This window comes from Streptomyces sp. NPDC014894, from assembly GCF_043080985.1.
In the GTDB taxonomy this organism is placed as follows: Bacteria; Actinomycetota; Actinomycetes; order Streptomycetales; family Streptomycetaceae; genus Streptomyces.
Genome location: NZ_JBIBWD010000009.1, coordinates 171,622 through 229,137, shown reverse-complemented (window position 1 = coordinate 229,137; position 57,516 = coordinate 171,622). Strand labels below are relative to the sequence as shown.

At 72.7% G+C, this 57,516-nt stretch carries 50 protein-coding genes, 1 pseudogene and 3 riboswitches (2 of these 54 cut by a window edge); of the genes and pseudogenes, 28 read left to right on the top strand and 23 right to left on the bottom strand.

Annotation, left to right across the window (positions count from 1 at the left end; translation table 11 throughout):
* On the bottom strand, window positions 1–992 hold the 5' portion of the coding sequence (locus tag ACF089_RS22675) for a MerR family transcriptional regulator (protein WP_392029291.1). Its footprint begins 13 nt before the window's first position; the window shows 992 of its 1,005 coding nt (coding positions 1–992); it begins with the start codon at window positions 990–992; its stop codon lies beyond the left edge, outside the window.
* Window positions 993–1,458: 466 nt separating this feature from the next.
* Here ACF089_RS22675 and ACF089_RS22670 point away from each other — a divergent pair, with 466 nt between their 5' ends.
* The 11 genes from ACF089_RS22670 to ACF089_RS22620 all read left to right on the top strand — a co-directional run bounded on the left by ACF089_RS22670 (window position 1,459) and on the right by ACF089_RS22620 (window position 7,814).
* On the top strand, window positions 1,459–2,298 hold the full coding sequence (locus ACF089_RS22670) for an alpha/beta fold hydrolase (protein WP_392029289.1): 840 nt from the start codon (window positions 1,459–1,461) through the stop codon (window positions 2,296–2,298).
* Between the two features lie 243 nt (window positions 2,299–2,541).
* On the top strand, window positions 2,542–3,147 hold the full coding sequence (locus ACF089_RS22665; RefSeq protein WP_392029287.1) for a hypothetical protein: 606 nt from the start codon (window positions 2,542–2,544) through the stop codon (window positions 3,145–3,147).
* Between the two features lie 107 nt (window positions 3,148–3,254).
* The gene (locus ACF089_RS22660; RefSeq protein ID WP_392029285.1) at window positions 3,255–3,404 is read left to right on the top strand and encodes a hypothetical protein; all 150 of its coding nucleotides are present in this window, start codon (window positions 3,255–3,257) and stop codon (window positions 3,402–3,404) included.
* A gap of 586 nt (window positions 3,405–3,990) precedes the next feature.
* On the top strand, window positions 3,991–4,197 hold the full coding sequence (locus ACF089_RS22655) for a hypothetical protein (RefSeq protein ID WP_392029283.1): 207 nt from the start codon (window positions 3,991–3,993) through the stop codon (window positions 4,195–4,197).
* 183 nt (window positions 4,198–4,380) lie between these two features.
* Window positions 4,381–5,340 (top strand): hypothetical protein, encoded by a 960-nt coding sequence (locus tag ACF089_RS22650; protein WP_392029281.1) that lies wholly within the window; start codon window positions 4,381–4,383, stop codon window positions 5,338–5,340.
* Window positions 5,341–5,419: 79 nt separating this feature from the next.
* Complete coding sequence (locus tag ACF089_RS22645; protein WP_392029279.1) at window positions 5,420–5,551, top strand: hypothetical protein; 132 nt, start codon at window positions 5,420–5,422, stop codon at window positions 5,549–5,551.
* Window positions 5,552–5,557: 6 nt separating this feature from the next.
* Entirely contained in the window at window positions 5,558–5,746 is a 189-nt protein-coding gene (locus tag ACF089_RS22640) for a hypothetical protein (RefSeq protein WP_392029277.1), read from the top strand.
* Window positions 5,747–5,810: 64 nt separating this feature from the next.
* Window positions 5,811–6,038 carry a hypothetical protein gene (locus ACF089_RS22635; protein ID WP_392029275.1) on the top strand — a complete coding sequence of 76 codons (228 nt, stop codon included), beginning with the start codon at window positions 5,811–5,813 and terminating at the stop codon, window positions 6,036–6,038.
* A 34-nt stretch (window positions 6,039–6,072) separates the two neighbouring features.
* Window positions 6,073–6,939: a S8 family serine peptidase gene (locus tag ACF089_RS22630; protein WP_392029739.1), complete on the top strand. Its 867-nt coding sequence runs from the start codon at window positions 6,073–6,075 to the stop codon at window positions 6,937–6,939.
* Window positions 6,940–7,347: 408 nt separating this feature from the next.
* Complete coding sequence (locus ACF089_RS22625; RefSeq protein WP_392029273.1) at window positions 7,348–7,611, top strand: hypothetical protein; 264 nt, start codon at window positions 7,348–7,350, stop codon at window positions 7,609–7,611.
* Window positions 7,608–7,814 carry a hypothetical protein gene (locus ACF089_RS22620; RefSeq protein ID WP_392029271.1) on the top strand — a complete coding sequence of 69 codons (207 nt, stop codon included), beginning with the start codon at window positions 7,608–7,610 and terminating at the stop codon, window positions 7,812–7,814. Before ACF089_RS22625 ends, ACF089_RS22620 begins: the two co-directional genes overlap by 4 nt.
* 222 nt (window positions 7,815–8,036) lie before the next feature.
* Here ACF089_RS22620 and ACF089_RS22615 read toward each other — a convergent pair whose 3' ends face one another.
* Entirely contained in the window at window positions 8,037–9,482 is a 1,446-nt protein-coding gene (locus tag ACF089_RS22615; protein ID WP_392029269.1) for a serine hydrolase domain-containing protein, read from the bottom strand.
* A gap of 134 nt (window positions 9,483–9,616) precedes the next feature.
* Here ACF089_RS22615 and ACF089_RS22610 point away from each other — a divergent pair, with 134 nt between their 5' ends.
* The 5 genes from ACF089_RS22610 (at window position 9,617) to ACF089_RS22590 (ending at window position 15,727) form a co-directional block, all read left to right on the top strand.
* A complete protein-coding gene (locus tag ACF089_RS22610) occupies window positions 9,617–10,342 on the top strand; it encodes a TetR/AcrR family transcriptional regulator (protein WP_392029267.1) in 726 nt (241 codons plus the stop codon).
* A gap of 1,304 nt (window positions 10,343–11,646) precedes the next feature.
* Window positions 11,647–11,823: a hypothetical protein gene (locus ACF089_RS22605; RefSeq protein ID WP_392029265.1), complete on the top strand. Its 177-nt coding sequence runs from the start codon at window positions 11,647–11,649 to the stop codon at window positions 11,821–11,823.
* 228 nt (window positions 11,824–12,051) lie between these two features.
* Complete coding sequence (locus ACF089_RS22600; RefSeq protein ID WP_392029263.1) at window positions 12,052–13,260, top strand: hypothetical protein; 1,209 nt, start codon at window positions 12,052–12,054, stop codon at window positions 13,258–13,260.
* Between the two features lie 86 nt (window positions 13,261–13,346).
* Window positions 13,347–13,811 carry a hypothetical protein gene (locus ACF089_RS22595; protein ID WP_392029259.1) on the top strand — a complete coding sequence of 155 codons (465 nt, stop codon included), beginning with the start codon at window positions 13,347–13,349 and terminating at the stop codon, window positions 13,809–13,811.
* 368 nt (window positions 13,812–14,179) lie between these two features.
* Window positions 14,180–15,727 carry an alpha/beta hydrolase gene (locus ACF089_RS22590; RefSeq protein ID WP_392029736.1) on the top strand — a complete coding sequence of 516 codons (1,548 nt, stop codon included), beginning with the start codon at window positions 14,180–14,182 and terminating at the stop codon, window positions 15,725–15,727.
* A gap of 41 nt (window positions 15,728–15,768) precedes the next feature.
* Here the strand turns inward: ACF089_RS22590 and ACF089_RS22585 are convergent, their stop codons facing one another.
* The 7 genes from ACF089_RS22585 to ACF089_RS22555 all read right to left on the bottom strand — a co-directional run bounded on the left by ACF089_RS22585 (window position 15,769) and on the right by ACF089_RS22555 (window position 25,341).
* Window positions 15,769–16,362, bottom strand: a complete 594-nt coding sequence (locus ACF089_RS22585) for an MSMEG_1061 family FMN-dependent PPOX-type flavoprotein (protein WP_392029257.1) — start codon at window positions 16,360–16,362, stop codon at window positions 15,769–15,771.
* Between the two features lie 113 nt (window positions 16,363–16,475).
* Window positions 16,476–17,312, bottom strand: a complete 837-nt coding sequence (locus ACF089_RS22580) for an ABC transporter ATP-binding protein (RefSeq protein WP_392029255.1) — start codon at window positions 17,310–17,312, stop codon at window positions 16,476–16,478.
* Entirely contained in the window at window positions 17,309–18,364 is a 1,056-nt protein-coding gene (locus ACF089_RS22575; RefSeq protein WP_392029253.1) for a FecCD family ABC transporter permease, read from the bottom strand. Before ACF089_RS22575 ends, ACF089_RS22580 begins: the two co-directional genes overlap by 4 nt.
* Window positions 18,361–19,404 carry a FecCD family ABC transporter permease gene (locus ACF089_RS22570; protein WP_392029251.1) on the bottom strand — a complete coding sequence of 348 codons (1,044 nt, stop codon included), beginning with the start codon at window positions 19,402–19,404 and terminating at the stop codon, window positions 18,361–18,363. The genes ACF089_RS22575 and ACF089_RS22570 overlap by 4 nt, the downstream gene beginning before the upstream one ends.
* On the bottom strand, window positions 19,401–20,459 hold the full coding sequence (locus ACF089_RS22565; RefSeq protein ID WP_392029250.1) for an iron-siderophore ABC transporter substrate-binding protein: 1,059 nt from the start codon (window positions 20,457–20,459) through the stop codon (window positions 19,401–19,403). Before ACF089_RS22565 ends, ACF089_RS22570 begins: the two co-directional genes overlap by 4 nt.
* A gap of 373 nt (window positions 20,460–20,832) precedes the next feature.
* The gene (locus tag ACF089_RS22560; RefSeq protein WP_392029734.1) at window positions 20,833–21,555 is read right to left on the bottom strand and encodes an AraC family transcriptional regulator; all 723 of its coding nucleotides are present in this window, start codon (window positions 21,553–21,555) and stop codon (window positions 20,833–20,835) included.
* Between the two features lie 399 nt (window positions 21,556–21,954).
* Window positions 21,955–25,341: a S8 family serine peptidase gene (locus ACF089_RS22555; protein ID WP_392029248.1), complete on the bottom strand. Its 3,387-nt coding sequence runs from the start codon at window positions 25,339–25,341 to the stop codon at window positions 21,955–21,957.
* A 323-nt stretch (window positions 25,342–25,664) separates the two neighbouring features.
* On the opposite strand from ACF089_RS22555, the gene ACF089_RS22550 reads away from it, so the two are divergent.
* Both ACF089_RS22550 and ACF089_RS22545 read left to right on the top strand, forming a co-directional pair.
* Window positions 25,665–25,898, top strand: a complete 234-nt coding sequence (locus ACF089_RS22550; RefSeq protein WP_392029246.1) for a hypothetical protein — start codon at window positions 25,665–25,667, stop codon at window positions 25,896–25,898.
* A gap of 373 nt (window positions 25,899–26,271) precedes the next feature.
* Entirely contained in the window at window positions 26,272–27,144 is an 873-nt protein-coding gene (locus ACF089_RS22545) for an alpha/beta fold hydrolase (protein ID WP_392029244.1), read from the top strand.
* Between the two features lie 35 nt (window positions 27,145–27,179).
* Here ACF089_RS22545 and ACF089_RS22540 read toward each other — a convergent pair whose 3' ends face one another.
* The 10 genes from ACF089_RS22540 to ACF089_RS22495 form a co-directional block, all read right to left on the bottom strand.
* A complete protein-coding gene (locus ACF089_RS22540; protein ID WP_392029242.1) occupies window positions 27,180–27,968 on the bottom strand; it encodes a S1 family peptidase in 789 nt (262 codons plus the stop codon).
* A 246-nt stretch (window positions 27,969–28,214) separates the two neighbouring features.
* The gene (locus tag ACF089_RS22535; protein ID WP_392029240.1) at window positions 28,215–28,973 is read right to left on the bottom strand and encodes an ABC transporter ATP-binding protein; all 759 of its coding nucleotides are present in this window, start codon (window positions 28,971–28,973) and stop codon (window positions 28,215–28,217) included.
* Window positions 28,970–30,025, bottom strand: coding sequence for an iron chelate uptake ABC transporter family permease subunit (locus ACF089_RS22530; protein ID WP_392029238.1), 1,056 nt, complete (start codon window positions 30,023–30,025; stop codon window positions 28,970–28,972). Before ACF089_RS22530 ends, ACF089_RS22535 begins: the two co-directional genes overlap by 4 nt.
* Complete coding sequence (locus tag ACF089_RS22525; protein ID WP_392029236.1) at window positions 30,018–30,980, bottom strand: ABC transporter permease; 963 nt, start codon at window positions 30,978–30,980, stop codon at window positions 30,018–30,020. Before ACF089_RS22525 ends, ACF089_RS22530 begins: the two co-directional genes overlap by 8 nt.
* A 68-nt stretch (window positions 30,981–31,048) precedes the next feature.
* Entirely contained in the window at window positions 31,049–32,035 is a 987-nt protein-coding gene (locus ACF089_RS22520) for a siderophore ABC transporter substrate-binding protein (protein WP_392029234.1), read from the bottom strand.
* A 319-nt stretch (window positions 32,036–32,354) separates the two neighbouring features.
* Window positions 32,355–32,765: a hypothetical protein gene (locus ACF089_RS22515; protein ID WP_392029232.1), complete on the bottom strand. Its 411-nt coding sequence runs from the start codon at window positions 32,763–32,765 to the stop codon at window positions 32,355–32,357.
* A gap of 226 nt (window positions 32,766–32,991) precedes the next feature.
* Window positions 32,992–34,353, bottom strand: a complete 1,362-nt coding sequence (locus ACF089_RS22510; protein ID WP_392029230.1) for a cytochrome P450 — start codon at window positions 34,351–34,353, stop codon at window positions 32,992–32,994.
* Between the two features lie 91 nt (window positions 34,354–34,444).
* Entirely contained in the window at window positions 34,445–36,037 is a 1,593-nt protein-coding gene (locus ACF089_RS22505) for a cytochrome P450 (protein WP_392029228.1), read from the bottom strand.
* Between the two features lie 13 nt (window positions 36,038–36,050).
* Window positions 36,051–36,950 carry a hypothetical protein gene (locus ACF089_RS22500; protein WP_392029226.1) on the bottom strand — a complete coding sequence of 300 codons (900 nt, stop codon included), beginning with the start codon at window positions 36,948–36,950 and terminating at the stop codon, window positions 36,051–36,053.
* Window positions 36,947–38,014 carry a polyprenyl synthetase family protein gene (locus tag ACF089_RS22495; protein WP_392029224.1) on the bottom strand — a complete coding sequence of 356 codons (1,068 nt, stop codon included), beginning with the start codon at window positions 38,012–38,014 and terminating at the stop codon, window positions 36,947–36,949. The genes ACF089_RS22500 and ACF089_RS22495 overlap by 4 nt, the downstream gene beginning before the upstream one ends.
* A gap of 643 nt (window positions 38,015–38,657) precedes the next feature.
* Between ACF089_RS22495 and ACF089_RS22490 the strand changes: the two genes are divergently transcribed.
* The 4 genes and pseudogenes from ACF089_RS22490 to ACF089_RS22475 all read left to right on the top strand — a co-directional run bounded on the left by ACF089_RS22490 (window position 38,658) and on the right by ACF089_RS22475 (window position 41,675).
* Window positions 38,658–39,152 carry an acyl-CoA dehydrogenase family protein gene (locus tag ACF089_RS22490; protein WP_392029222.1) on the top strand — a complete coding sequence of 165 codons (495 nt, stop codon included), beginning with the start codon at window positions 38,658–38,660 and terminating at the stop codon, window positions 39,150–39,152.
* Between the two features lie 971 nt (window positions 39,153–40,123).
* A complete protein-coding gene (locus ACF089_RS22485; RefSeq protein WP_392029220.1) occupies window positions 40,124–40,450 on the top strand; it encodes a hypothetical protein in 327 nt (108 codons plus the stop codon).
* 26 nt (window positions 40,451–40,476) lie between these two features.
* A pseudogene (locus ACF089_RS22480) lies at window positions 40,477–40,611 on the top strand (IS5/IS1182 family transposase); the annotation flags it as partial.
* A 401-nt stretch (window positions 40,612–41,012) separates the two neighbouring features.
* Entirely contained in the window at window positions 41,013–41,675 is a 663-nt protein-coding gene (locus ACF089_RS22475) for a GPP34 family phosphoprotein (RefSeq protein WP_392029218.1), read from the top strand.
* A gap of 144 nt (window positions 41,676–41,819) precedes the next feature.
* Here ACF089_RS22475 and ACF089_RS22470 read toward each other — a convergent pair whose 3' ends face one another.
* Window positions 41,820–42,506 carry a 2-phosphosulfolactate phosphatase gene (locus ACF089_RS22470; protein WP_392029216.1) on the bottom strand — a complete coding sequence of 229 codons (687 nt, stop codon included), beginning with the start codon at window positions 42,504–42,506 and terminating at the stop codon, window positions 41,820–41,822.
* Window positions 42,507–42,980: 474 nt separating this feature from the next.
* Window positions 42,981–43,100, top strand: a riboswitch (cobalamin riboswitch).
* Between the two features lie 145 nt (window positions 43,101–43,245).
* Here ACF089_RS22470 and ACF089_RS22465 point away from each other — a divergent pair.
* Window positions 43,246–43,734, top strand: a complete 489-nt coding sequence (locus tag ACF089_RS22465; RefSeq protein ID WP_392029214.1) for a DUF4430 domain-containing protein — start codon at window positions 43,246–43,248, stop codon at window positions 43,732–43,734.
* Window positions 43,735–43,822: 88 nt separating this feature from the next.
* Here ACF089_RS22465 and ACF089_RS22460 read toward each other — a convergent pair whose 3' ends face one another.
* A complete protein-coding gene (locus tag ACF089_RS22460; RefSeq protein WP_392029212.1) occupies window positions 43,823–45,235 on the bottom strand; it encodes a hypothetical protein in 1,413 nt (470 codons plus the stop codon).
* Between the two features lie 136 nt (window positions 45,236–45,371).
* Window positions 45,372–45,447: riboswitch (cobalamin riboswitch) on the bottom strand.
* Window positions 45,448–45,608: 161 nt separating this feature from the next.
* Window positions 45,609–45,678, top strand: a riboswitch (cobalamin riboswitch).
* A 135-nt stretch (window positions 45,679–45,813) separates the two neighbouring features.
* Between ACF089_RS22460 and ACF089_RS22455 the strand changes: the two genes are divergently transcribed.
* From ACF089_RS22455 to ACF089_RS22435, 5 genes are read left to right on the top strand one after another with little or no spacing between them, the layout of a single operon-like run.
* Window positions 45,814–48,651 carry a prenyltransferase/squalene oxidase repeat-containing protein gene (locus ACF089_RS22455; protein WP_392029210.1) on the top strand — a complete coding sequence of 946 codons (2,838 nt, stop codon included), beginning with the start codon at window positions 45,814–45,816 and terminating at the stop codon, window positions 48,649–48,651.
* A complete protein-coding gene (locus ACF089_RS22450; protein ID WP_392029208.1) occupies window positions 48,648–49,622 on the top strand; it encodes a hypothetical protein in 975 nt (324 codons plus the stop codon). Before ACF089_RS22455 ends, ACF089_RS22450 begins: the two co-directional genes overlap by 4 nt.
* 3 nt (window positions 49,623–49,625) lie before the next feature.
* Window positions 49,626–50,810, top strand: a complete 1,185-nt coding sequence (locus ACF089_RS22445) for an energy-coupling factor transporter transmembrane component T (RefSeq protein WP_392029206.1) — start codon at window positions 49,626–49,628, stop codon at window positions 50,808–50,810.
* The gene (locus ACF089_RS22440) at window positions 50,807–52,462 is read left to right on the top strand and encodes an ABC transporter ATP-binding protein (RefSeq protein ID WP_392029204.1); all 1,656 of its coding nucleotides are present in this window, start codon (window positions 50,807–50,809) and stop codon (window positions 52,460–52,462) included. Before ACF089_RS22445 ends, ACF089_RS22440 begins: the two co-directional genes overlap by 4 nt.
* Window positions 52,459–53,343, top strand: a complete 885-nt coding sequence (locus ACF089_RS22435) for an ECF transporter S component (protein WP_392029202.1) — start codon at window positions 52,459–52,461, stop codon at window positions 53,341–53,343. The genes ACF089_RS22440 and ACF089_RS22435 overlap by 4 nt, the downstream gene beginning before the upstream one ends.
* A gap of 240 nt (window positions 53,344–53,583) precedes the next feature.
* Here the strand turns inward: ACF089_RS22435 and ACF089_RS22430 are convergent, their stop codons facing one another.
* A complete protein-coding gene (locus ACF089_RS22430) occupies window positions 53,584–54,126 on the bottom strand; it encodes a GNAT family N-acetyltransferase (RefSeq protein ID WP_392029200.1) in 543 nt (180 codons plus the stop codon).
* A 486-nt stretch (window positions 54,127–54,612) separates the two neighbouring features.
* Window positions 54,613–57,516: the 3' portion of a GDSL-type esterase/lipase family protein gene (locus ACF089_RS22425; protein WP_392029198.1), read on the bottom strand. It continues 216 nt past the right edge of the window; only the last 2,904 of its 3,120 coding nucleotides appear in the window; its start codon lies off the right edge, out of view; its stop codon occupies window positions 54,613–54,615.

Sequence of the window (57,516 nt, the reverse complement as noted above, 5' to 3'; positions counted from 1 at the left end):
CGGCTCCCTCGTCCTGGGCAGGGCGCTGACCCCGGAGAAACGGCCTGGGCCCCGGGCCTCTCCCGCAGGGCCCGGACGAGCCAGCCGTACGCGGGGACCAGCCCCGGCACCACCTGCCAGCCGTTGACGATCCACACCAGCCGCCAGTAGCGGTCCACCCGGGGATCGTGGGCCGCTTCGAACCGCCGGGCCATCCAGTCGCGGAACTCGGCGTCGGGGGCGCGGGTGAACGCCTGGGCGAATCGGCGGACGAGGTCGTCGACGAGGCGCCCGGCCTCCTCCCCGAGCGGGTCCAGGTCCGATTCCACGGCCCGGGCGAGCTGTCGGCGGGTGAACTCCGTCAGCTCGGGGCCCGCCCCCGTCTCGATGTCGAGCGGCCGCCCGGCGGCCTGGTGGACGGCCGTCCGGCGCAGCCGGGCGCGGAAGTCCTCGTCGCCGATCAGCTCCATCAGCTCCACCCAGGCGGTGACCTGGTCAGGGGAGGGATCGTCGGGCAGGTCGGGGGTGGCGGCGCGCACCATGGCGACCGCCGCCGCCTCGGCTGCGACGGTGGTGGAGGCGCTGAAGGTGTCCGTCACGAACGCGTCGATCAGACGTCGGCGTTCCTCGCCGGACAGCTGTGTGAGTCGGTGCATGAGCCTGGTCTCCTCGGGGCTGGATCCGCGTCCGGCCGCGACTCGCAGAACGCTGCGACGCAGCTGGAGCGTACGGATCTGGACGTCCAGGGCGTCGGCGTGCGCCGCGGCGACTTCCGCCACCGGCAGTTCACGCCCCAGCACCCGTCGCACCGTGGCGAGATCGATGCCCAGCTCACGCAGGGTGCCGACGAGTTCCAGACGCCCCAGCGCGTCGAGGTCGTAGAGCCGGTGACCGGCGGGGCTTCGGCAGGTCGGCGCGACGACGCCCGTATCGGCGTAGAAGCGGATCGTCCGCACGGACAGACCTGTCCGTGCGGAGAGTTCACCGATCGAGTGGAGCGTCGTGCCGTCCATGCCCGTCATCCTGCTGCCTCCACTCGGTGGAGGCGCAAGCCCCGTCGCCGCCGGCGGGCCGCGTCGGTCGAGGACCGCGACGGCCTCGGGCTCCACCGGGCACTCGGGCGCGTCCGGCGCCGCGACGCCCGGGAGCGTGCCCGGGGCGGCCCGGGCGACTCCCCCCGAGGGACGGTGGCGTTGTGCCGGGAGTCCGGTCGACGACGTGGGCGGTCGGCTTCACCACGTCGCCGACGGAGCCGCCGGCCGACTGACCGGTTGACCGGCCGACAGGCCGACAGGCCGACCTGGCTCCGAGGACGCACGCTCCGCTCCCCCGCCGTGATAGCCGTCCGTGCGCGGCGGTCGGGTTACGGTGCCGGGGAACCGGGCCGCGCCCAGCACCCCGGCACCGGGTGTCCGGTACGGCCCGCCCGTTCGTCCGCCCGTCCGTCCGTCCATCGACACGAGCGTGGGAGGGGCACCTATGCCCGAGCTGGAGCTGTCCGCGGGAACGATCGACTACGAGGACACCGGCGGCGACGGCCCGGTGGTGGTCCTTCTGCACGGCGTCGCCATGGACGGCTCGCTCTGGCGGCATGTCGTCCCCGGGCTTCGGGACGCGTACCGCTGTGTCGTCCCCACTCTCCCGCTCGGCGGCCACCGGCGGCCGATGCGACCGGACGCCGATCTGTCGATCCTCGGCGTCGCCCGGCTCGTGGCCGAACTCCTCGAACGTCTCGACCTGCGCGATGTGACGCTGGTGCTGAGCGACTGGGGCGGCGCGCAGAGCCTGGTCGCCGACGGCCGGGCGGATCGCGTCGGCCGGCTCGTCCTCACCTCCTGCGAGGCCTTCGACAACTACCCGCCCGGACTGCCCGGTCGCAATCTGGTCGCCTCCGCCCGTCTGCCCGGCGGCCTGGCCCTGGCCTTCGGGCTGCTCCGGCTGAGACCTCTGCGCCGGCTGCCGGTGACCTGGGGCCGGATGACCAAGCGGCCGGTGCCGGCCGAGGTCATGGACGGCTGGTTCCGGCCGCTGAACGGCTCCGCCGCGATCCGCCGCGATCTGCGCGCGTACGTCCTCAGCACCCCGCCGAAGGCGGAACTGCTCGCCTGGTCCGAGGCGCTGCGCGCCTTCGACCGCCCCGCGCTGGTCGTATGGGCGGCCGAGGACCGGGTGATGCCCCCGTCCCACGGCCGCCGTCTGGCCGAGCTGCTGCCCCGGGCCGAGCTGGTCGAGATCGCGGACAGCTACACCCTCATCCCCGAGGACCAGCCCGCCGTCCTCACCGCCCGTCTCCGCGCCTTCCTCGACGCCCGGCCATGAGCGCACGGCGGGCCGACCGCCCGGCCGGCCGACCTGCTTCCCGCCCGGCTGACCGGCTGACCGGCCCGGCTACTCACCCGTAAGTGAGTAGCCGCCCCCAGGCGCCGCACGGCCGCGCCCTTCTACGCTCCTCCCCATGAGTCCCGGTCAGCCCGCCCCGCGCTCCACCCCTTCCACCCCTTCCACCCCGGCGCCGCGCGCCCTCCGACCGTCCGTGACGCCGGCCGCCGGGAGGGCCGCCGCGTGCTGAGGAAGCGTCTCGCCCGTCCGCTGCCGGTGCTGACCGCTGTCGTGGTGCTCGCCATCGCCGTGCTCGTGTTGGGCCAGCGGCTGTGGAACGGGGAGCCGTATCCGGCGGCCGACCCCGACCGCACCGCCGCACGGCTCAAGCAGGAGGCCCAGCGCGCCCACGACGAGATGGCCCTGCCCGCGTCGGCCGAGGCGATCACCAACGGCGTGGAGACGACCGCCTGCTCCTACCGGGGCCTCCGGTCCGTCACGCGCGTCGACGGGAGCCTCGGCGGCGTACGCGGCTTCCGGCTGGCGTGGCGGGTCACGGACGTGCCCCGGGACACCGCCCTCGCCGGCCAGAAGCGCGTGCGGGAACGGCTGGTGCGGGAGGGCTGGCGGCTCCGCGACGAGAACGTCTCCGGCACGGGCTTCCGATTCGAGCGCTCCGCCGCCGGACATCGGATCGACGTGGCCTGGTACGAGCCCACGGGAACGCTCGCCGTGACCGCCCACGCCCCGTGCGGAAAGCTCCCGGACGGCTTTGACGACCACGCGTGGCCGGAGTCCGCGTGGAGCCCCGTGGGAGAGGCCCGCGGCGCCCCTGCTTCGGCATCGTGACGATGAACGCCGGTCGCTCCGTGCCGTCGTAGTACGTCACGGTCCCGCCCCGGCGGACCGCGTCCAGCACGCTGTCGCCCCGCGCGCCCTGTCCCGGGTTGTAGGTCGTGTCCAGATTCAGACCGTCCCCGGTGGTCTCCAGGGTGGTCGCGTCCTGCGCGGCCGTCGTGCTGTCCTGCCGGCGCAGGGCGCCGTACGACGCGAATTCCCCCGGCTCGGCGCCGGCGTTCTTCACCGTCAGCGTCAGCACGGCGTAGACGCCCTTCGGCTCGTTCGTGGTGTCGACGGCCGCGGGCGTCACATACTTCACGCTCTCCAGGGTGACCTTCATGGTCGTGGTGATCGTCTCGTCCGCGCCGTTCACGGCCGTGTACGCGCCGGTCCGGCCGACGGCGAGCACGGGAGCGGCGGCGGCCGGGGGCGAGGGCGAGTGGTCCGGGGCCTTCTCGGACACCGGAGGCGCCGCCGTCTCCGCCGTCGGCCTCGGCGGGGCTTCGCCGGTCCCGCCGAACGAGCAGCCGGCCGTCGCGACGGCGGTCAGTATCAGTGCGGCGGCGGTCCTGGCCGGCCGATGTGCCGACGGCGTCATCGGGAGATCCCCCGAGTCGGCCGGCCCACGGCCGCCTTGGACGGATCAGATGAGGGCGTCCGCGTCCGCGCACGGCCGCGCGGTCCGCCGTGGCCGACGGAATCCCCGCCGGTCCGGCCTCTTTGGGCCGCTGCTCGCCGACCGGGCGGCGGACGGGCGGACGGGCTCGCTCCGGAACATGCGGCGGGGCTCGGTCGGGAGGAGGATGGAAGAGGTGGGGTACACCGGATACGAGAAGGATGGTTGAGGAGTCAATGAGCGAGCGGGGCAGGCGAGATGGCGAGCCCCGGCACCGGGTGGGCCTTCCCGGTTTCGCGCGGAAGGACGCCGGGATCGGACTGGGCGACGCGGTCGCCCGGATGACCACGACGGTGGGCGTCCGCCCCTGCGGCGGCTGCGGCCGCAGGGCCGAGGCGCTCAACCGCTGGCTGGTGATCGGCGGCCGCCGGACCTCCCGCTGAGCCTCCGTAGCCGTACTCCCCGTATCCGGGGGTACGGACGGCCCCCGGGCGTACGTACCTACGTACCAGGTGCGCGGGAGGACGTCGCGCGCTCCGGCGGGGCGGGAAGCACGATCGCGACACGAACCGGGACGGCCGGGGCAGGACCCGATCCGGCGCGAACCCGTGTGCGAGGAGTGACCGATGCAGTCCGAACCGATGGACACCCCGACAGACCTGCCGGCCGACGACGAGGTGCGACCGCCGCCCCCGGAAGCCCTTCCGGACGCGCCGGGTGAACCGTCCCCCGTGACCCAGGCGTGCTGCGGCTGCGGGGCGGACGGCGACCCCGCCCATGCGGGCGGCCAGGACGGACCGGCGGCGCGGAGCGCGGGACCGGGCCATGTCTATGTGCTGGGACGGGTCCGCGCCGTGTTCCCCGACATCTCCGTGCAGCGGGAGTTCAGCCAGGTCGCGGGCGAGGCGAAGCAGCCGGACGCGACCGACGAGGACGCGCTCCACCGGGTGCTGTCCGACCCGGAGAACCGCTACATCGCCCGGCAGATGTGCTACGTCCTCTCCGTCCAGGGCGTCGACGCCTATCTGCTGGAGCCCGCCGACCCGACCGAGCTTCCGGAGCTGCTGGAGGCGCTGCGCCCGGTCGCCGACCGGCGCGGCCTCGCCGTGGTCGTCGGCCGTCTCGGCCCGGTCGCTCCGCCGGACGCGTGCCAGGGGCTCTCCGTCCCCGTGGTGCGGGCGGAGAAGATCTGGGCCTTTGACAGCAAGGAGCTGATCCGGGCGCTCGAACGGCCCGACGGCACCTCGCGCAAGGACTTCGAGAAGGCCGCGACGGCCCTGCTCGACCGCTTGCTCCAGCTCAGCGACAACGCGGGCACCGGCCCGGCCGACCGGGCCCTGAACTACCTCACCGTACGGAACCAGGAGATCTATCAGAAGACCAACGAGGCGTACGCCGACGGCTACACCCTGTCCGCGGTGGAGGCCGTGCCGTCCCGGGTCAGCGGAGCGCGGACGGTCATCACGGTCATCTTCTCCTACACCCACCGCCGTACCAATGTCACGGAGAAATGGTCCGTCCGCGTCGGCGTCGACGGACTCTTCCCCTATCCCGTGACCCCGTTGCAGACGTACTACGACCGGTAAGCCACGAGGGAGGCGAACGGAAATGCGTATCCCCGGATTCGCCGTCGGCCCGACGGCGACTGGAGCGAAGGCGGGTGACTTGCTCCTTCCCCAGCAGTTCACCTGCGAGGAGGAACTCGGCCCGGTCTGCCGCCACCAGTGCAAGGGCGCGTACAACTACCGCACCTGTGTACGGAACTGTCTGCACAGGCTCTGCTCGGAGAAGTGGTGACCCCGGATGACTCTGCCCGGATTCGCCCCCGCGCGGCCGCCGCGCGAATCCGCGGGCGACCTGCTGGTCCCCCAGCTGAAGTCGTTCTGCCAGATGGAGTGCCGGCACATCTGCTGGACCTGCGATCCCTACAACCCCGACGACGAGTGGTGCGGTCCCGGCTGCGAGGACAAGTGCGAGGCGGAGCTGTGCTGACCGCCGGTCCCGGCGAGGGCCCGTTCGACCGACCGGGCCGCCGTCCTCGGGAGAGGACACGACGATGAGTCTGCCCGGATTCGCCAGGAACCCACCGGGACCGCCCGGGCCCCCCGGGCCGCCGCGCACGGCCCGTCCGGCCGGCGACCGGCTCCTGCCCCAGGAGATCACCTGCGAGAGCGTCGAGGGCCCGGACTGCCGGTTCCGCTGCGAGGGTCTGGACGCCTTCGACGAGTGCTACGCGCGCTGCCTGGAGGACAGATGCCGGGACCCGGCCTGGTGGGGCCCGTGACCGCCCCGGCCCGCCCGGCGGAGAGAGGGTGACCATGGAACCGCTGGACCTGGCCGGCCTCACGCCCCTGCGGGCGCGCACGGCCGGCCGGTCCTCGGTCGTCGTGGGACTGATCGACGGCCGCGTCGCCCCGGACCACCCCGCTCTCGCGGGCCGTACGGTACGGGAGTCGCGCCCCGCCGGGACGAAGGCGTGCCGCCGGGACGATGTGTGCTGTGCGCACGGCACCTTCGTCGCGGGGATCCTCGCCGGGGATCCGGGCGTCTGCCCCGGCTGCACCCTGCTGGTCCGGCCGCTCTTCACGGACCGCCCGCCGGACGGCGGGCCCGCGACCTGTCTGACCGGGGTGCGCACCGGGGAACTCGCCGAGGCGATCACCGAGACCGTCGACGCGGGAGCCCGGCTCCTGAATCTCAGCATGGCGCAGCCCGCGCCCTCGGGCGTACGGGACCACGCGCTGGAAACGGCCCTGGACCACGCGGCGAACCGGGGTGTGATCACCGTGGTCGCGGCCGGCAATCAGGGCCGGATGGGCTCCTCGGTGCTCACCGGCCATCCCTGGGTCATCCCGGTGACCGGGTACGACCGTGCCGGGCGGCCGATGCCCCAGTCCAATCTGAGCGCCTCGATCGGACGGAACGGCCTCGGCGCGCCCGGCGACCGGATCACCGGCCCGGGCCTCGACGGATCCCCGCGGACCGTGAGCGGCACCAGCGCGGCCGCGCCCTTCGTCACGGGCGCGGCCGCGCTGCTGTGCTCGCTGTTCCCCGCCGCCTCGCCCGCCGCCGTCCGGTACGCGCTGACGCACGCCCCGGGCCGCCGGGCCTCGGTGGTCCCGCCGCTGCTCGACGCCTGGGCCGCGTACACCGCGCTCCGGGACGGGAGGGTGCTCACCGGATGAGGGCCGCCCGCCCCGGGCGTTCGGCGCCCGTCAGCGCCTTCGCCGTTACGGCCGAGGGGAGCCGGGCAGCACCCGCCGGCAGACCTCGGCGAACGCGGCCGGCGGCAGTCCCGTTCCGGCACACGGCCGGCAGGACGGCCGCCGCCGGGCCGCGGCGACCGGGGCGCGTGCGCTCCGGTGTCACGACCCCGGGCACCGGGGGCAGCAGCGATCCGCGAGCGTGGAAATAGCGCCGAAATACCGGGGGTATCCCCCTTTCGAGCGATGGCCGGTGCGATGACCAGCCGCCATGATGGCAATACGCCACCTGAATTGGGCCGTCTGGCAAGGAAATTGAGACATGTACCGCCCCGGCGGTCCTCTTCATGTTGACGACCTTCACCTTCGGATATTCGAGAGGAAGAAGTCGTGGCATTCAACAATTTTGGTTCCATCACCACTCTGGCCGCCGGAGCCCAGACCACCTGGTGGTTCATCTTCGGCAACGGTGAGGACCGCGGCGCGCAGACGGCCTGGCCGGACGTCAAACCGTCCGGAAACGGCCCGGCGCACATCGCGTTCAACCACAGCAAGCGGAGAACGGGCGCCGGATACACCGAGTACGGCGTGACCATTCGCAATGTGGGCGGAGAAGCGGGTACCCACAATCTCCAGGGCGGTGGCTTCGCATGAAACTCACCGTCATCACCGAGGACGACGGCAAGGTCGTGGCCGTGCAGCAGGGCCACTCCTCCGAGGCCCGGCGGTCCGCCGAATACGCGGTCCTCGCGGCCGGCGAGGGACAGACGCTGCACGAGGTGGACGTCCCCGACGTGACCGAGTCCCTCAGCCCCGAGGAGCTGCTGCGGACCGTGGCCGCCCATCTGGCGGCGTAACCGCCGTGCCCCGGGGGCCGGTCGGCTGAGGACCGGTGGAACGGGGGCCGGCAGCCGGACCCGCGCGCGGCGACCGGCCCGCCGGGCGGGTCGCTCACCGGGCCCGCCGCCGGAGCCGGCGACCGCTCCCGGCCCCCTTCACGGACGGGCCCCCGCCCGGACTCCCCTCCGGGCGGGGGCCGTCGGCGCGCCCGGGACGCCCGCCGCAGCCGGCCGGGCCCGCTACGCGACCTTGGGGCCGCAGCGCATGCCGATGTACACGCACGCCGTCCCGTCCGCCAGCGTGGAGAACACCACCGGCATGTAGTCCTCGCTGTAGGCCGCGCCCACCCCCGTACCGGCGAAGACCGTCTCCGTCACCGGCACCAGGCCGATCTCCAGCGGCTCGGAGAAGTCCTTCATGCCGTCGACGAACTCGTACACCGCGTGTCCCGCGCCCTCGCGCTCGGTCACGGTGATCACCACACCCTCGCGGCGGTACGTACCGACGTACGGCGCGAGGTCCACCGCGGGCGGCCGGGCGGGCGGGGCGAAGGGCGCAGGCATCGTCACCCCGGCCAGTTCGGCGAGGAGTTCCCGGTAGAGCGCCGCGTACAGCTCACGCGCGCCGCCGCCGTTGGTGAGCAGCGCGATCGCCACGCCCGCCGAGGGGACCACGCGCAGATAGCCGTACTGCCCGATCGACGCGCCGTCGTGCCCGTACCCCTGGACGCCGCCCCAGTCGTAGAGGGTCCAGCCCAGCCCCCAGCCGTCCGCGCTGACCGTCCACCGGTCCGGGGAGTCGACCACGCGCCGCCGCATCAGCGCCGCGCTCTCCTCGGACAGCACCCGGGTCCCGTCCGGCGCCGCACCGCCGTCGAGATGCGCCCGCGCGAGCCGTACGACGTCTCCGGCCGTCGCGATGACCCGGCCGTACGGGCCCGCCGAGCGCGGCATCAGGTCCCAGCTCGGCGCCGGCTCCGGATCCCGGCCCGCCTCGCCCAGATGCCCCATCGCCGCCCGGAACCGCAGGGCCTCCTCGGGCAGCGTCATCGTGTGCGTGAGCCCGAGCGGGGTGAGCAGCAGATCCCTCAGCGCCTCGTCCCAGACCTTGCCGGTCACCACCTCGACGATCCGCCCGAGGACGTTGTATCCGACGCTGCTGTACGAGAGCGCGGTGCCGGGCGGGCAGTCGAGCGCCACTCCCCGGGCGGCCTCGACATACCGGGCGAGACAGTCGTCGCCGCGTCCGCCGTCATAGGTGAAGTCGCAGGTGAGACCGCTGGTATGGCTGAGCAGCCGGCGTATGGTGATCTCCCTGGTCGCCGCCGGATCGGCGACCGAGAACTCCGGCAGCACATCCGTCACCGGTGCGTCCAGGTCCAGTTCGCCCGATTCGGCGAGCCGCATGATCAGGGTGGCCGTGTAGATCTTCGCGATCGAGCCCAGTTGGAAGACCGAGTCGGTCGTGGCCTCGACGCCGGTCCCCCGGTGCAGTACGCCACTGGCCAGTTCGTGGACGGTCCCGTCGACGAGGATCGCGAGCGACGCGGCCGGTACGCGGTGCTCGGCGCGCAGTTCGTCGAGCCGGGCCTGCCAGCGGGCGAGGTCCGGCGTCCGGTCCGCCGGGGCCTCGGCCCCCCGCCGGCCCCGCTCGTACTGCTCGTCCCGGTTCATGTTCTGCGGCATGTCGACTCCCACCCGATGCGTACGGCGTTCTCTTGATGCGAACACTGTACGCACGAAGGAACGCTGTACGCAATGTGCGTACAGCGTGCGCTACTCTGAGGGGGACAGCGGGACCAGCGGGAGAGAGGGCCTTCATGCCGGCCGAGAAGAAGCCGACCGGATCGGTGTGGACCCGGGAGCGCTCCCGGCAGCGGGAGCAGCTGACCCGGGAGCAGATCGTGGCCGCGGCGATCGAGCTGCTGGACGCGGAGGGCGTCGAGGCGCTGAGCATGCGCAAGCTCGGCTCCCGGCTCAACGCCGCCGCCACCTCGCTCTACCGGCACGTGACCCACAAGGACGAGCTGATCGAGCTGGTCGTGGACGAGGTCTACGGCGAGCTGGACGCACCGGCCGCCGCCGGGCGCGACCAGTGGCGTACGGCCGTCGCCCACACCGCCGCCGAGCTGCGGGCGATGACGCTTCGCCACCCCTGGATCGCCCCCGAGCTGGGACAGACCGGCCTGATCCACATCGGGCCCAACGCGCTGCGGATGTCGTCGGGGCTGCTCGCCCAGTTCGAGGCCGCCGGCTTCCCGGCGGCCGAGAGGGACCGTGCGGTGGGGACGCTCATGGCATACGTCATCGGGATCGCGACCGCCGAGGCCGCGTATCTCTCGCTGATCGCCCGCAGCGGCAAGACCGAGCGGGAGTGGGTGGCGGATCTGCGCCCGGCCCTCGACGACGCCTCGCGCGAGCACCCCCGGCTGCGGGAGGGCAGCTCCGCCCGGCGCGACGCGGACCCGCGTCGGATCCGCGACGAGGACTTCGACTACGGACTCGACCGGGTCCTCGACGGACTGGCGGCCCGGCTGGAGGTCTGACGGGGAGCGCGCGCCTGCCCGGCGGTACGGCCGCCCCGAGGGGCCTCGGGCATCGTTCACCACGGTCCGGCCGACGCGTCCGGCGCGGGCGACCCCGGGCATCGCGCACCGGGCGTGCGCCGGACACGTACCAGCACGAACGACCGCAGGCGGCTCGACCCGCACCTGGCGTCGCGCACCACCGGCGGCACGAACGCCTCGGACCAGCACGACCCGGCGCCGGACGCCCCGTGCCACCGGCCGTACGCCCGGCCCGGGCGACCTCGGGCGTCGCGCGCCCCCGGCGGCGCCTCAGAGCGGCGCGACCGGCACCAGGCGCCGGTCTACCACCGGCCACTCGCACGGCACGCACGGCCCGGGCGACCGCAGGCATCGCGCACCGCCGACCGCCCAGCACGAGCGATCTCGGGCGGCGCGCGCCCGAGGCACTCGGCAGGCACGGCCGGGACCGGGTTCGTCCACCACGGGCGGCGACCGGGGGGACGAACACGGCCCCTGGGCCCGGCGGTTCGGCGCGGGAGCGCTGCGGCACCCGGGCTCGGAGGCGGTGCGGTCAGGGCCAGACCGGACCGGACCGCACCGGACATCACCCGGTGATGCCCGAGCGCCCCCGGAGCCGTCGGCCACGAACCGCGAGCGCGGACAGCGAGCCATGCGGCAGGGACTCCGCCGCCCGCGCCGATCGTGCGCGGTGACGCCCGGGACGCCGACGCCCGGGCGGATCGCCGGGAGACGCCCGGAACGCCGAACGGCCCTCCGTACCGGCTCAGTTTCCGCCTCGTGGCCAGCGCGGCGATGTGCCGCGAACGCTCCCCGCTCGGGAAGCGGGACGGATCGGCAGGACCGATCGGCGGCCGGCGAAGGGGCCGGCTCGCCGCAAGCGGCGGAGGCACGGGCGGCAGAGGCACGGGCGGCGGAGGCACGGGCGGCGGAGGCACGGGCGGCGGAGGCACGGCAGCCGCCCGCGACCGCCGCCCCCTCCCCCAGCCGCCCCCGAAGGGGGCATTCCGTTTCAACGGCCGCCTCCCCTTCCGCCGGATTCGGGAGAGGTCGACCGAATTCCCGAATCCCGGCCACCACGCAATCCCGTTGACGCCGGACGGTATTCGGCGGCTATCGTTCAAGCGTCATCGGGGGATGCGAAATCCAACTGCGCCCCCGGCTGCGACTGTACGGGGGAGAGCACATGGAGAAGCGAAGGCGATCGATCGACCCCGGGTGGGACAACGAGCCCGCCCGGCACAACGCCCACCGGGCGGCGGACAGCCGCCCGGGAGTGGCCAGGATCTGACAGCGCAGAGCCCATGACGGCCCATCATGCCTGGCCGGAGCAGTTTCGGCGGGCACGGGCCGCGCCGCTCGGGCGCGCGTCCCGCGGCGCCGCCCGGGCGGGCGGCGCCGCGCTCGGCGACACGGGCGAATTCGAGGGTCACGTGATATTCCCGATCACCGGCTTCGCCTCCGCCGCGCGCACGGAATAGCGCCGAGCCTTTCCGGTCGACCATAAGAGATCTCCGTACGAGATCGTCGTTCGCCACGGCACGACGACGGCCCGAGCAGCCGCCGTTCCGCCCTTCTCCGTCATTCCGCCGGCAGGAGACCACCGGCGGTTCCGGATCGCCCGCGACCACGCCCGGCGCACGGAACCCGACGGCTCCTGCCGTGAAGACCCGACCCGTCAATCACCACGCGAGGGAGACACCTTTCCCATGGCCATCCAAGCCCGACTCCGCACCGGCGTCGTCGCCGTCACCGGGGCGTCGCTCCTCATGGGCGGCTTCACCAGCGCCGTCGCCGCCCCCGCGCCGCAGGGCGCCGGCACCGCGACGGCCGAGGCCGCCTTCGTCCTCGACGCCGACAGCGGCACTTTCGGCGCCCCGAAGGCGTCCCGGAGCGCGAGCGCCCGCGTCACGACCGTCCGGAGCCATGTCGGAACCGCGACCGACACCCAAGTCCTCGCCGTCGGCGGCCAGAAGGCCGTCGCCGACGTCACCCTCGCCTCCTCGCCGAACAGGGCCGAGCGCGCCGCCTGGGCCGCCTCCTCGAAGTTCGTCGATCTGTCCTGGCCGGACCTCGGCGCGGCCACGTACACGGTGTACCGCGACGGGGTGAAGATCGCCGAGACCGCCGGTCACAGCCTCCGCGACACCGCCGTCGTGCCCGGCGCGGTCGCCGAGTACAAGGTGTTCGGCGAGACCAGGGGCGGCATCGGCCACACCTGGGGGCTGAACGCCACCGTGCCCGCGGCCGACGACGCCGACACGCTGGCCGCCACCGCGCGGCAGATCGAGGCCAAGGCGAAGAAGTACTCCAAGACCACCGTGGTGTGGCGCTCCTTCATCCGCCAGAAGTGGGCCACCGTGCCGAAGAAGCTCGGCTCGTACTCCGGCTGCAAGTACACCACCGGCTACAAGTACGCGGGCGACAACCGCGGCTACTCCAAGAAGATCACCGGGCCCTCGTTCCGGGCCGGGGTCCGGGGCGTCGTGCACTGGACCAAGTCCGAGTACGAGCTGTACCCGGCGACGGGCTGGACCAAGGTCTACAAGAAGAACGGCAAGTACGTCGCCAAGCGCAAGGCCAGCGACAAGAAGATCGACTTCCGTACGATGACGCGGCACAACGGCAAGACCCGTTCGGTGCGCGGCACCCTCGACGCCACCGACCCGTTCTGCCCCAAGTCCGGTGTACGCCGGGCCGGAATCGGAGTCACCTTCGACATGCGTCTGGCCCGTAACGGCGACTTCTACGCCACCGGCAAGTACCGCAAGGCCCCGGACCACGAGCTGTACCTGTACGGCCACTCCGGCCGGAAGCACTCCACCAAGATCGTGCACCAGTCGCGGATGAGCAGCCTGCTCTGCCTGTCCCAGCCGCTGTGCGACCGCGGCACGATCGGGAACAGCGGCGGCTACTGAGCCCCGTACCGGTGGGCGGGAGTCCCGGTGGGAGAATGAGCCGGGGAGCGGGGCGCCGCGGGGCGCCCTGTTCGAAAGGGGTTGGCGTGGCTGTCACATGGCGCGGTGCGTTCTCCTACGCGCTCTTCGTCGGCGTCCTGTCCTGGCTGCTCGGCCTGGGGCTCGAACTCCTGGTGCTGGGCTTCTCCGCCGGTGACGACGACGGGAGCGCCGCCCGGGCGGTGGACCCGTGGGAGCTGGTCTTCCCGGCCGCCGCCCTCGTGTCCCTGACCGTCGCGCGGCGCTTCCTCCAGCCCCTGCCGCGCTGGCGGGTGATCGTGACCGACGGCGCCCTCTACACCGTGGTCCTGCTGGTGTGCGCGGGGCTCACGGCCTGGGCGGCGGGGGACGAGGCGCCCGTCGACAGCGCGTTCGTGACGGGCGTCTTCGCGCTCTTCAGCCTCCAGCTCCCGGCGGCGTGGGGACTCTCGGGCTGGCGCTCGGGAAGGCTGGAGGTCGTCGTCACCTCGACGCTCACGACGACCGAGCGCTCCGGCACGCCGCCCGGCTGACGGCCGACGGCCGCGCCCCTCCCGACGCCGTCGCCGGCCACCTCGACGCCGTCGCCGGCGACCCGGCGGCGGCGTCGAGCCGTTCGCCCGCCGCCGCGCGCAGCAGACCGCCGCGACCGGGGCGCGCCGGCCCGTACGGAGTCCCGTATCGCATGATCACCGGCTCCGGCCGGTTCGCCCCGGCGGCGAACCGGCCGGAGCCTTCGGGTCTGCCCTCCCTTCGGCGTGAACTTCCTGTCGTACCAGTCGAGTTCAAGACATCCCCGTCCGGTGAATGATGTGCGGAACGGCCCGCCACGACCGGGGCCGACCTGTCTGGCAAGCCGTCCGGAAGGACTGATTTCGTGCAGGTAAGACATCTCGCGCCGATGCTGGCGGTGAGCATGATGGCGGCGCTGGCCCCGGCGCTCGCCACCGCCCCGGCCGCCGCGGCGAACACCGGGAGCCCGGCCGCCCCGGCGGTCGCGGGCCCGGCCGGCTCCGCGACCGCCGCGGGCGCGGTCCCCGCCGCCCGCGCGCCGCGCAAGGCCGTCTGGAAGGCGTGCGGCCCCGAGCTGCCCGCCGTACTGGAGTGCGCCACCGTGAAAGTCCCCCTGGACCACCGGCGTCCGGGCGGCGCGCGGCTCGACATCGCGATATCCCGTATCGAGGCGACCGACCCCGCCAAGCGCCGGGGCGCGCTGCTGATCAACCCCGGCGGCCCCGGGGTCTGGGGCCTGGACATGCCCGCCTATCTCCAGGAGGCCTTCCCCGCCTCCGTACGGGAGCGGTACGACCTCATCGGCTTTGACCCCCGGGGCGTCGGCAGCAGCTCCCCGCTCGCCTGCGGGCTCTCCCCCGAGCAGCTGGACGGGGAACGCGCCTACCGGCCGGAGAGCTTCGCCCGGCACACCGCTCTCGTCCGCGATATCGCGGACAAATGCCGTGCCAAGTACGGCGAGGACACGCTGAAGCACTTCACCACGCGCAACACGGCCCGGGACCTGGACGTGATCCGCGCCGCCCTCGGGGAGCGCCGGATCAGCCTCCTCGGATACTCGTACGGCACCTATCTCGGAGCCGTGTACTCCCAGATGTTCCCGCGCCGCGTCGACCGTTTCGTCCTCGACAGCGCGCTGGACCCCGGCGACGTGTGGCAGGACACCTTCCGGTCCTGGGCGCCCGCGGCCGAGTCGGCGTTCGACCGGTGGACGCGATGGACCGCCGCGCGTTCGGCGGCGTACGGACTCGGCGACACCCCGGCCGAGGTCTCCCGCGCCTTCTGGGACATCGTCGCCCAGGCCGACCGGGAGCCCATCCGGGTGGGCGGCGCGCTCCTCGACGGCGCGCGGATCCGGGCCAATATGCGCACCGTGTTCTTCACAGCGCGCGCCGGGGCCGAGGCGGTCGTGAATCTGCGGAGGGCCGCGGCGGGCGAGCCCACCCCGGAGCTGCCGCCCGTGCCGCCCTGGGACGACAACGCCACCTCGATGTTCTGGGCCGTCACCTGCGGCGACGCGAACTGGCCGAGGGACCCCGAGAGTTACCGCCGGGACGCGGTCCGCGACACCGTCCGCTATCCGCTGTACGGGGACTACAACGCGAACATCACGCCGTGCGCGTTCTGGGGGAGGCCCGCCGAGCCGGTCACCGAGGTCGACAACGACGTCCCGGCGCTGGTGCTCCAGAACGAGTGGGACTCCCAGACCCCGCTGGACCGCGCCCAGGGGCTGCGCCGCGCGATGGACGGCTCCCGGATGGTGACCGTCGACGAGGGCGAGGGCCACGGCGTGTACGGGACGGGCGTCAGCTCCTGCGCGGACAAGGTCGCCGATGCCTATCTGACCACCGGCGCGCTCCCGGCGCGGGATGTCGTGTGCCGACCGGATCCGGCCCGGGAGCGCACGGCCGCCAAGGTCCCGCTGCCGTCGCGCTGAACCCGGCCGGGCGGGGGATCCGGCGGGGGCCGTGACGGGCTCTAGCCGCTCTCCTCCCGTGTCGCGGTGGACCAGAGTCCCGAGCGGCGCAGGGACTGGTGGCAGTGCCGGTAGATCTCGTCGATCTCGATCAGGACGGCGAGTTCGGGACGCCGGCCCGCCACCGCCATCGCGTCGAAGAAGGGGGCGTCGGTGAGGATGCGGGCCCTGCCGTTGACCCGGAGGATGTCCCGGCTGCCGGGGACGAGGTAGAGAAGCCCGGCGTGCGGATTGTCGAGGATGTTGTGCAGGCTGTCGCCCCGCCGGTTGCCGGGGCGCTCCGGCAGGGCCAGGCGGCCGGCGTCGACGACATGGGTGAAGCCGGGGGCGTCGCCGCGCGGGGAGACGTCGCACGCGCCGTCGGCGTCGGAGGTGGACAGCAGACAGAAGGGGGACCGGGCCAGCACGGCCCGGTCCTCCTCGTCGAGCAGCGGGTGCACCTTGTCGATGACGACCGGGTGCGGCTCGCCCAGCAGTTCCCTCAGCTCGGCGCGGGAGCGCAGCTCGGTCCAGCCGGGGCGTCCCTCGGCCCCGTGCGCGTCGTCGGCCTTCGCCGCGGTCGGCTCCGCGGCCGTGGTGGCAGTCCTGCTGGGCAAGGCGGGCTCCTGGTGAGTGGGTGGGAACGCTGGTCGGCGGTACGGGGCCCCCGGGCCGGGCACGCGACGGTACGGGCCGTCCGGCCCGGGTACGCGGGTGCGCGGCCGGGTCGTCAGCGCGCGCCGGGCGCGGGCAGCGCGTCCTCGGCCCGCCGGACGCCGTGGCGTCCGATGGGGAGCATCAGGGGGCGTCCGGAGACGGGGTCCTCGATGATGCGGCTGTCGAGGCCGAACACCGCGCGGACGTTCTCCTCCGTCAGCACCTCGTCCGGCGTCCCGGCCGCGTGCGGCCGGCCCCCGGCGAGGGCGACGATGTGATCGGCGTACCGGGCGGCGAGATTGAGATCGTGCAGCACCATGACGACGGTCGTTCCGCGCGCGTGGTTGAGGTCGGTGAGCAGGTCGAGGACCTCGACCTGGTGGCTCGCGTCGAGGAAGGTGGTGGGCTCGTCCAGCATCAGGATGTCGGTCTGCTGGGCGAGGGCCATCGCGATCCAGACCCGCTGGCGCTGGCCGCCGGAGAGTTCGTCCACGCTGCGGTCGGCGAGGGACACGGTGTCCGTCGCCTCCAGGGCCGCGGCCACGGCCGCGTCGTCCTCGGCGTTCCAGCGGGAGAAGACCCGCTGGTGGGGATGGCGGCCGCGGCCGACGAGGTCGGCGACGGTGATCCCCTCGGGGGCCACCGGCGACTGGGGCAGCAGTCCGAGCGTACGGGCGAGCTGCTTGGCGGGCAGGCGGTGGACCTCCTTGCCGTCCAGGACCACCCGGCCCGCGCGGGGCGTCAGCAGCCGGGACATGGAGCGCAGGAGGGTCGACTTCCCGCAGGCGTTCGCGCCGACGATCGCCGTGATCAGGCCCGGCGGCACGGACAGATCGAGGGATTCGACGACGGTGCGGTCGCCGTAGCCGAGGGTGAGCCGTTCGGCCGCCAGTGTGTGGTGCGCGGTCACAGGGAGCCTCCGGCCCGGTTGGTGCGGATGATCAGGTAGACGAGATAGGGCGCGCCGAGCACACCGGTGACGACGCCGACCGGGAAGCGGGTGTCGAAGGCGAACTGTCCGGCGAGGTCGGCGACGAGCACCAGCAGCGCGCCGACCAGTCCGGCGGGCACCAGCAGCGACCCGCCGGGCCCGGTGATCCGGGCCGCGATGGGGCCGGACAGGAAGGCGACGAAGGCGATCGGCCCGGCCGCCGCCGTGGCGAACGCGATCAGGCAGACCGCGGCCACGATCACCGTGACGCGGGTGCGCTCGACGCGGACCCCGAGGGCGGCGGCGGTGTCCTCCCCGAGTTGCAGGGCCGACAGGTTCCGCGCCTGTGAGAGCAGTACGGGGCAGAGCACCGCGAGCGCGGCGGCGGCGGGCAGGGTCTCCTCCCAGGCCGCCCCGTTGAGGCTGCCGGTGAGCCAGCGCATCGCCTCCTGGAGGTCCCACTCCCCCGCCTGGGACAGTACGTGGGCGACGACGCTGTCGAGCATCGCGGCGATGCCGATGCCGATGAGCACGAGCCGGGTGCCGACCACTCCGTCCTTGAACGCCAGGGTGTAGACGAGCAGCGCCACGGCGAGGGCGGCGACGATCGCGACGGCCGACACCTGGGTCTCGCCGAGGGAGAGCGTGACGATCGCGACGGCGGCCGCCGCGCTCGCGCCGGAGCTGATGCCGATGACGTCGGGGCTGGCGAGCGGATTGCGGAGCATGGTCTGGAAGGTGACGCCCGCCAGGCCGAAGCTGAAGCCCGCGACGACGGCCAGCACGGCGCGCGGCAGCCGCAGCCGCCCGACCGTGAACGAGGCCCCGGGCACCTGCTCGCCCATGATCACCCGGATCACCTCGTCGAGCGGGTAGTACGTCCGTCCCGCCATGAGGGACAGGACGAAGACGGCGGCCACCAGGACGGCCAGCAGCGCCGCGACCGCGCGGCGGCGGAGCGCCCGGCGGGCCCGGCCGCGGGCCACGTCGGCGGCGGCGGACGGCCGGGCGGGGAGGACGAGGGCACTCACAGGGCACGCACCTTCTGCCTGCGGACGATCCAGATGAAGAACGGCGCGCCGATCAGCGCCGTCACGATGCCCACATCGATCTCCGCGGGCCTGGCCACGACCCGGCCGACCACGTCGGCCGCGGTGAGCAGCGCCGCGCCCAGCAGCGCGGCGAAGGGCAGCAGCCAGCGGTGGTCCACGCCGGCGAGCAGCCGGCAGGCGTGGGGGACGACGAGGCCGACGAAGGCGATCGGTCCGGCGACCGCGGTGGCGGCGCCGCAGAGCACGACCGCGCCGAGCGCGGCCACGCCCCGGGCGACGGCGACCCGTTCGCCGAGCCCGGCGGCCAGCTCCTCGCCCAGCGCCAGCGAGTTCAGCGCCTTGGCCGACAGCAGACAGATCGCGAACCCCGCCGCGAGGAAGGGCAGCACATGCCCGACGCGTTCGAAGGACGCGCCGCCCACGCCGCCGATCTGCCAGAGCCGGAAGCTTCCGGCGATGTCGTTGCGGGGCAGCATCACGGCGGTGACGAGCGAGGCGAACGCGGCCGAGGTCACCGCGCCGGAGAGGGCGAGCTTCAGGGGGGTGGGGCCGCCGCGGCCGAGCGCGGCGACGCCGTACACGAAGACGGCCGCCAGCCCCGCCCCCGCCATCGCGACCCAGACGTATCCGACCGGGGAGGCGAGTCCGAAGAAGGCGACCGCGGTGACCACGGCGAGCGACGCGCCCATGTTGACCCCGAGGATGCCGGGGTCGGCGAGCGGATTGCGCGTCACTCCCTGCATGACCGCGCCCGCGACGCCCAGCGCCGCGCCGACGAGGACCGCGAGCACGGTCCGGGGGACGCGTTGGGCGGCGGCCGCCTGTTCCAGAGTGGCGTCCGCTCCGCCGAGGGCCGCCCAGACGTCGGACCAGCCGACGGCCCGGGAGCCGAACGCGACGGAGGCCGCCATGAGCGCGGCGGACGCCAGGACCGCCGCGAGGAGCCAGAGCAGCCGCGTCCGCGCCGGACGCCGCGTCTCGGCGGCGTCCGGCGGGCGGCGGTCCGGGACCGTCGTCACTTGACCTTGTCCGCGGCCTTGGCGAGCGCGGCGACGTAGTCCTCCAGCACCCACGAGATCGACAGCGGCGTCGGGTTGGCGGCGGTTCCGAGCGGGGAGCTGCCGGGGAGCAGATACAGGGAGCCGCGGTCGACCGCGGGGACCTTCGACAGCAGCGGGTCCTTGCGGAGCGTGGCGGCCAGCTCGCCCTTCTCGTCGCCGTAGCCGGTGATGATGTCGACGTCGTCGAACAGGTCGGCCTGCTCGGCGCTGCGGGTGAGGGCGAACTTGTCGGTGCCCTTGGACATCCCGGCGATGCTGCCGGGGATCTTCAGACCGAGGTCCTCGAAGAACAGCGTCCGGGTGTCGTGCGCGGTGTAGAAGCCGACCTTGCTGACGTCGCCGGGGTCGACATGGGTCATGAACATCGCGGACTTGCCCTTGAGCTGCGGGTACTTGGCGACGGTCCGGGCGATCTCGCCCTCCAGGTCCTTGATCATCTTCTCGCCCTCGCCGGCCAGGCCGATGGCCGCGCTGTTCGAGCGGACGATCTCCCGCCACGGCGTCGCCCACGGGGCCTCGGGGTACGCCACCACGGGGGCTATTTCGCTGAGGGTGGCGTAGTCCTTCTCGGTCAGGCCGGAGTAGGAGGCGAGGATGACGTCCGGGTCGGTGTCGGCGACGGCCTCGAAGTCGATGCCGTCGTTCTCGTCGAAGAGGACCGGGGTCTTCGCCCCCAGGTCCTTCAGCTTCTCCTCGACCCAGGGCAGCACCCCGTCGCCGTCGTCGTCGCCGAAGTTCGCGGCGGCCATCCCGACGGGGACGACGCCGAGCGCGAGCGGCACCTCGTGGTTGGCCCAGTTCACCGTGGCGACGCGCTTCGGCTTCTCGGAGATGGTCGTCTTGCCGAGGGCGTGCTCGACGGTGAGCGGGAACGTGCCGGAGGAGGAGCCCTTCGCTCCGCCGTCCTTGGCGGCCCCGTCCTCGCCGCCGTCCCCGGAGGAGGAACCGCCGCAGGCCGAGAGGGTCATGAGAGCGGCGGCCGCCGTGAACAGCCTCAGACGATGTGAACGCATGTGATGTCAACCCCACTGGTCCGGATCCAGGTGCCGGTCCTCGCACGCCCGGGACCCGGGATGCCGTCGTGGAGTGTGTGCACCGCGCTGGAAGCAAGCGATTTAGGTAAGGCTTGCCTTGGCACTTTAGGAGAAGCTCCGGCTGTGTCGCAATCGATCTTATGAGACACCTGATGTAGCGATCGGGACGCGGGCCGGTGCGGGCAGGGGGAATCGTCCGTACCGGGCCCGGGGCGGCCACGGGCGGACCGGGCAGGTCAGGCAGGTCAGGCAGGTCAGGCAGGTCAGGCGGGCGGACAGAACCGGTGGACCGGGCGGGCGCGGCGGTCCGACCTGACGGACAGAACCGGCGGGCGGATCCGGAGAAGGGGACTCAGGACACCCGGAACGTGCCCGGGGTCAGCCCGGTCGTCCGCCGGAAGGCCGCGCCGAAGGCGCTCGCCGACCGGTATCCGACCTCCTCGGCCACCGCCTCCACCTCCCAGCCGCGGGTGAGCAGGGCGACGGCGTGCTGGGCCCGGACCGAGGCGATCCAGCGGGCGAAGCTGGTGCCGGTCTCCGCGCTGAACGCGCGGCTGATCGTCCGGGCGCTCACCCCCAGCTCCGCCGCCCACTCCGCGAGGGTGCGCTGATCGCCCGGATCCTCGCGGAGCGCCTCGGCGATCGGGCGCAGCAGGGCGGAGGCGGGAGCCTGGACGAGCAGTTCGCGGGGCGACGGTTCGAGCACGTCGAGCACCATCGCCTCGGTGGTCGCCCGTGAGGAGGGGGAGAGCCGGGATTCGCCGAGCCGTTCCAGCAGCAGCCGCAGCAGCGGGGTGATCTCGACGGCCACCGGGGTGTCGGAGATGGACGGGGTGGTCCGGAAGCCGAAGAAGCTCGCCCGGAACCAGGTCCCGGCGACCGCCGAACCCGAGTGCACGGTGCCCGCGGGCATCCAGAGGCCGAGCGCCGGGGTGATCGTCCAGACCCGTGCCCCGACCACGGCCGTCGACGCGCCGCGCTCGTTCCAGAGCAGTTCGTGGAAGGGGTGGGAGTGCTCGCCCCAGGTGGTGTCGTGGGCGACGACCTCGTCGTACGCCTGGATCGCGAACGGCATCGCCACCGCGCCCGCGGCGACGACCGGCAGCGAACGCGTCTCCCGGGTCGCCCTCGGGGTCGCGTTGGCCGCGCGCGCCGCGGCGGCGGCGCGGGACTCGGCTGCCGTACGGGGCCCGGGGGCCCGCGCGGCCGGCGCGGCCGGCGGGCGGCGGCGGGCCGCGTCGGGCTGGCAGGGGGCGGCCTGGGGACGGGGCGACGGCATGCCCTCACCGTAACCGAGCGTCCGGCACGGCCGGGGCGGACGGTACGGCCAGGACGGACGGGGGCCCTCCGCGCGTACCCGTACCGCATACACGGGACGGCCCGCACCGGCCCTCTCGGGCGCGGCACGGGCCGTCCTGACGACCTGACCACCGGGTCACCGGGTCACCGGGTCACCGGGTCACCGGCGACGGATCTACTTGCCGAAGTAGGCGTCGTACACGGTGATGGCGCTCTTGTTGTTCTTCTTGTCCGTGAGCTGGGCCCTGAGGGAGATCGCCTTGCCCTCGGCCGGGTTCTTGACCGTGATCCTGTTCTTGGCGACGGTGACCTTCTTCCAGGTCTTGCCGCCGTTGTAGGAGACCGAGACCGTCAGGGACTTCAGCCCCTTGCCGGCCGCCGGGCCCTCGACGGTCACCGGGAAGGTGTGCTGCCGGCCCGCCGGAGCGGTGTCGTCCAGCGCCAGCTTCGGGGTGAAGCGGACCGAGGAGACCGGCAGCGCGACAAGCTCGCCCGCGGCCGGCCTCTTGGAGCGGAAGGTCCAGGCGGCGTCGGTACGGGCGGCGGTCGCCGCCACCTTCCTGTCCCGCTTCACCGAGGTCGCGAGCGTGTACTCGGCGTCCCCCGCGCCCACGTCGAAGGGTTCCCGGCCCAGCAGCGGGTCGGCGTTCTCACCGATCTTGGTCTTGCCCCGGTGGAGCGTGGTCCGCGCCGAGGTGTAGTCGGAGGCCCCGTCATGGCCCGCCGCGTCGGCGTGGACATAGGTGGAGGCGATGATCTGGTCGCCGTCCCTGAAGACGCCGTAGTTCTCGGCCACCTTGGGCGAGTGGACGCCGCCGCCGAGCGTCTCGGTGTAGGACTTGCCCGCGGAGTACTTCTTGTCCGCGGTGCCGTACCAGATCTCCTCGGCGTGATGCCCGTCCGGGTCCTTCGGGCCGAACTGCGTGGCCCCCAGCGACACGGTGGCCTTCGGGCTCGCGGCCACGTACTGGGTCCGGGAGCCCGGGAAGGCCATCTCCGGGCCGTTCGTGAAGAACGACGCCGAGCCGAGCAGACTGATCGTGAACAGGCCGCCGCGCTTGTTCTTCGCCGAGGCGGCGGCGTTCGCCTTGACCTTCGCGAAGTCGGCGGCCTTGAACCTCTTGGTGTAGCCGGTGGAGTACTTCTTCGCCGGGCCGCCGACGATGGTGTGGTAATCCCCCGCGGAGCCCGCGTTCCACTGGGTGGCCCACACCTCGGAGAAGGAGCCGTCGGTGACCTCCGGGCCGAGGTGCGCGGTGCGCACACCGGTCAGCGTGGGGTAGTAGTGGCCGCCCTTCGTGCCCAGCTCGGACCTGGACACCCAGTAGGACAGCAGGGCGCCGCCGAGCCTGGCCCTCTTCTCCGGGACCGTGATCGAGACCGGCTCGGCCCTGCGGGCGTCGACCGTCACCGTGGTGTTCTTGTTCACCACCAGCTTCGGCTGGAGCAGATGGTCGAAGCCCTTGGTGCTGTTCGCGGGGTCGACGGCCCCGCCGGCGTCCAGGACGTACGCGCCCTTCGGGACACGGACCTTGGCGGTGCCCGACTCGTTGACGAGGGACTGCCGGCCGAAGTCCGCGTCGTCCGGCGAGCCGAGGTCGGCCGCGAAGCCCGCGTTCGGCCTGCCGTCCCGGCCGAGGAACGTGACGGTGAGGTCGTAGGACTCCGGCTCGCGCTCCACGGCGGCGACGCTGCGCACGCTCTGCGCGCCGTCGCTCGCGACGACCGCGGCCGTGTGGACGCCGTCGCGGTCGCCGACACGGGTGTCCGCGGTGAGATCCACCGAAGCGGCGCCGCCCGCGGGGACGGTCACCTTCCGAGCGCCCAGGGCGAAGAAGCCGGCCGGGGCCGGCTTGCCCTGCGGGTCGAGTCCGGCGACCGTCACATCGAGGGTGACGTCTCGGTCGCCGAGATTGCGGTACGTGACCTTCCGGGTCTCGGGCCTGTCGTCGTGGTGCGGCCACGCCTGCTTCGCGAAGTTCACCGAGCCGGGCTCGGCGACGACGCTCTGCCGGATCGCCCGGTCCAGGGCGAGCCGCCCGGCGCCCTGCTGGAAGGGGGTGTGGCCGCCGTCCTTGGCGGAGGCCGACAGCACGCTCTTGAGCCGGTCGGCCTTCCAGGTCGGGTGCCGCTGCTTCAACAGCGCCGCCGCGCCCGCGACATGGGGAGTGGCCATCGAGGTGCCGGAGAGCGAGGCGTACCCCTCCGGGCTCCCCGGACCGGTGCCGGCCGCCGCCGCGGCGGCGATGTTCACACCGGGGGCGGTGACGTCCGGCTTGACCGTGCCCCCGCCGACCCGCGGGCCCACGCTGGAGAAGCCCGCCATCTCGTCCTTGTCGTCGACCGCGCCGACGGTCAGGGCGGCGTCCGCGCTGCCCGGGGAGCCGATCGAGCCCGCGTCCGGACCCGAGTTGCCCGCCGCGACGGCGAAGAGCACGCCCTTCTCGGCGGTCAGCTTGTTGACATGGGCCTCCATCAGATCGATCTCCGGGCCGTCCGGGCCGCCGAGGCTCATGTTGATCACATCGGCGCCCTGCTCCACCGCCCAGTCCATCCCGGCGAGGATGCCGGAGTCGGAGCCGAAGCCGGAGTCGTCCAGGACCTTGCCGTTGAGGATCTCGGCGCCGGGGGCGACGCCCTTGTGGGTGCCGCCCGACTTCACTCCCGTACCGGCGACGGTCGAGGCGACATGCGTGCCGTGGCCGTCGCGGTCCTTCGCGTCCGTGGACTCGCTGAAGTTCTTCGCCGCGACGACCCGGCCCTTCAGATCCGGGTGGCCGTCGTCCACCCCGGTGTCCAGGACGGCGACCTTGACGCCGGCGCCGTCGTAGCCGGCCTCCCACGCCTGGGGCGCGCCGACCTGGGCGACGCTCCTGTCGAGGCTCGCCCTGCGGACCCCGTCCAGCCAGATGTGCTTGACGCCGGAGACCGCGGCGGTACGCGCGTCCTTGCCGGACGTGGTGCGGGTCAGCGCCTCCCACAGGGCCCCGGCCTCCCGCTCCGAGACGGTCACGGCGTCCGCGTTCAGACTCGGCAGGCTCCGGCCGATCCGTACGTCGCCCGTGGCGCGCAGGCCCTGCCGGGCGGTCGCGGCGGAGGCTCCCTCGTACGCGACGATCACCTTCAGACCCTTGCGGTACGCCTTGCGGCTGTCCGCCCCGCTCAGCGCGGTGATGTTGAACAGCCGCCGGTCGAGCCGTCCTTCGGCGAGCAGCGCCCGGGCGTCGTGGGGCACCGCGTAGACGTCGCCGCGATGGGTGAAGGTCTGGACGGGGACCTGCTCCCGGCCCTCGGCCCGGTCGAGGGCGACGGCCTTGCCCGTGGCGTCCGTCCCGACGCGGTCACCCGTGATCAGGGTCACCCAGCGCAGACCGGCGGCCCTGCCCTCACCGCTCTTCCCGGCCGGCCCGGCGATCTTCGCGGAGGCCGCGGCGGCGGCCGTGTCCCCCCGGAGGGCGGGGGAGGCCGACGACGCCGGGGCGGTCAGTCCGGCGACGAGCGCCGCCGCGACCGCTGTGGTGAGCGTCGCGGCGCCGAGGTTCTGACGTCTCCTGGAATGCATCAATTCCCTTTGCTGGGGCGGGGGCGGTCAGGGGCCCCGGAGTGTCCCCGCGTCCCACTCCTGTCTGGAAACAGGGGAACGGCGGCGCTCTGGTTGTCATCTCATCCGATTGATGGCTGAAATCCGTACACAGGGCCGGAGTTCAACTCTCGGGTGAGCCGTGCGTACGCCCTGGGCGGGAAGTCGGCGGCAGGGCGGGCGACGTCGATTCGGGCCGGAGCACGGCCCGCCCGCGCGGCGGAAGCGGACGGCCCGCGATGCCGGGGCGGCGGACCCCGGAGCTACGATGCGGGGCGACGAACATGAGTACGCGAGTGAGGGGGATGTCCGTGCTTGGTGTGGTCCTGCTGGTGGCCATGGCCGCCGTCGTCGTCGGAGTGGTCTACGTCCTGTCCACCTGGCGCCCCTCCCCCCGCTGGGCCAACCGGCGCGGCCGCAACTGCCCGGGCTGCGGCGGCTTCCGGGCGCGGACGGTGGTCAGTGACGACCGGCTGGACGGAATGCTGGAGTGCCGTGCGTGTCACCGTGTGTGGGAGCCGGCGGACCACAGCTCCTAGCGGCGCTCCCGGTCCTCGGCCGGCGGTCCACGGGCGACCGCGGATGAGATCCGCCGCGGTGGGGGCGGCCGGGCCTTCGCGGCGACCGAGGCCGCCCGGCGCACCGCCGCGCGGCCGACCGCGCCGTGCCGCGCCGTGCCGTGCCGTGCCGTGCCAGGGACGGTCCCGGCGGCGACCGCGCGCTCCCCCACTTGACCACCGACCGCCGCCCGACGGCCGATCGGCGCTCCGGAGCCACCGCCGCCCACAGCGCCTGAGCACCTGAGCAGCCCCGACGCGTACCCCGATCCGCAGGCCCGACCGGGGCTTCCCGCCGGATTCACGCTCCTTGCGATACGATACGTCTCGTCTCTACTGCGACAGGAGGAGCATCATGGAACGCTTCGTCGAGGCCGCGCCCGGTGTACGCCTCTGGGCCGAGGAGCGCGGCGGCGCCGACGCGCCCCCGCTGCTGCTGATCATGGGCGCGCAGGCGTCCGGCCTGGGCTGGCCGGACGAGCTGGTGGACACGCTCGCCGCCCGCCATCGGGTGATCCGCTACGACCACCGCGACACGGGCCGCTCCACCTGGGCCTTCGACGAGCGGCCCTATCCCCTGGCCCGGCTCGCGGACGACGCCCTCGCGGTGCTGGACGGCCACGGCGTCGAGCGCGCCCATGTCGTCGGCATGTCCATGGGCGGCTCGCTCGCACAACTCCTCATCGCCGACCGTCCCGAGCGGCTGCTGAGCGCGACCCTCGTCGGCACGAGCGCGCTCAGCACCGCCCCGTACATCCGTCCGGACGGCACCCGGACCCCGCCCGAGGAGCTGCCCGGCATCGCACCCCGTCTGCTGGAGATGTGGTCGCGGCCCGTGGCCGACCTCGGTCTGGAGGCGGAGCTGGAACGGCGGGTCGAGCACTGGCGGGCGCTGGGCGGCGATCTGCTGCCCTTCGACGCCGACGAGGCCCGCGCCCTGGAGCGGAGGATCGTCGAGCACACCGGGCACCACACCGCGAGCACCGCGCACGCCCGCGCCGACGCCTCCGGCCTGGACCGCACCGAGCGGCTCGCCCGGACCTCGGTGCCGACCCTCGTCGTCTCCGCCCCCGCCGAACCGGTCTTCCCGCCGCCGCACCCCCAGCACATCGCCCAGGCGATCCGGGGCGCGCGCCTCGTCGAGATCCCCGGCATGGGGCACGCGCTGCCGCGCGCGGTGCTCGCCCCGCTGGCCGCCGCGATCCTGGACCACACCCTCGGACACTGACGCGCGGCGGGCGGCCCCGGGCGGACCGGGCGGTGTCAGGAGACGGGCAGCCCGAGGGCCCCGGCGACCGCGCTGGTGCGGGTGAAGACGGAGTCCGGGTGGTCGTTGTCGCAGTACTTGTTCCCGGTGGAGACGATGCCGATCACCTTCCCGCCGGCGACCAGCGGACCGCCGGAGTCGCCGCGGCAGATGCTGTCGTAGGTCCCGGCGGTCGGCGCGCCGCACACCTTCAGCGCCCTGGAGTCGGTCGGTTCGGTGAACGGCTCACAGGTCTTGAGGGGAGCCAGGACGAGCACGGCCGACTTCAGCCGTGTCGCGGGGGTGTCCCTCGCGGTCCTGCCCCAGCCCACGGCCTTCGCCTTCTTCCCGAGGGTGTAGAGGGCCGAGTCCCGGGAGCCCGCGACCGGCAGCGGGGCGTACGGCATCGGCGCGGAGAGTTCGAGCACGGCCGCGTCGTAGGTGAGCCTGGCCTGCTCGAACTTCGGGTGGAGCCTGACCGAGGCGATGCCCCGGACCGTCCCCTCGGTCCCGGCGAGGCTGGTACGGCCGCCGACGACCCTCAGGGCGAGGGCGGCGTCGGCGTCCGCGACGCAGTGCGCGGCGGTGAGGACCTTGGCGGGCGCCACCAGCGTGCCGCCGCACACCTGGCGGCCGTCGGACGTTTCGATGAGCATCGCGTACGGATGGGCCTTCACGGTGGTGTTCCGTCCGCCGTGGACGGCGGCGGCGGGCGTCACGGCGGCCGCGAGCCCCGCCGCGGCCAGAACGCCCGCGGTGAGCACGGCGGTCGCGGCACGCCTGTCGAACCTGTTTCGCATCGGCATATGAGCCCCCTCAGAAGTCGGCACGGGGGCGCGCTGCACCGCGCCTCCCCTGCGACAGGACGGGAAAAACGCCGGATGTGTTCCCTTCGGGCGGTCGTTCGTCCGCGGCCGGACGCTCGGTCGGGCACTCGGGACGGCCACCCGGGCCGGGCGCTCGCCGGGCGCTCGGCCGACGCTCGACGGGGCGTGGGCCCGCGTACCGCTCGGCTCCGGCGCGCCCCGGGACAGGGCGCGCCCGGTCGCGTCTCAGCGGTAGTAGACCGCGGTCCGCTTCCCGTCGACCTCGTGGACCTGGACCGGAGTGTCGAACACCTCGCTGAGCACCTCGGCGCGCATCATCGCGTCGACGGTGTCGGACGCGGCGATACGGCCGTCGCGGAGGGCGATGATCCGGTCGGAGTAGGTGGCGGCGAAGTTGATGTCGTGGACGATCAGGACGACGGTCTTGCCGAGTTCGTCGGCGGCGCGGCGCAGCTGGCTCATCATCCGGACGGAATGCTTCATGTCGAGGTTGTTGAGCGGCTCGTCGAGCAGGACGTACCGGGTGTCCTGGGCGAGCACCATGGCCACGTAGGCGCGCTGCCGCTGGCCGCCGGAGAGCTGGTCGAGATAGCGGTGCTGGAGATCGCCGAGGTGGAGGAATTCGAGCGCGTCGTCGATATGGGCGATGTCCTGCGGGGTCAGCCGGCCCCTGCTGTGCGGGAAGCGCCCGAAGGAGACGAGTTCGCGCACGGTCACCCGGGCGGTGAAGTGGTTCTCCTGGCGGAGGATGGAGAGCGTCCGCGCCACGTCCTGCGACTTGGCCCGGTGCACGTCGAGGCCGTCGACGGTCACGGTGCCCGAGGTCGGCTCGGCGAGCCGGCCGATGATGGTCAGCAGGGTGGACTTGCCGGCGCCGTTGGGGCCGACGAGCGAGGTGACCCCGCCCGCCGGTATCCGCCCGGACACCGGACCGAGCACGACGTCCTCGCCGTACGCCTTGCGGATGTCGGTGAACTCGATCACAGGGTGCCCTTCCGGAGGAGATGGACGAGGAAGATCGCCCCGCCGAGGAACTCGATGACGACGGTGAGCATGCCGGAGGCGTAGAAGACGTGCTCCATGATGAACTGACCGCCCGCCAGGGTGATCAGCCCGATGAGGAACGCCATCGGCAGGACCACGACATGCCGGTGGGTGCCCGACATCTGGTAGGCGAGCATCGCGGTGACGAAGCCGAAGAAGGTCATGGGGCCCGCGAGCGCGGTCGACATCGCGATCAGCAGGGAGATCAGCAGCAGCATGAGCGACAGCTCGCGCTTGTGGGCGATGCCCAGGTTGGTGGCGGCGTCCCGGCCGAGGAGCAGGGTGTCGAGGCGGTAGCGGCGCTGCCAGACGACGATTCCGACGATCAGGCAGACGATGCCCGCGATGGGCAGATACCCCGCCTCGGCGCTGCTGAGCCGTCCGAAGAGCCGGGCCGAGAGCACGTCGTACTCGGCGGGCGAGAGCAGCCGCTGGAGGAAGTCCGACAGGCTGCGGAAGGCCAGTCCGAGCACCACGCCGACCAGCAGCAGCACATGGATGCTGCCCTTGCGCCCGGAGAACAGCCAGCCGAACAGCAGCATCGTGAAGCCGGCCATCAGCAGGGTCTGGGTGACGAGCTTCGGCAGCCCGTCCGTCGCGGCGAGCACGCTGCCGCCGAAGACGGCGACCAGGAGGGTCTGCATCAGGATGTAGACGGAGTCGAACCCCATGATCGACGGGGTGAGGATCCGGTTGTGGGTGATGGTCTGGAACACCACCGTTCCCACGGCCTGGGCGAACGCGACCACCGCCATCGTCCCGAGCATGGTCAGCCGGCGCTCGAAGGCGAACTCGAAGGATCCCTCGATGAAGAGGAAGAGGAAGCAGACCACCGCGACGGCGGCGATCCCGCCCGCCAGGGCGAGCCGTACGGCGGCGGGGATGCCCCGCGAGACGGGCCGGGTGCGGCCGGAAGCGGCGCGGGGGCCGGCCTCGCCGCCGTCCCGGGCGGTGCCGGACGGGGGCGCGGCCGTCGGTCGGCTCTCAGACATGGGCCTTCCCTCGCTGACGCAGGATCATGGCGACGAACACGACCGCTCCGACGGCGCCGAGCACCACCGTCGACGGGATCTCCAGCGGGAAGACGAGCAGCCGGCCGACGAGATCGCAGACGATCATCAGGGCCACGCTGCTGAGCACCACCCAGGGCAGGTTCCGGCGGATGTCGTCGCCGCGTGCCATCGAGACGAGATTCGGCACGATCAGCCCGAGGAAGGGGATGAATCCGACGACGACGGTGGTGACGCCCGTGGCCAGGGCGACCATGACCAGTCCGGTGAACATGATGCGGCGGTACGGGAGTCCCAGGCTGGTGGCGGTGTCGCGGCCGAGCCCGGCGATGGTGAAGCGGTCGGCCGCCAGATACAGACCGACGACGATGACTCCCACCACCCACAGCGGCTCGTAGTTCCCGCGCACCACCGAGCTGAATCCGCCCGAGCGCCAGGTGGCGAGCATCTGGAGCAGATTCGTGGACGAGGCGATGTACAGCGTCACCGCGCTCACCAGGGCGCCCAGCATGATGCCCACGATCGGCACGATGACCTGTGACTTGAGCGCGATCCGCCCGAGGACGACCAGGAAGACGAGCGCGCCGGCGAACGCGAAGGCGCTGGCGGCGCCCATCCGCACCATCGGCGAGGCGGCCGGCACGAGGATGGTGAGGAGCAGCACGCCGAGTGCGGCCCACTCGCTGGTGCCCGTGGTCGTCGGCTCGACGAAACGATTCTGTACGAGCATCTGCATGATCACGCCGGAGACGGCCATGGCGGCCGCGGCGAAGACCAGCGCGAGGGTCCGGGGCACCCGGGAGATGAGGAACATGCGCCGGGCCTCGGGGTCCGTGGCCAGGGCGCGCAGATCGATGTCGTAACCGCCGATGAAGAGCGAGGCGGTGACCAGGGCCAGCACGAAGAGTGCGGCGAGCGTGAGCGGGAGTCGGCGCATGGGGCTTCCGGGGCGGTGGGGTGCGAGCGGCCCCCGGCTGAGCCGGGGGCCGCTCGGACGTGGGTGTGTCAGCCGGCCGCGTTGAACGCGGTCGCCACCGTGTTGAAGGAGTCCGTGTACGCCTGGATGCCCTCGGTCAGGTAGAAGTCGCTGGACAGGTAGATGACCTGGTCCTTGGTGCGGAAGGTGGTCTTGTCCCAGGCCTCCATGCCGTCCACGACCTTCTTCGCGGCGATCGCCTCACCGGACTCGGGGCCCACGGCCGCGTCCCGGTCCAGCATGATCATCCAGTCGGGGTTGAGCTTGGCGATCGTCTCGGGGGCGAGCCCCGAGTTGTCGTGCACGGAGGTGCTCTCCTCGCCCTCGGCCTCGAGCACGTTCTTCAGGTTCAGCGGCTCGGAGAGCCGGCCGATGCGGCTGGCGCCGTTGTCGACCTTTCCGGCGCTGGCGACCGCGAGGAACACGCTCTCGCCCTTGGTGGCGTCGGCGGCCGACTTCTGGGCCTTGTCCAGGGCGGCGACGATCTCCTTGGCCTTGGCCTCCTCGCCGAAGATCTTCCCGAGCTGCTCGGTCTGGGTCTTCAGCGACGCGACGTATCCGTCCTTGGCCTCGTCGGACGGGGCGACGTCGATCGTCTTGCCGATCTTGGACAGCTTGTCGTGGTGGTCGGTGAACCGGTAGCCGCCGATGATCAGGTCGGGCTCGCTGGCGTTGAGCGCCTCGAACTTCGGCTCACGGTGGGTGCCGACGTCCTTGATGGACGCGTCGTTCATCCAGTCCTCGAAGCCCTCCTTCGGGAGGAGCGCCTTGGGCACCGCGACCGGCTTGACGCCGAACGCCTTGAGCGTCGCGAACGACGTGTTGTCGAGCGCGGCGACCTTGGCCGGCTTCAGGGGCACTTCGAGTTCGCCCTTGGCGGTCGTGACGGTGACCTCGCCCTGGCTCTTGTCCGAGTCGGACGCCTTGCCGGACTCCCCGCAGGCGCTCAGCACGATGCCCGCGCACAGGACCGTGCTGGTGACGACGATGGACTTGCGAAAACGGACGGAACGCACGGCGGATGACTCCTAGAAACGACAGGCGCAGCCGACACAGCGGGGCGACGGAACTGCGAAGAACCCAAGATTTAACTTAGCCTAACCTAACCCTGAATCTACCTGTCCGGAGGGTCAGCTTCCGCCTTGTTCCACGGTCCGCGCGGGCTTCGCGCCCGTGTCTTCGCGGGCTTCGCGCCGGTGTCTTCCGGGCGGTGCGCGGCGGCCCGGCGGGACGGGGGGACGGGGGGCACGCCGGCACGGCGGCACGGTTGTCAGAGCGGGACGGCTCACGGCTCACGGCTCACGGCAAGGCTTCGTCGGCGGCCGCAGGCCACGGTCAGCATCTGCGGTGCCACCACTCCAGGTCCGGATCGGCGGCCGGATCGTGATGCGTCCGGCCGAGCAGGACCGCGTCCAGACGCTCGACCCGTACGCGCAGCTCGGCGGCGGCCTTCGGCGGCAGCAGGAACAGCGCCTCCCGCAGCCGGTCCCGGGACCAGCCCTCGCCGCAGCACGGGCAGGCGAACTCCGCCTCCCACGGCCGCCGGCGCCGCCCGGTGCCGTGGACATGCGCGGACCAGACGCTCAGCGCCGCCGACACGACGCCCGGGGACCACCGCTCCCGTTCGAGCAGCCGGACGGCGGCGTTGGCCGATCCCGACAGACCAGGGAGATCGCGATACCGCACCCACGGCCGCCGCCAGGCATGCTCCCTCGGCCGCAGCGAACCCGGCGTTCTACGCGGCACGGCCCCTTCCGGTACAGATCATGAACGCATCCTGGCACAGCCCGGAACCGGCCGGACGGCCCAGGGCGCAGGGCGCAGGGCCCAGCACGGCGTACCCGCTCATCGCGGGCGCTCGCCGCCCGCGCGGCGCGTACCGGAACCGGCGGCGGGCCGTCCGGCGCACATCGCCGCCGGACGGGCGCGGGCCGGGGGCGGATTGCGCGCCGCGGCCCGTGCCCGTCCCCTCTCAGCGCGGTACGGGCACCATCTGCAGCGGCCCCGTGGTCAGGCTCATCTGGGCCCGCGGCCGTACGGTCGTGCCGGGTACGGGCCGCAGCCGCCACCGGGAGGCGATGGCGGCGAGGGCCAGGGTCGCCTCCGTCATCCCGAACACATCACCGATGCATTTGCGGCTCCCCGCGCCGAACGGCAGATAGGCGCCCCGGCTGACGCTCTTCGCCCGCTCCGGCAGCCAGCGGTCCGGGTCGAACGCCTCCGGGTCCGGGAACAGCCCCGGGTCGCGATGGATGACGTACGGGCTGATCAGCACGTCCGTACCGGCGGGCAGCCGGCGTCCGCCCAGTTCGGTGCGCTCGGTCGTCATCCGGGTGAACATCCACGCGGGCGGATACAGCCGCAGCGTCTCCGTGAAGATCCGCTGGGTGTGGGCGAGCCGCGGGATGTCGGCGTAGTCGGGCGTCCGGCCGCCGGCCAGCACCTCGTCGACCTCGGCGTGCAGCCGCCGCTCCGCCTCCGGATTGGCCGCCAGCAGATGCCAGGCCCAGGTCAGAGCGCTGGCCGTGGTCTCGACCCCGGCCAGCAGCAGCGTCATCACCTGGTCGTGGACCTCCCGGTCCGACATCCGCCCGCCGTCCTCCTCGTCGCTCGCCGCGAGCAGCGCCGACAGCAGATCGCCCCGGTCCTCGCCCGCCCGCCGGTAGTCGGCGACGATGGTGTCGATCAGGGTGTGCAGCCGGCCGAGGGCCGCCGTGAACGCTCGGTTCGCGGCGAGCGGCAGCCTGGCCAGCAGTCCGGTGGGGTCCACCGCCCGGCGATAGGCGCCGCTGACCATCAGCGGCAGGCTGCGCTGGATCTCGGCGACCGAGTGCGGAGCCATGTCGGTGGAGAACAGCGCGCGGGCGGTGACCCGGGCGGTGAGGCCCTGCATCGCGTCGGCGATGTCCATGGGCCGCCCCGCCTCCCACAGCGAGACCTGCCGCGCGCACTCGTCCCGCATGACCTGGGCGTAGGTGGCGATGCGCGCGGGGTGGAAGGCGGGCTGCACCATCCTGCGCTGTCTGCGGTGGTCGGCCCAGTCGGAGGTGATCAGCCCATTGCCCAGGATGGGCCGGGCCTTGTCCTTCACCGGCCCCCCGGTGTCGTACACCCGCGCGTTGAGCAGCACCTGCCGCACCAGTTCCGGATGGCAGGGCAGATAGGCGGGGCGGCTCCCCAGCCTGACCTCGACCAGGTCGCCGAGGGAGGCGAGCGAGGTCAGGAACTCCAGCGGCCTGCGGGCCATCGACAGGGCATGGCCGACACCCGGCAGCCGGCCGGGCGCGGCCGCCACCGCCCAGCCGCGCGGCACGGTGTCGGGAGCGCTCTTCATACGTCTGACATCTCCTTCGGTGGGGCGAGAGGGCTGTCGGTCGTGCGCCGGCGGCGTCCGGGCCGCGTAACCGCGCGAGGCCGTCGGCCGCTCAGCGGCGTTCGCAGATCATGGGCAGCGGGCCCGGTTCCAGGGTGGCCCTCGGCTCGGGCCGCAGCCGTGTCCCGGACACGGGGCGCAGCCGCCAGCGGGCCGCGACGGTCGCCACGATGAGCGCCGTCTCGGTCAGGGCCAGGACGTCGCCGATGCACTTGTGGACGCCCGCGCCGAACGGCAGCAGCGCCCCGCGCGGCACCTGGGCGGCGCGCTCCCCCTCCCAGCGGTCGGGGTCGAAGGCGTCGGGATCGGGGAAGATCTCCGGATTGCGGTGGATGGCGTAGGCGCTGTAGAAGATCATCGTGCCGGCGGGGATCGGCCGGCCGCCGAGTTCGGTGTCGCGGGCGGCCACCCGCATCGCCATCCAGGACGGCGGGTAGAGGCGCAGCGCCTCGGTGATGACGTTGCGGGTGTACGGCAGCGTCGGCAGGTCGGCGTGGCGCGGGGGCCTGCCTCCCAGTGACGCGTCGATCTCGGCGTGCACCCGCTTCTCGATCTCCGGGGCGGTGCCCAGCAGATGGAAGACGAAGGCCAGGGTGGCGGCGGTCGTCTCGCTGCCCGCGACGAGGAAGGTGATGACCTGATCCAGGATCTCGCGGTCGCTCAGCCGCGCGCCGGTGTCGGGGTGCCGGGCGCGCAGCAGTACGGACAGCAGGTCGTCGCCCCCGGACTCGTCGCCGTCACCGGCGCCGGGCCCGCCCGCGCGGTGCTCGCGCGCGCTGTTCCCCGCCGCGCCGGTCTCCGCCGCGCCGTGCTCGCACGCTCTGTCCTCCGCCGCGCCGGGCCCGCGCGCGCTGTCCTGCTCCGCGCCGTCCCCGCGCGGACCGTCCCCGTGCGGACACTCCGCGCGCCGGTCCGCCCCGCCCTCGCGCTCCTCGCTCGCGCGCTCCACGCCGCGCTCGCGTTCCTCGCGCCGCTGACGGGCGATCATCTCGGCGACGATCGCCCGCAGCCGGGTGTTGGCGTGGGCGTACTCCCGGTTGCCGGGGGTGGGGAGCCTGTCCACGACGCCCAGGGGCGCGATGGTGCGCCGGTAGAGACCGCGGGAGATGGTCTTCAGACACTGCCGCGCCTCTTCGACGGTGCTCTCGTCGAGCCCGGTGGAGAAGAGGGTGCGCGCGGCGACCCGCATCAGCAGGGCCTGCATGGTGTCCCCGATGTCCCGTACCTCACCGGGCCGCCAGCCGTCGGTCATCGACCGGGTGTCGGCGCCGACGGCGTTGGTGTACTCGGCGATCCGGGGGGTGTGGAACGCGGGCTGGATCATGCGCCGCTGCCGGCGGTGCTCGTCGCCCCGGGAGACCGACAGGCTGTTGCCGAGCAGTTGCCGCGCCTTGTCGAAGATGCCGCCCTTGTCGAAGTCGTTCGGGCTGAGCAGGATGTGCCGGACGAGTTCGGGGTGGGCCGCGAGATAGGCGCGGCCGGGCCCGAGGCGCAGCTCCACGAGATCGCCGTGGGCGGGGAGGGACGCCAGGAACTCCAGGGGGCGGCGCCACAGCTGGATCACATGGCCCAGCAGGGGAAGGCCGCCGGTCGCGGCGCCGGTGCGCCAGGGCCGGTCGGCGGGGCTTTTCCTCGGGGACGGCATCGGAGAGATCCCCCTACTGAATCAGAGCGTTGACGTCGTTCACGGGGCTCTGGTAGCGCCGGTCCTGCGTGGTCCACACGAAATTGCCGTGGAGAAGGTCGAGCAGCACGTCCCGGGTGAGGTCGTCGAATGCCTTGATGCACTCCATGTCCTCGCCCAGATCGTCCAGCCGCTGTGCGAAGAAGCGCCGGAAGTCAGCCTCGTCCGAGACATCGCACAGATGGAAGCAGTTGGTTATCTGACCGAGCGCGTTCTCCCGGTCGTACGAGTAGAAGTCGTTGACGATGGTGAGTCCGCGCGCTGCCATCCGGGCGGCGAGGCCCGACTTGGAGTGTTCGGTCAGCTCGCGGTTGCGGTAGATCGGATAGGACATCTTCATCCAGAAGTCCACCCCGATGTCCGTGACCCGGAAGCGGAAGTACTGCTCGGGGGAGGTCCCGCAGAGCTTCCGCTTGACCGGGGAGTCACGGAACATGTGGTCGCTGGTGATGAAGGCGCGGGCGCCCTCGTACGCGAAGTCCGCGTCCTCCTTGTCGTAGTAGCGGTCGCACACCGCGCGCACCTGGGGCAGGAAGAGGTCGAAGTCGTGCAGCGCGGGGTCCATGTCGTCCCAGACGAAGGTCACGCAGTTGAGCACGCAGACGGCCTTGAAGGCTTCCATGTCCTTGATGTGCCGCGCGCTCTGCGACCAGCGCACGACGTTCATGTACGAGACCCAGCGGCGGTCGGAGACCTCTTTGCCGAGGGGCGCGACGGCGCGGTTGCAGGCGTCGATGACCTCGCGCAGCTCGGCGTCCGTCATCGGGACCTGCTCGGCGTCGTGCACGAGGTGGCGGCCGAAGAGTTCGGCGAAGCGGTCGGTGCACTCCTGCCAGTAGCGTGCCGTTCCGGCCGGGGTGGCGGTGGTGGTCATGTGTTCCTCCTGGTGGCCGTGCGGGCGATGCGGTGCAGTACGGCGGTCGCCTCGGCGGCGAAGGGGGCGGTGTCGAGGACGCGCAGGGCCTCCCGGTAGCGGTCCTCGATCATGCGCTCGACGGCGGAGCGGGCGCCGGTGACCTCGAAGATCGCGCGTACCTCCCCGGCGCCGGCCTCGTCGAGCCGGGGGTCGCCGATCAGCGTGCGCAGCCGGGCCTCCTGTGCGCTGTCGCACCTGCTCAGGGCGAGCGCGACGAGCGTGGTGTTCTTGGCTGCGCGCAGATCGTCCAGACGGGACTTCCCGGTGTCGCGGACGTCTCCGTAGACCCCGAGCATGTCGTCGCGGAGCTGGAACGCCTCGCCGAGGGGGAGGGCGAAGGCGGTGCAGGCGGCCATGGTCTCGGGTCCGGCGCCGGCGAGGGCGGCGCCGATGTGCAGGGGGCGCTCGATGGTGTACTTGGCGGTCTTGTAGCGGCTGACGGTGAGCGTGGCCTCGACGTCGTCGGTCAGCTCTCCGGTGGCCCTCAGGTCCAGGTACTGGCCGAGCATGACCTCGGAGCGCATCTCGGCTATCAGGGGCATCACGGCGGCGTACTGGGCGGAGTCGAGTCCCGCGGTGTGCAGGAGTTCGTCGGACCAGGCGAAGGCGAGGTCGCCGAGGAGCACCGCGGCGCCGGCGCCGAAGCGCTCTCCGCGGCCGTCGCCGCCCTCTCCGGCGAAGGCCCGGTGAATGGTGGGGCGGCCCCGGCGGGTGTCGCTGCCGTCCATGATGTCGTCGTGGATCAGGGCGAACGCGTGGAACATCTCCAGCGACGCGGCGACCCGTACGGCCGAGGCGCCGCCGTGCTCCCCGCCCACCGCCAGCCGGCCGGTCAGCAACAGGACCGGTCTGATGCGTTTGCCGCTCTCCATGAACGCGGCCAGCGCGTCCAGGAGCTGGACCATGGGCACATGGCCGCAGTTTTCCTTCTTCTCCGCGAGGAAATCGGAGATGACCGTGTTGACGTCTTCCGTGGCCGCCGATGTGCAGAATGGTCCGGGGGAAATCATCTGCGTGCTCATACGGCTGGTTCATCCTCCTCGTGTCGTCGCGACCGGGACCGCGACCGCGCCGGGGAAAACCTCGCGGGATCGCCGGGACTTCGCCGCCCCGGGGAGCGGAATGCGTACGGAACCGTGGTGGGCCGGTTGATGTGTCTGCCGTGAGCGGTGGATCGCGTCGCTTCGGTCGTACCGGTCTCGGACGCGCCGATCCCGGTCGTGCCGTTCATGGTCGTGTCGCTCGGGAATGGTGCTGGTGCGGCGGCACTGTGCGACAAGCCGGGAATGCCTCAGGGGGCGGGACGCACCCGCGGTGCGCCGGGGCCGCCGAGTTCGGCCTCGCGACGCCGGACGGGGTCCTGGCGGAAAGGACCCGGTCGATACGGGCCCTCGCGGTCCGGCCCGCCGCCCGTCGCGTCCGGGAAACGGCCCGTGAAGCCGTTGACCGGCGGTGGCGTTCCGTCGACGGCCCCGGTGGCGAGCCGGCCCGGCGGACACGGACGGTCCTGCGGGCGAGGGCCTCGCGCATGGAACAGAATCCCGGATTTCAAGGATTTCGTCACGCTGTCCCCCAGTGAGTGAAATTACTGTCATGAAGGCAATTGAGCCTCCCGATCCGGCATCGGAATACTAGGCACACGACCACCTGCGGAGACAAGGCCACGTGATCTTCGGTAACTTGACCCGGCGTCCGGGGGAAGACCCCGGGACACCCGGTGAGATCCTGTACCGGCCCGGACGGGCCCGTCAACCTCATTCAAGCTACAGCTTCTTGACAGGACGCCGTTCGGTACGGCATGGGACCGGCGTGCGCCGCACTGTTTTCACCGAAGAGCCCACACGGTGTTTCGATCGGAACTGCGGGACTTCATCACCGGGGAAGTCGCGCGCATCCCCAGCGAATGGGCGCGTTCCGCGCGACTTCCGCCGGAAACTGGGCGAACTCGGCATCTTTCGTTTTGGTATCCCCCCGCGATACGGATGCGCGGGCCCGGGGGGTTTCGCCTTCGACGCCGTTATCACCGAGGAGTACGGGGGATCTTCGGCAGGGGAAGCGCCCGCCCGGCGCTTCCGGCCCTCCGGTCGCGTCACGGGTGAGCCGATGACGGTGATCGCGATCACCGGGCCGGCCGCCGGGCCGGAGCGCGGCGGCCGATGACGGTGATCGCGGACGAACCGCCCGGACCGGCGCCCGCTTCCCGCTCGACGGCGGCCGATCGTCACCGGGGCGCCGCGCGAAGCCGACGCCACGGGCATCGACACGTGTCTCCGGCCTCACGGAGGAACGGCCTTGGGCCGGAGCGCCCATACGCCGGGCGAGCGGGCTCGGCCCCGGCGGCACCGGCCCGATCGCGCTGCCCTCCGGGTACGGGACGCTCTGGAGAACGACCGTTCACATCACCACGTGATCGGATCGCTCGCGGCGGACCGTCCCCTCGCGGGGGCGGGGCCCGGAAGCCGGCGGGCCCGCCCGTCCCCGTACCGCCCGCCCGGAAGCCGTTCCGCGAGCCTTCGGCGATCGCACCCCGGCTCTGCGGCGGCGGTCCACGCGCCGGATCCCTTGGTTCTTCTTTCAGGCCGATGAATGACAAGCCCTCGGACGGCCTACAGCCGGACCGCACAGCCGTAAGGCATTCCTAAGGCCCGAAGCGTCTGCGCACCGCCCGCGAGCGCGGGAATACCCGTGCCCGCTCTCAGCAGATCCATCGCCCCCTTTCGAGGCCGTGTCGAGCGGGAGCGAATATCCTCCGCCGGGTTCCGAAGGGTGTGAGGATTCCCTTCTCCCGTCTCACCGCACTCATCGATCCGAATCGGGCGGCGGACCGGTTCCGTGACGTCATGTCCGCGACCGGCCTTCTCGGGCGAATACCGCCGTATCAGCCCTTCTTGGCATTGTCCCGTAAACGCCTCGGCATGGGCGGTCCATAGAAATCCCGGCTCTCTCGATCGACGAGTTGAGATACTCCGGTCATAGGATCTCGGGGAACTCTGGGGCCGGCGCCGCTGTCCCTGGCAGGTGTCGCGCCCGGCGCGGGCGGGTCGCTGTTCGGCCAGTACATGGCGTCGCGGGCGAGCACCCGGCAGCTTGAGACGCAGGAGTCGGCCGCGCACCGTGCGGAGCTGAAGAACGTGATCCTGAAGTTCCTGAGCATCGCGTCGCAGGTGGAGAAGGCCGCGCTCACGCGCCCGGCGGCAAGAGCCGCGGCCGGCCTCGCGCTCGACCGGCTCGTCGACGACCTGTGGCTCGCGCGGGCGGAGATCGACCTGGCGGCCGGGGACGAGCGGCTGCGGGGCGCGGCGTATCGTTTCGCGACCCGCCTCGCCGAGGCGGCACGGGGCGAGATCGCCGATGCGCCGGCACTGCGCGGGCCGCAGGTGCGGTTCATGGATGCCGCCTACGACGACCTGTGGCCCGGCCGGCGACGCGCGGCCGGCGATTCCCTCACGCCTCGGTGAGACGGGACGGGCGGAACGATTCCGTCGTGGTCGGTGCGGCCACGGCGTCGGAACCGTCCTGGACAGCCCCGTTCACCGGGCTGAACCCGCGTGCTCTCGGAGAGCCGGTGGCGGTCCCTCACCACGCGGGCGCGGACGCCGTCCGCACGGGCCGGCCATGGATTCCGGGAGGACGACACCCGCGGGCGGAGCCGGACGACCCCTCCGCGCCGAGATCATCACGCGATCGCGCTGTGATACCCCGGCCCGCTCCGGCGTCCGCGCGGCCGCGGGCTCCCGTACCGTCGTCGCGGCGGTCACCGACGGGCGGCCGTAGCGGCGGTACGCGCGTAAGCAGCGCGGCCCGCGTCCCGGGGACTCCTCCCGCACGGACCGTACGTACGACTCCGCCCCCGGCCGCCGCGCGCAACCGCTCCAACCGCACGCGGCGTCTCAGCGGGTGGGGTGGGAACGAGACGGAAGACATGGCTCCGAAGCAGAGCCCTCCGCGTCCCCCACAGACCTCGACGTCACGTCGTCGCCCCCTGTGAAGTCGTCGCCCCCCTGAAAGAGAGTAGGAACCATGGAAACAACGCTGGGAGAACAGCTCCTGCTCCTGTCGCTGGACGACGAGTCCGGGGCCGGACGGGAGCCGGCGAACGTCGGCTGGGCCATCGCCGGGGCGTCGCTGGTGGAGCTGGCGCTCGCGGGCCGGATCACGGTGGACGGCGACATCGTGTCGGCGATCGACCCCTCCCCCGTGGGCCATTCGTCCCTGGACGCCGCGCTCGCCGCCATAGCCGGCCGCGAGAAGCCCGGCAGGGCCGCCGACTGGATCCAGCACCTGAAGAAGGACGCGGTGGCCGCGGCGAGCGCGGGCCTGGTGGACAAGGGCCTGGTCCGTGAGGAGACCAAGAAGGTCCTGGGGCTCTTTCCGGTACGCCGCTACCCGGAGGCCGACGGCTCGGTCGAGGCGGCCGTGCGCGAGCGGCTCGACGCCGCCGTGCTGCGCGGCGGGAGCCCGGACGAGCGGACGGCGAGCCTGATCGCCCTGCTGCACGGCGGTGGGCTGGCCCGGCTCGCCTTCCCGGCCGCCGACACGTCTCGGGCCGAAGCGGCGATGGAAGCGATCGCACGGGGCCACTGGGCGGCGCCGGCCGTCCACCGGGTCGTCGAGTCCGTGCGGGCGACGCTGACGGTCGTCGTCACCACCACCGTGGTCACCACGGTCATCGCCGGAAACTGACCGCTCCGCCGTCCACGGCCGCCGGGCCGCCGCAGGACACCGGGACCCATCCGCCGCCCGGCCCCCGGCGGCGGGCCGGACGGCCCGACTCGCCGCCGGCGTCCCGGTCCGCCCGACGACTCCGCCCGACTCACGACTCCCGTCTCACCGGGGCGAAGGCATCGCGTGCGGGCGCAGGACCATGAGCGGGCCTTCCGAGGCCGCCACCATGGCGAAGGGGAACCGGTCGACCTCCAGGCAGAGCGCGACGTCGTCGGGATGGGCTCCTCGGCGCACCCCCTGCGTCAGTTCGGCGGCGGCGCGCGACCGGGCGGCGCGGCCGAGGTACTCGGCGGCGTCCGCCCCGGCCCCGGCGGCCCTCCCGGCGATGTACTGGGCACACGCCAGATCCTCCTCGGCCCGCCCGTCCTCGCCGGTGACCACGAACGTGACGCTGTCGCTCCCGCGCGCCCGCAGGAGCCGGGCCGTCGCCTCCGCCACCACGAAGCCGGCGCACAGCACCAGCGCCGCCTCCTTGACCGCGAGGGCGCCGACGGTCCCCGCGGTCGTCTTCTGCACGACGGTGCGCCCGCCGAGGTCGAGGGAGCGCAGCAGACCGGGAGAGTTGACGGCGTCGAAACCGGGCGCGGGCGGACCGTCCTTGATCGCCACCCATTCCGGGTGACGGGCCTTGAGCGCCAGGGCCTCGTCCGGCGACTCGGCCAGGACGATCTTCTCCGCCCCCCGGGCGAAGGCCCAGGCGGCCACGGTGTAGGCACGCATGACGTCGATCACGACCGCCACGGAAGGGGTTTCGTCCAGATCGGCGATGCCGAGGAAACGGGAGTCCATTCGCGCCATGATCGCGCAGGCCCGGCCCGGCGTGCCCGGAGAGTGACGGGCCTCATACCGCCGGCCTCGGGGCCCACCGCCTCCGACAGCCCTGCGGCGCGCAAGCGCCCGCGCCCGGCCCACGAGTCGGCGGCGATTCCGGTCCGCCGCCGCCGTCACCGCCCCGCCACGCCCTGTCGGCCCGGGCGACACCGTGCGCGGCGAGCGGACGCGTACACAACAGACGGGGCGGACCACCCGCACGTGCACGGGCGGGCGGACCGCCCCGTACGCCGCCACGTGGGCCGTGGCGGGGCAGCCGGGGTCGCGCGGCCGCTCACGGACGCGCGCGGGCGGCGGGCCGCGGCACCCCCGCGCTCCGGTGGCGTTCGGCCGGGGCTCTGGCCCGATCCCCCTTGGGAGTTGGCCGGAAATCAGCCCCTGTTCATCACGAAGATACGACCGTACGATTCGTCTGCCCGGCCGGTCCGGGCGGACAACCGAATGGTCGTGTGTCCCGGGGGAAGCCGGTGGGAATCCGGCGCTGACCTGCAACCGTGTGGGGCGTCTCCGCGCCCCGAGTCGGAGAGCCCAGCACGCGGTCGTACCGCTTCCCACTGTCATGGTCTGCAGCGCGAAGCTTTGAGCCGTCTCGGATCGCCGACGAGTCCGTCTCCCCCGCGCTCGGGGCGACACGGCCGCCGAAGGCGCCGTGGGCACAGGGTCGCGCCGCGTACCGGCATCGCTCGAAAGGCAACCCATGCGCCCGCATCCCGTCCGCACCGCACTCGTCGCCGCCGCCGCCCTGGGGCTCGCGCTCACCACGGCCCCCGCCGCCGCCCACGCCGGGCCCACTCCGCACACGAACGCCCCGGTCAAGGTCAGCCTGACGGTGCAGGGACCGAGCGGTCCGCTGTTCCAGGGCAGGATCAAGACCAAGGGCCACGATGTGACCACGGCCACCGGCGGTACGCACAAGTGCGACGGCACCAACGGTTCGGCCCATCCCAGCGCCGTGCCCACCCCGACCGCCGCGCTGGACGACGCCGCGAGAAAGAAGCGCTTCACCTGGGACGGCGCCTGGTACCCCGCGTTCGACGACTTCTCCGTCGACACGATCAAGAACGTCAGCGGCGGCGGCGCGGCCTACTGGAGCATCTCCGTCAACGGCGTCCCGACCCCGGTCGGCGGCTGCCAGTTCAAGCTGAGCGCAGGCGACCAGGTCGCCTTCACCTGGACCGCCTTCTAGCCAACAGCCCGTCTCTCCAAGGCCGTTCACGACGGGGGACGGGGGCCGCGCCGGGTGGAGACCCGGCGCGAGCCCCCGCCCCGGGGACTCAGACGCCCCAGCGCAGCGCGATGGTGTCACCCACGTTGATCGTCTTCTCGCGGAGGGCGCCGGCGAAGGAGGAGCCGTCGACGCTGACCTTCCAGGTGCTGGAACCGCTGTTGGCCTTGCCGTTGACCGAGGTGACGGCCCCCGTGCCGGACGAGGGGGCCACGCTCGTGACGCAGCCGGAGGGTGCGGCGGAGCCCGTCGCGGCGGCGAGGACGTCGCCGAGGGTGGTGGTCGCCCCCGTCGGCGTGAAGGACACCGCGCACACCTTGAGGTTTCCGGCCCCGTCGTCGACGCTCAGCGCGAGCCTGGCGGCGGCGCCCGGGGTGAAGGCGCTCTGGGCGACCCACTGCGGCGCGCCCGGCGTGACCGGCGTGGGCGGGGCCGAGGTGAAGCCGCCTCCGGCGACCGCGCGCAGGGCGTCGATGGAGGCGTAGGCGGAGGCCGACGTATCGGCGGGCTTGTACTTGAAACCGCCCGCCGGGTTGTACTGGTTGGCGATGAGGAAGTCGACCGGCGTCTTGCCGTTGATCGTGGTGAACTCCGCGGACTGCGGGTTGATGCCGCAGGCGTTCAGACCGGCGATCGCCCAGCCGTTGGAGCTGGTGTTGACCCCGTAGAGGGAGTTGAACGCGCCCGAGGCCGCGGCCAGTTTGCCCTTGAGGAAGTTCTTCGCCTGGACGACGTCCGCGTCGGTGCCGGGGACGCCGGAGACGCACAGGGCGGCCATCGCGGCGCCGGTCATGTCCACATCGCCGGCGGAGTTGACGGCGGTGGGATCGCCCTCCACCTTCTGGTAGGTCCAGCCGCCGTCGTTGTGCTGGTTGGCCCGGAGGCGGGCGACCGTCGAAGCGGTGAGGGCCTGCGGCACGCGGGCGGTTCCGGCCTGGGTCTTCGCGCCGCCCAGCGCGAGGGCGGCGAAGACGGTGCCGTTGAAGTTCGCGGACGGGCCGAAGTAGCCCGCCTCGGCCGTCTGCCAGTACGCGTAGATGTCCGCGACGAGATTGCGCGAGGCCGAGACCCGGGCCGGGTCGATGCCCGCGGCGTACGCGTTGAGCGCGCCGCGCTCGTAGTCGGTGACCACCGGGGACGCCGACGGCCAGGCGGCCGTGGACAGCAGATTCCGGTAGACGGTTCTCGCGTTCTTGGTGGTGTCGCCGCCCGGCGCGACGTCCACGACGGCCGTGCCCGCGGCGGCGAAGGCGCTGAACGCCCACTCGTTGGAGAGGCCGGATCCGGCGTACGCACCGTTCGCCGCCTGGAGCGACTTGAGGTAGGCGACACCGTTGGTCTTGGACGTGGCGATCTGCGCGGGGGTCGAGGTCGCGAAGGCGGGCAGCGCGGTGAGGGCGAAGGCGGCGAGCGCCGCGGGCGTCACGAGCGTGAGACGGCGGGACGTGCGGGGACGGGGCATGGTCTGCTCCTGGAATCGGCGGACGCCGGCCGCTCCAGCGTGCCGGGCGGGCCGCGGATCACCGGCACGGCCGGGCACGGCCCGAGGAGCCGCCGTCCGGGTCGCGTGGTACGGCTTCCTGTACTGCGTCGCCTATGGGCATTCGGGCTCGGAGACGGCCCCCGCCGTCCCATACCGCTGCGCGTCAGCTCCGGCCTCGCACCGGATTCCCCCACCTGGCAGCCCAGGACGCTACCCGAGCGATCACAGGCGCGCCAGCCGTGCAACCGAGGCGCGAATGAAGGGCCTTGGGGTCCTTCGCACGGGGCGCACACCACCTTGACGGCCCCGCCGGATCCGTGTTGCACTCCGCCTGATAAGCACTCAGCACCAGGGGAAGCCGGTCGAATTCCGGCGCTGACCCGCAACCGTAGACCTGGTTCGTCCGGGTGAGCCGGAATGCCTGGAGCGGGGATGGAGCACGAGGAGCGCCGTCGCGGACTACGGCGTGGTCGTCGCCGCCTCGTCATGGCGCAACAGCCGTGCGGGGCGGGCGCGTCGCCACGTACGCAGCCGCCCGGCAGAGACGAGGGGCCGCGGTGGGGACCGAACAGCAGGAGAAACGCTGGCCGGGAGCGGGACGGCGGCTGCTGTCCCTCGTGACGGCCTCGGTCCTGACGCTCGGCGCGGGCGTGACATACCTCACGGCCGCCCCGCCCGCGGACGCGGCCCCGATCGAGCGGTGCACGCGCACGTCCGGGGCCATCGTCGCCGTGGACTTCGGTCACTGGGACGGCCCGGTGGTCCGCGGCTGCGACACCACCCCCACGACCGGCTACGAGCTGCTGCACTCCGGCGGTTTCACCACGGTGGGGACGAACCACGACGGTCCCGCGTTCATCTGCCGCATCGGCAACAAGTCCTTCGACTCCGGCGAGAAGTACCCCACTCCGGCCGAGGAGGACTGCGTCCTCACACCGCAGGCCACCGCCTACTGGTCGTACTGGACCGCCTCGCCCGGCCAGCGGAAGTGGACCTACAGCCCGCAGGGAGCCATGTCCCGGACGCTCAAGCCGGGCGATGTCGACGCGTGGGTCTTCGGCGGCACGGACCTCAGCGGCACCAAGGGCAGGCCCGCCTTCACCCCCGACGACGTGCGCGCGGAGGGCGGCGACCCGCCGGCCCCCGGCGACCCGGCCGCGCCGACCGTGCCGCCCGGCACGGTCGACCTGCCGGCCGCGACCCGCTGGCTCACCGAGCGGCTGACGAACGGGCAGCGCGTCGTCGCCGAGGGCGAGACCGCGCCCGACTACCTGGCCACCACCGACGTCGCCTACGCGCTGGCCGCCCCCGACGACGGCACTCCCACGGCCCGGCGGATCGCCGACTTCCTCGGCAGACCCGAGCACACCCGCGCGTACGCCTACCCCGCCGGAAAGGACGAGGCCCCGGACGCCACCGCCGCCGCCCGTCTCGCCCTCGTCGCCGAGGCCACCGGCAAGAACCCCCGGAAGTTCGGCGGCCACGACCTCCTCGGCGACCTCATGGCGAACGTCTGCCTCAGCGGCTCCGACGCGCCGCAGCCCGTCCCCGGCTGCGCGTCCAAGGGCGACTTCCGTACGACCGGAGGGACCCAGGGCCAGGCCATGGCCGTCATCGCCCTGCTGAGCGGCGGGCTGACGCCGCCGGCCGACGCGGTGACCCGGCTGACCCAATTGCAGTGCGACGACGGCGGATTCCCCTCCTCCCTCATCCTGGACGGCGCGGTCTGCGAGAGCGAGGCCGGAATCACCGCTCTCGTCGCCCTCGCCCTCCAGCGGGCCGGCGGCCACACCCCCGTGGTGACCCGGGCCCGCTCCTCGCTCAAGAAGGCACAGCTCCGGACGGGCGCCTGGCCCGCCACGTCGTACAGCGCCCCGGGCAGCGCCTACGCCACCGGCTGGGCGGCCCAGACACTGCGCGCCCTCGGCGACCGGGCCCACGCGAACGCGAGTCTCTCCTGGCTCTCCCGGCAGCAGCTTCCCGGAGGCGGCTTCGCCTTCGACGAGGAGAGCACGAGCCCGCTCCTCTACGCCACCACCGCGGCCGTCATCGCGAGCGCGAAGACCGACTTGGTGTCGCTGACCACCGAGGAGCCCGCCCCGCCGACCACCCCGACCGACCCGCCCACCAAGCCCCCCGCGAAGCCCTCCGGCGACGGCCCCGACCTGAAGAAGGGATCCGCCTACCTCGCCGACCACAAACGGCTGGTCAAGGGCCGCTACTACGAGTCCAGCCCCGGCTTCGCGGAGTACGGCCTGACCATCGACGGGGCCTACGCGCTCGCCGCCACCGGCCACGACAACGCCACCCTGCGCAATATCGTCGACTTCCTCGACAAGGGCGGCGAGGACGGCACGGGCCGCGGCCTCCACGACTGGACCGGGATCGGGACGAAGCACGCGGGCGGAGGCTTCATCGGGAAGGCCGCGGTGCTCGCCGAGTCCGTGGGCCGCGATCCGCGCGACTTCGGCGGGCGCGACCTGATCGCCGCGCTCGCCGGGGGCGTCTGCTCCGCGGCGACCCCGGCCACCCCCCGCAAGTGCGCGGCCAGGGGCAACTACGCGTACGCCACCTCCGTCTTCTCCCAGTCCCTCGGCGTGATCGCCCAGGTCCGGGCGGACGAGACCGCCGCCGCGGCCGAGCCGATCGCCTACCTCAAGAGCCTCCAGAACGCGTCGACGGGGGCCTGGCCCAGCCTCATCGGCGAGAAGAGCGATCCGGAGGTCGACTCCACGGCGATGGCCGCGATGACCCTGGACCTGCTGCCCGACGCCGGTTCGCGGGAGGCCGTCGACAAGGCCCTCGGCTGGCTGGCCGGCCGCCAGCTCTCCGACGGCGGCTTCACGGGGGCCTCCGGCAACTCCGTGAACTCCGCGGCGCTCGCCGTTCAGGGCCTGTCGCTGAACGCCGCGAAGTACGCGGACCAGATCGCCAAGGCCCGGAAGTTCCTCGCCTCCCAGCAGAACAAGGACGGCGGATTCAATGTCGCCAAGGGAGGCCAGCCGGGATCGGACGTCCGCGCCTCGGCCCAGGCCGTCGGCGGAGCCGCCGCCGTCTCCTTCGGAGTGCTGACCCGCGATCTGAGCCGCACCACCCCCGAGCCGGTGCCGAGCACCACCCCGCGGCCCAGCCCCTCCGCACCCGAGATCGTCACCCCCGGGGAGAACACCGGAGGCTCCGGGTCCGCCGGGGGTTCGGGCACTGCCGGAGGCTCCGGCGCCGGAGGCACCGCCGCCGCCGGAGGCTCGGCGGGCGGCACGGACAGCGACGGAAGCCTCGCCTCCACCGGATCCGAGGTCATCGCCCTGGCCGCCGCGGCCGTGCTCCTCGTCCTCGGCGGCTGGGGCGCGACCCGTCTCGCGCGCAGGCGCCGGACCCTGGGCGGCCGCGCGTGAGCGCCCGCCGCGTCCCGCGCGCCCTCGTCCGTACGGCCGCCGCGCTGGGCCTGACGGCGGCGGCCCTCGCCGGCGCCGTCGCCCCGGCCGGGGCCGCCCCGCAGCCGATGGGACAGTGCACGACCTCGTCCGGCGCCGTTCTGGCCGTCGACTTCAGCCACTGGGGAGGGCCCGTCTACCGCTCGTGCGGCACGACGCCCACCACCGGGTACGAACTCCTGAACCAGGGCGGCTGGCGGACCACCGGCACGGGTCACGACGGCCCGGCCTTCATCTGCCGTATCGGCTACAGCGGTCACCAGGGCGGCAAGCAGTACCCGACGCCCCGGCAGGACGACTGCGTCCTGACCCCGCCGGCCTCCGCGTACTGGTCGTACTGGCACGCCGACCCCGGCGAGAACACCTGGGAGTACAGCCGGCTCGGGGCCATGCTGTACAAACCCAAGCCCGGCAGCGTCGATCTGTGGACCTTCGGCGGCACCGACGTCGAGGGCACTCAGGGCCGGCCCACCGTCACCCCCGACCAGCTGCGCGCCAAGAACAGCGAGCCCGTCGGCGGCGGCCGGCCCGCGCCCGAGGACACCCGGACCGCCGCGCCGCCTCCCCCCGGCGCCGACACCGGCCCCGCGCCGGAGAACCCGCCGCCGACCGCCTCGACGCCTCCCCCGACGAGGAAGCCCGCGCCGAGGACGCCCGCCCCCTCGGCGACGAGGAGTCCGGCGGCCCCGAAGAAGCCGGCCGCCCCGAAGAGCCCCTCGCCGAGCCCGTCGGAGAGCGTCTCCCCGACCCCGCAGGCCACGACGAGCGCCCCGGCGGCGGCCGCGCCCGCGCCCGAGGTGGTGGACGCGGTACCGTCCGCCGACGCCGCCCACGACAAGGGCTCCTACCTGCCCGCCGTCGCGACCGGTGCGCTGGTGCTGCTGATCGGCGGCGGCGCCTGGTACGCGGCCAGACGCCGCCGCACGGAGTAGCCCGTGTCCCGCCCCGTCACGACAGCGGCCCGGCCGCCCGCGTCCGGCCTCGCGCCGGACCCGGGCGGCCGCCGTCTGCCCCGCACCCTTCACCCCGTCGCCTGGTGGATCTGGGCCCTGGCCCTCGCCACCGCGGTGAGCCGCACGAACAACCCGCTGCTGCTCTTCCTCGTCCTCGCGGTCCTCGGCTACGTCATCACCATGCGCCGCACCGAGGCCCCCTGGGCGCGCGGCTTCAAGTACTACCTCCTTCTCGCGCTCACCGTCGTCGCGATCCGGGTGGTCTTCCGCGCGGTCTTCGCCACCGGCATCACCCCCCGCGACCACTTCCTCTTCGCCCTGCCGCACATCCCCACCCCCGACTGGTACGCCGGCATCCAGATCGGCGGCCCGGTCTCCCTGGAGGCCCTGCTCTCCGCCGCCACCGACGGCCTCCGGCTGGCCTGCATGCTCTGCTGCATCGGGGCCGCGAACACCCTCGCCAACCCCAAACGGGCGCTGCGGGTGCTCCCGGGCGCGCTGTACGAACTCGGCGTCGCCGTCACCGTATCCATCAGCGTGGCGCCCCAACTCGTGCAGAGCGTCCAGCGCGTACACCGGGCACGGCGGCTGCGCGCCGGGCGCTCCAAAGGTCTGCGCGCCCTGCGCGGCGTCATCGTGCCGGTCCTGGAGGACGCCCTGGAACGCTCCCTGCGGCTCGCCGCGGCCATGGACTCCCGCGGCTACGGCCGGGCCGGGACGGCCACCCGCCGCTCGCGCCGGGCCACCGGGGCCCTCATGCTCCTCGGCATGTGCGGCCTGTGCGCCGGCGCGTACGGGCTGCTCGACGCCACCGCTCCCCCGCTGCTCGGCTTCCCCGCGCTCGCGGCCGGCGCCCTGCTGTGCGTGGGCGGGCTCCGTCTCGGCGGCCGCCGGGTCACCCGCACCACCTACCGGCCCGACCCCTGGCGGGCCGCCGAATGGGCCGTCGCCGGCTGCGGCGTCCTCTCCGCCGTACTCCTCTTCAGCAAGGCGGGCTTCGACGCCGCCGAACTCAACCCGTCCATCCACCCGCTCAGCTGGCCCACCCTGCCGCTGGTGCCGGCCGTCGCGATCCTGCTGGCCGGGGCCGCCGGGTTCCTGGCCCCGCCACCGGGCCGGCCGGTCCGGCCGGCCCTCCCCGCACAGCGCACCGAGGAACTCACGTGATCACCTTCGACCGGGTCACCGTCCAGTACGAGGACATGGCCGAGCCCGTCCTGCGCGATGTGAATCTGACGGTGGAGGAGGGCGAACTGTGCCTCGTCGTCGGTCACACCGGCGTCGGCAAGTCGACCCTGCTCGGCGCCGTCAACGGCCTCGTACCCCACTTCACCGGCGGCACCCTCTACGGACGGGTGACCGTGGACGGCCGGAACACCGCCGACCATCCCCCGCGCGAACTCGCCGACGTCGTGGGCGTCGTCGGCCAGGATCCCCTCGACGGCTTCGTCACCGACACCGTCGAGGAGGAACTCGCCTATGTCATGGAGCAGCTGGCCGTGCCGCCCGCCACCATGCGCAAACGCGTCGAGGAGACCCTCGATCTGCTGAGCCTCGCCGATCTGCGCCACCGGGCCCTCCACGAGCTGTCCGGCGGACAGCAGCAGCGTGTGGCCATCGGCTCCGTCCTCACCGCCCATCCCCGCGTCCTGGTCCTGGACGAGCCCACCTCCGCACTGGACCCGACCGCCGCCGAAGAGGTCCTGGCCGCCGTGACCCGCCTCGTCCACGATCTCGGCGTCACGGTCCTGGTCGCCGAACACCGGCTGGAGCGCGTCGTCCAGTACGCCGACCGCGTGATCCAGCTCCCGGGCGACGGCCGCGTCGTGTCCGGCCCGCCCGCCGAGATCTTCCGTACGTCGTCGATCGCGCCGCCCGTCGTCGAACTGGGCCGCGCCGCCGGCTGGTCACCGCTCCCGCTCTCCATCCGCGACGCCCGCCGGGCCGCGGCCCCGCTGCGCGCCCGGCTGGCCGGGGTCGCTCCCCCGCCCGTGCGGCCCGCTCCCGGCACGGACCGGGCGCGGATCCTCACCGCGCGCGGCATCACCGTCGCGTACCAGGGCGTGCCCGCCGTCCGCGAGGTCGACCTCGATCTGCGCGGCGGGGAGATCACCGCCCTGATGGGCCGCAACGGCTCCGGCAAGTCCTCCCTGCTCTGGGCGCTCCAGGGATCCGGCCCCCGCAGGGCGGGATCCGTCGCCGTCGGGGAGCCCGGCGGCGCCCGGGCTGCCGACCCCGGCAAGGTCCCGGCGGCGCGGGCGCGCCGACTGGTCGGACTGGTGCCGCAGACTCCCACCGACCTGCTCTATCTGGAGAGCGTCAAACAGGAGCTCGACCAGGCCGACGCGGAGTCCGGCGTCGCGGCCGACGGGATCCCGGCCCGCGCCGTTCTCGACCGGCTCGCTCCCGGCATCCCCGACACCGCCCACCCCCGCGATCTGTCCGAGGGCCAGAAGCTCGCCCTGGTCCTGGCGATCCAGCTCGCCGCCGCGCCCCGGGTCGTGCTCCTCGACGAGCCCACGCGCGGTCTCGACTACCGGGCCAAGGGCGAGCTGATCGGCATCGTGGACGGTCTCGCCGCCGAGGGCAGATCCGTCGTCATCTCCACCCACGACGTGGAGTTCGTCGCCCGCGCCGCCGACCGGGTCGTGGTGATGGCCGAGGGGGACGTCGTCGCCGACGGCCCCACCACCGAGATCATCGTCGCCTCCCCCGTCTTCGCCCCGCAGACCGCGAAGATCCTCTCCCCGCTGCCCTTCCTCACAGTGCACCAGCTGGCCGCCGTGCTCGGCGCCGGCGGAACGGAGCCCGGCGAGTGAGCAGACGCACCGCCGCCATTCGCATCCGCGCCCGGGCCGGGATCGTCATCGCCATGGCGGCCTTCCTCGGCGTCGTCGCGTTCTTCTGGCCCTTCCTGGTGGCCCCCGGGAAGTTCGGCTCGAACTACGCCCCGCCGCTGATCTTCGGCGTACTCCTGGTGATCGTGCTGTGCGTGGTGATCTCCGAGATCGCCGAGGGCGGCATCAACTCCAAGGCCCTCGCCATGCTGGGCGTCCTCTCAGCGGTCAACGCCGCGATCCGCCCCCTCGGCGCGGGCACCGCCGGCATCGAGACCGTGTTCTTCATCCTCGTCCTCGCCGGGCGGGTGTACGGCCCCGGCTTCGGCTTCACCCTCGGCTGTACGTCGCTCTTCGCCTCGGCCCTCATCACCGGCGGGGTCGGGCCCTGGATGCCGTACCAGATGTTCGGCTGCGCCTTCGTCGGCATGCTCGCGGGCTTCCTCCCCAAGGCCACCGGCCGCCGCGAGGTCGCCCTGCTCGCGGTGTACGGCTCCCTCTCCGGCTATTTGTTCGGCTTCCTGCTGAACCTCTCCTTCTGGCCCTTCTCACTCGACCCCAACAGCTCCATCGCCTACCTTCCCGGGCTGCCGTTCACCGAGCAGTTCCAGCGCTATCTCGCCTTCGACCTGGCCACCTCACTCGGCTGGGACACCGGCCGCGCCGTCACCAACCTCATCTGCATCACCCTCGCCGGCCCAGCCGTCCTCACCGTCTTCCGCCGCGCCGCCCGCAAAGCCCGCTTCCAGTCCCCCATCCACTTCGCCTCCGCCCCTTCCCCTTCCCCTTCCCCTTCCCCGCGCCACTCGCCCCCACCGGACGGGCGGGGCGCGCCGGACGGGCGGGGCGGGCAGGGCGCCTGAACCACTGTCGCCTGGGTACGGGCCGAGCCGGGCCGAGCTGGTCCGCTCCGGTCCGGCGATGCGATCCGCGCGGCTCTGGCCCGGGGCCGGGGACACGGCCCGAGGCAGGCGCTCGGAGGAGGAACTCACCGGCAACTCGGGGGGGTGCCCTGCCGGCCCTGAAGAACGGCCCGCTCGGCTGCTCGTACGCCCTGGGCGCTGGTCTGATGCCGGCGGACTCCTCGTCCTGAGCGCTGGGAATCAGGGGCGATTCAGCCCCCACGTCTGCAGGGCATAGGGCCGTCCCTTGTCCTCGCCCTTGATCAACGGCACATCGAGCAAGCTGAACCCCGCCTTGGTGGCCACGGCGACACTGGCGGCGTTCTCGGCCTCAAGCTCCAGGATCACCTGGTCCAGGGCCAGTTGCCCGAAGGCGTACTCCGCCATCACCCGCACGGCCCGCCCAGCCACCCCCTGACCGCGGTGCGCCGGGCCGACCGCGTAGCCGAGTTCTGTGCCCTCGGGGGCACGCCGCAGCATCACCTCGCCGAGAGGTGCGCCGCCGTCCACGGTGATGGCGAGGAGGATGGCCGTGCCTTCCGCCCGCAGCCGCCGACTCCGGTCCAGGCGTGCGCGGGCCGCCGCTTCGTCGAAGGGCGAGACGATCGGCGTCCAGTACGCGATGTCGGGATGGTCGAACAACTCCGGCATCGCGGCCAGGTCCCCCTCCGCCCAATCACGCAGGACGAGGCCCTCCCCCTTGAGCTCGATCCGATCGGGAAAGGGCGACGTGGCACTGCTCATGGTGAGGGACCTCCCTGGCTTGTTTCAGAACAATGCAGGATATCCGGCGCCACCCAGGGGATCATCAGATATTTCTCCGGGCTTCCCCGTCCGCCTCAATGAACGGTCTTCCCGCTGTTCAGAGCCGGTCGGCGCAGAGCGATGGATGACCGGGTTCTTCGCAACAGGCTGCGGTCGCGGAGCCGGATCGCGATCCACAACTCGATGTGCCGAGGCCGTCACCGCGGACTGGTGCTCGCCTTCCTGGACGGCGGACTCGGGCCAGGATGCTGCCTGGGCTTGTCAGCAGTGATGACATGCGCGGCGACGCCGAGCGCTCCGTCCGGCCCGAGCGGGACAGGGCGCTGCGAGGGACACGGCGGCGACGCCGGTGATAGCGGCCACCGGCAGAGGGAGGCGGCCAAGACTGTGGGGTCACAGTCCTGGCGGGCTGTGACCCCACGGTGCCGCGGCCTCGCGGCCTTACAGGCTTACGGACTTACCGGCTCATCCGATTCTGACGCGGTGGCCAGGGTTCCCGGTTCCGGACGCGATGACGCCCTGGGCCGCCCAGGTGGTCTTGCCGGCTGCGTTGGTGACGTTGAGGTACCCGGTCAGTCCCCCGTTGTCGGCCAGGACGAGGTAGTCGGCGCGAGCATCTCCGCCGACATCGGCGAAGCGGACCTGGGTCGCGTTCCAGGAAGCGGAGCCGGTGGCGATGGTGCCCGCGTACTGCCAGCCACCACGGCCGTTGCCGCCCTGATTGATGTAGGAGCGGACCGCTCCGTTCTCCTCGACGATCAGGTAGTCGGCGCGCGCGTCACCGCCGACATCGGCGAACCGCACGTCCTCGGCGGTCCACTGAGCGGATCCGGAGGCGATGGTGCCGTAGTCGTCCCACTTGAGCGTGCCGTCGGGCCGGGTGGTGTTGATGAACGCCTGGACGGCTCCGGTGGCGGACAGGATCAGGTAGTCGGCGCGGGCGTCACCGCCGACATCGGCGAAGCGGACCTGCGCACCGGTCCACTGAGCGGATCCGGTGGCGATGGTGCCGGCGTCCAGCCAGCCGCCACGGCCGTTGCCGCCCTGGTTGATGAACGCGCGGACCGCTCCGGTGGCGGACAGGATCAGGTAGTCGGCACGGGCGTCACCGCCGACATCGGCGAACCGCACCTGCGCACCGGTCCACTGAGCGGATCCGGAGGCGATGGTGCCGTAGTCGGACCACTTCACCTGGCCGTCCGCGCCGGTGGAGTTCACCCACGCCTGCACGGCTCCGTTGTCCTGAACGACGAGGTAGTCCGAGCGGCCGTCGCCGTTGACGTCGACGCGGTAGTCACCGGCCGCCTCGCCCTGGCCCGCCTCGGGGGGCGCGGGCTTGACCGTGACCTCCGGGACGATCCAGTTCCTCTGCGAAGCCGTGACGATGCCGCCCTGGAAGGAGCGGGCCATCTTGGCGTAGCCGCTGTTGTTGGGGTGGAGGTTGTCGTTGAGGTCCGTCACCGACAGTTCGCCCATGCTGACCTGGGCGATGCGGTAGCCGCGGGCGGCGCGATCGGCGACGATGCCGGGGATGGCCCGGTTGTAGGCGTTGACGCGGGCCTGCACGACCGGGTCGGCGGCCGGGACCAGCGAGGCCAGCACGACCACGGTGGCCGGGGAGGCGTCGTAGATCTGGTCGACGAGCCGGCCGAGTCGCTGGGGTGCGGTGGCCACCTCGTGGTTGCGGTTCATGTCGTTGGTGCCGATGTGCAGCAGCACCACATTGGGCTTGGCGTCAGCCATCCAGCGGTCGATGTTCGCGCTGATCTGGTCGATGCGCCACCCCGAATGGCCTTCGTGCCGCGTGCCGTCCGCGTCCCGCATCGAACCCACGAACTTCACCGCTGAGGTGTCCTGGGCGAGCATCTGGCTGAGCGCGGGCCGGTAGCCGCTCCGCGTACTGCTGCCCACTCCCAAGGTGATGGAGTCACCCAGCGGCATCACCGCGAGGCTGACGTGCCCGCCCAGCTTTCGACCGGTGATGAAGCTCATGACCCCGACGACGGCCGCGCCCACAGCCATCACGAGTTCCCCGCCGGCGAGGATGACGACGGCTCCCACGGCGATCCCCATGAGATGCCCGTTGACGTACTCCCACGCCTGGTGCCGGTTGCCGGACTGGCAGGGCTCCATCGTGGGTTTCCCCTGGCCCGAAGCCGGGCTTGTGAGGCATTCCTGGGTGGTTACGTTGACCACTTGGCGGCCGCCCGCAACGCCTGACGGCTGGTGATTCCACAACTCGTCGCCGTGGTGCTCATTGTCGCTGTGGTTGGCGTGCCCGCCCGAGACATGGTCGGCGCCTGCCTTCAGCTTCTGATTCGCATTGCCGTCCTTGATGTATACGGGATTGGAATCCTGGTCACCGGCGGGGAAGCCGCCCGTGTTCCAGTGCCGGAGGTCGATGGGCTCCATCGTCCACTGATACTCGTCAGGGATCGTGGATGCGTAGGTGCCGGTGGTGAGACTCTCATTGGCGGGGTCCGTCGACCGGGCGACGAATCCTACGCCCCCGGACGTGTCCATGCTTTGGAGATTTCGGCCCGCCGTGTGGTATTGCCACAGTTGGTTCAGGGAGTCCCTGTCGCGGCAATCGGCCTGACGAACGACGTTGAGCGCCACATCAAGAGTGAGACACTTGTTCGTCTGCGAGTTGATCAGCTTGTGTGCGCTGTTGGACCCGTCGGAGACGAAGTCCTCGGCCCTCCAGACCTGGCTCAGTTCACGCTTCCACCCCTCTCGCGCTGCGGCGGCGCCGTTCGCGGTGGAGCCGTTGGGGATGGAGATGGCCGAGTGCTTGGGCCCGGTGGCATTGGCGAAGCGGTAGGTCCAGCCCTGGTTCGCCCCTTCTGCTCGCATCGGGCTGAACAGGACGGGCTGGTGGTCGCTTCCGCTGTTGCGGATCGAACTCCAGGGAGCCGCGGTCGACGCGTTGAAGAAGTTCGCCGCCATCGACGTCACCATGTAGTCAAGTGTGTTTCCCCCCTGCTGCGAACTCTGAGTGGGGCTGACCACAGTCGCACCCTGCGGCAGGTTGGCATCATTGCGCATCAGCGAAGGGTCGCGGTTGTAGTCTCCCAGAACCGCCCAGTTCCACGGATCTCCCCCCGGAGGCGGGGGATTCGCGGCCCCGTAGGCCGTCGTCGCGTCACGTACCGCGTTGACCAACCCCACCCCGTCGTTGCCGTTCCCGGAGAAGGCATGGATCGAGGCGTACGCCATTTGGATGTCATTGTGCGCGATGAACAGCGCCGGACGAGAGTTCGGAATGGTCTGATGCGCGATCAGTTCTACGTGATCCGCCCGCCGGGTGGTGACGATCCCCAGAGGCTGTGTGGGATTCGTCGCCAGATACATGTACCGAACGTCGTC

Coding starts and splice junctions, on each gene's coding strand:
- ACF089_RS22670 (WP_392029289.1), top strand. CDS start 1,459: ATGCCCGAGCTGGAGCTGTCCGCGGGAACGATCGACTACGAGGACACC.
- ACF089_RS22655 (WP_392029283.1), top strand. CDS start 3,991: ATGAGCGAGCGGGGCAGGCGAGATGGCGAGCCCCGGCACCGGGTGGGC.
- ACF089_RS22650 (WP_392029281.1), top strand. CDS start 4,381: ATGCAGTCCGAACCGATGGACACCCCGACAGACCTGCCGGCCGACGAC.
- ACF089_RS22640 (WP_392029277.1), top strand. CDS start 5,558: ATGACTCTGCCCGGATTCGCCCCCGCGCGGCCGCCGCGCGAATCCGCG.
- ACF089_RS22635 (WP_392029275.1), top strand. CDS start 5,811: ATGAGTCTGCCCGGATTCGCCAGGAACCCACCGGGACCGCCCGGGCCC.
- ACF089_RS22630 (WP_392029739.1), top strand. CDS start 6,073: ATGGAACCGCTGGACCTGGCCGGCCTCACGCCCCTGCGGGCGCGCACG.
- ACF089_RS22620 (WP_392029271.1), top strand. CDS start 7,608: ATGAAACTCACCGTCATCACCGAGGACGACGGCAAGGTCGTGGCCGTG.
- ACF089_RS22615 (WP_392029269.1), bottom strand. CDS start 9,482: ATGCCGCAGAACATGAACCGGGACGAGCAGTACGAGCGGGGCCGGCGG.
- ACF089_RS22610 (WP_392029267.1), top strand. CDS start 9,617: ATGCCGGCCGAGAAGAAGCCGACCGGATCGGTGTGGACCCGGGAGCGC.
- ACF089_RS22605 (WP_392029265.1), top strand. CDS start 11,647: ATGACGGCCCATCATGCCTGGCCGGAGCAGTTTCGGCGGGCACGGGCC.
- ACF089_RS22600 (WP_392029263.1), top strand. CDS start 12,052: ATGGCCATCCAAGCCCGACTCCGCACCGGCGTCGTCGCCGTCACCGGG.
- ACF089_RS22590 (WP_392029736.1), top strand. CDS start 14,180: ATGCTGGCGGTGAGCATGATGGCGGCGCTGGCCCCGGCGCTCGCCACC.
- ACF089_RS22565 (WP_392029250.1), bottom strand. CDS start 20,459: ATGCGTTCACATCGTCTGAGGCTGTTCACGGCGGCCGCCGCTCTCATG.
- ACF089_RS22560 (WP_392029734.1), bottom strand. CDS start 21,555: ATGCCGTTCGCGATCCAGGCGTACGACGAGGTCGTCGCCCACGACACC.
- ACF089_RS22555 (WP_392029248.1), bottom strand. CDS start 25,341: ATGCATTCCAGGAGACGTCAGAACCTCGGCGCCGCGACGCTCACCACA.
- ACF089_RS22550 (WP_392029246.1), top strand. CDS start 25,665: ATGTCCGTGCTTGGTGTGGTCCTGCTGGTGGCCATGGCCGCCGTCGTC.
- ACF089_RS22545 (WP_392029244.1), top strand. CDS start 26,272: ATGGAACGCTTCGTCGAGGCCGCGCCCGGTGTACGCCTCTGGGCCGAG.
- ACF089_RS22540 (WP_392029242.1), bottom strand. CDS start 27,968: ATGCCGATGCGAAACAGGTTCGACAGGCGTGCCGCGACCGCCGTGCTC.
- ACF089_RS22530 (WP_392029238.1), bottom strand. CDS start 30,025: ATGTCTGAGAGCCGACCGACGGCCGCGCCCCCGTCCGGCACCGCCCGG.
- ACF089_RS22525 (WP_392029236.1), bottom strand. CDS start 30,980: ATGCGCCGACTCCCGCTCACGCTCGCCGCACTCTTCGTGCTGGCCCTG.
- ACF089_RS22510 (WP_392029230.1), bottom strand. CDS start 34,353: ATGAAGAGCGCTCCCGACACCGTGCCGCGCGGCTGGGCGGTGGCGGCC.
- ACF089_RS22505 (WP_392029228.1), bottom strand. CDS start 36,037: ATGCCGTCCCCGAGGAAAAGCCCCGCCGACCGGCCCTGGCGCACCGGC.
- ACF089_RS22500 (WP_392029226.1), bottom strand. CDS start 36,950: ATGACCACCACCGCCACCCCGGCCGGAACGGCACGCTACTGGCAGGAG.
- ACF089_RS22495 (WP_392029224.1), bottom strand. CDS start 38,014: ATGAGCACGCAGATGATTTCCCCCGGACCATTCTGCACATCGGCGGCC.
- ACF089_RS22475 (WP_392029218.1), top strand. CDS start 41,013: ATGGAAACAACGCTGGGAGAACAGCTCCTGCTCCTGTCGCTGGACGAC.
- ACF089_RS22470 (WP_392029216.1), bottom strand. CDS start 42,506: ATGGACTCCCGTTTCCTCGGCATCGCCGATCTGGACGAAACCCCTTCC.
- ACF089_RS22465 (WP_392029214.1), top strand. CDS start 43,246: ATGCGCCCGCATCCCGTCCGCACCGCACTCGTCGCCGCCGCCGCCCTG.
- ACF089_RS22460 (WP_392029212.1), bottom strand. CDS start 45,235: ATGCCCCGTCCCCGCACGTCCCGCCGTCTCACGCTCGTGACGCCCGCG.
- ACF089_RS22430 (WP_392029200.1), bottom strand. CDS start 54,126: ATGAGCAGTGCCACGTCGCCCTTTCCCGATCGGATCGAGCTCAAGGGG.